56 protein-coding genes (2 of these 56 only partly in view) are annotated in these 56,597 nt (G+C 72.7%); 21 read left to right on the top strand and 35 right to left on the bottom strand.

Translation table 11 applies throughout. The features are described 5' to 3' along the window. On the bottom strand, positions 1-1,036 hold the 5' portion of the coding sequence (locus AC0HI0_RS04885) for an MFS transporter (RefSeq protein ID WP_480931036.1). 158 nt of this gene lie to the left of the window's left edge; 1,036 of the gene's 1,194 nt are visible here — the first part of the coding sequence; the start codon lies at positions 1,034-1,036; the stop codon falls past the left edge of the window. A gap of 109 nt (positions 1,037-1,145) precedes the next feature. Between AC0HI0_RS04885 and AC0HI0_RS04880 the strand changes: the two genes are divergently transcribed. Continuing rightward, complete coding sequence (locus tag AC0HI0_RS04880; RefSeq protein WP_480931035.1) at positions 1,146-2,000, top strand: nuclear transport factor 2 family protein; 855 nt, start codon at positions 1,146-1,148, stop codon at positions 1,998-2,000. Positions 2,001-2,044: 44 nt separating this feature from the next. On the opposite strand, the gene AC0HI0_RS04875 is transcribed toward AC0HI0_RS04880, so the two are convergent. Then, positions 2,045-2,668, bottom strand: a complete 624-nt coding sequence (locus AC0HI0_RS04875; protein WP_480931034.1) for a DJ-1/PfpI family protein — start codon at positions 2,666-2,668, stop codon at positions 2,045-2,047. Between the two features lie 25 nt (positions 2,669-2,693). Further along, positions 2,694-3,650, bottom strand: a complete 957-nt coding sequence (locus AC0HI0_RS04870; RefSeq protein WP_480931033.1) for a GlxA family transcriptional regulator — start codon at positions 3,648-3,650, stop codon at positions 2,694-2,696. Positions 3,651-3,728: 78 nt separating this feature from the next. Here AC0HI0_RS04870 and AC0HI0_RS04865 point away from each other — a divergent pair, with 78 nt between their 5' ends. After that, positions 3,729-4,481, top strand: coding sequence for an aminotransferase class IV (locus AC0HI0_RS04865; RefSeq protein ID WP_480931032.1), 753 nt, complete (start codon positions 3,729-3,731; stop codon positions 4,479-4,481). A 44-nt stretch (positions 4,482-4,525) separates the two neighbouring features. After that, a complete protein-coding gene (locus AC0HI0_RS04860; protein ID WP_480931031.1) occupies positions 4,526-5,434 on the top strand; it encodes a hypothetical protein in 909 nt (302 codons plus the stop codon). A 9-nt stretch (positions 5,435-5,443) separates the two neighbouring features. On the opposite strand, the gene AC0HI0_RS04855 is transcribed toward AC0HI0_RS04860, so the two are convergent. Further along, on the bottom strand, positions 5,444-5,893 hold the full coding sequence (locus AC0HI0_RS04855) for an Lrp/AsnC family transcriptional regulator (protein ID WP_480931030.1): 450 nt from the start codon (positions 5,891-5,893) through the stop codon (positions 5,444-5,446). Beyond that, a complete protein-coding gene (locus tag AC0HI0_RS04850) occupies positions 5,890-7,020 on the bottom strand; it encodes a M24 family metallopeptidase (protein ID WP_480931029.1) in 1,131 nt (376 codons plus the stop codon). The genes AC0HI0_RS04855 and AC0HI0_RS04850 overlap by 4 nt, the downstream gene beginning before the upstream one ends. Positions 7,021-7,146: 126 nt before the next feature. Here AC0HI0_RS04850 and AC0HI0_RS04845 point away from each other — a divergent pair, with 126 nt between their 5' ends. Then, positions 7,147-8,088: a 5'-3' exonuclease gene (locus AC0HI0_RS04845; protein WP_480931028.1), complete on the top strand. Its 942-nt coding sequence runs from the start codon at positions 7,147-7,149 to the stop codon at positions 8,086-8,088. Between the two features lie 254 nt (positions 8,089-8,342). On the opposite strand, the gene AC0HI0_RS04840 is transcribed toward AC0HI0_RS04845, so the two are convergent. The 10 genes from AC0HI0_RS04840 to AC0HI0_RS04795 form a co-directional block, all read right to left on the bottom strand. Beyond that, positions 8,343-9,551: a GNAT family N-acetyltransferase gene (locus tag AC0HI0_RS04840; protein WP_480931027.1), complete on the bottom strand. Its 1,209-nt coding sequence runs from the start codon at positions 9,549-9,551 to the stop codon at positions 8,343-8,345. Positions 9,552-9,665: 114 nt separating this feature from the next. Further along, positions 9,666-10,379, bottom strand: a complete 714-nt coding sequence (locus tag AC0HI0_RS04835; RefSeq protein ID WP_480931026.1) for a DUF4333 domain-containing protein — start codon at positions 10,377-10,379, stop codon at positions 9,666-9,668. A gap of 102 nt (positions 10,380-10,481) precedes the next feature. Further along, positions 10,482-13,238, bottom strand: a complete 2,757-nt coding sequence (locus tag AC0HI0_RS04830) for a DEAD/DEAH box helicase (protein ID WP_480931025.1) — start codon at positions 13,236-13,238, stop codon at positions 10,482-10,484. 73 nt (positions 13,239-13,311) lie between these two features. Beyond that, the gene (locus AC0HI0_RS04825) at positions 13,312-14,193 is read right to left on the bottom strand and encodes a diacylglycerol/lipid kinase family protein (protein ID WP_480931024.1); all 882 of its coding nucleotides are present in this window, start codon (positions 14,191-14,193) and stop codon (positions 13,312-13,314) included. A gap of 119 nt (positions 14,194-14,312) precedes the next feature. After that, a complete protein-coding gene (tatC, locus tag AC0HI0_RS04820; protein ID WP_480931023.1) occupies positions 14,313-15,209 on the bottom strand; it encodes a twin-arginine translocase subunit TatC in 897 nt (298 codons plus the stop codon). A gap of 108 nt (positions 15,210-15,317) precedes the next feature. Continuing rightward, complete coding sequence (gene tatA, locus AC0HI0_RS04815) at positions 15,318-15,626, bottom strand: Sec-independent protein translocase subunit TatA (protein WP_480931022.1); 309 nt, start codon at positions 15,624-15,626, stop codon at positions 15,318-15,320. 34 nt (positions 15,627-15,660) lie between these two features. After that, positions 15,661-15,927 carry a bacteriophage holin gene (locus AC0HI0_RS04810; protein WP_480931021.1) on the bottom strand — a complete coding sequence of 89 codons (267 nt, stop codon included), beginning with the start codon at positions 15,925-15,927 and terminating at the stop codon, positions 15,661-15,663. Between the two features lie 18 nt (positions 15,928-15,945). After that, a complete protein-coding gene (locus AC0HI0_RS04805) occupies positions 15,946-16,926 on the bottom strand; it encodes a helix-turn-helix transcriptional regulator (RefSeq protein WP_480931020.1) in 981 nt (326 codons plus the stop codon). Then, positions 16,923-17,906 carry a helix-turn-helix transcriptional regulator gene (locus AC0HI0_RS04800; RefSeq protein WP_480931019.1) on the bottom strand — a complete coding sequence of 328 codons (984 nt, stop codon included), beginning with the start codon at positions 17,904-17,906 and terminating at the stop codon, positions 16,923-16,925. Before AC0HI0_RS04800 ends, AC0HI0_RS04805 begins: the two co-directional genes overlap by 4 nt. 134 nt (positions 17,907-18,040) lie before the next feature. Further along, a complete protein-coding gene (locus AC0HI0_RS04795) occupies positions 18,041-18,553 on the bottom strand; it encodes a GlcG/HbpS family heme-binding protein (RefSeq protein WP_480931018.1) in 513 nt (170 codons plus the stop codon). Between the two features lie 135 nt (positions 18,554-18,688). On the opposite strand from AC0HI0_RS04795, the gene AC0HI0_RS04790 reads away from it, so the two are divergent. Continuing rightward, complete coding sequence (locus tag AC0HI0_RS04790; protein WP_480931017.1) at positions 18,689-19,651, top strand: sensor histidine kinase; 963 nt, start codon at positions 18,689-18,691, stop codon at positions 19,649-19,651. Beyond that, positions 19,648-20,283, top strand: a complete 636-nt coding sequence (locus AC0HI0_RS04785) for a response regulator (protein WP_480931016.1) — start codon at positions 19,648-19,650, stop codon at positions 20,281-20,283. The genes AC0HI0_RS04790 and AC0HI0_RS04785 overlap by 4 nt, the downstream gene beginning before the upstream one ends. On the opposite strand, the gene AC0HI0_RS04780 is transcribed toward AC0HI0_RS04785, so the two are convergent. From AC0HI0_RS04780 to pafA, 4 genes are all read right to left on the bottom strand, one after another. Next, positions 20,270-21,151, bottom strand: coding sequence for an SRPBCC domain-containing protein (locus tag AC0HI0_RS04780; RefSeq protein WP_480931015.1), 882 nt, complete (start codon positions 21,149-21,151; stop codon positions 20,270-20,272). The two genes, AC0HI0_RS04785 and AC0HI0_RS04780, sit on opposite strands and share 14 nt — an antisense overlap. Continuing rightward, the gene (locus tag AC0HI0_RS04775) at positions 21,144-21,710 is read right to left on the bottom strand and encodes an ArsR/SmtB family transcription factor (RefSeq protein ID WP_480931014.1); all 567 of its coding nucleotides are present in this window, start codon (positions 21,708-21,710) and stop codon (positions 21,144-21,146) included. Before AC0HI0_RS04775 ends, AC0HI0_RS04780 begins: the two co-directional genes overlap by 8 nt. Before the next feature lie 77 nt (positions 21,711-21,787). Further along, a complete protein-coding gene (locus AC0HI0_RS04770; protein WP_480931013.1) occupies positions 21,788-22,816 on the bottom strand; it encodes a WD40/YVTN/BNR-like repeat-containing protein in 1,029 nt (342 codons plus the stop codon). A gap of 41 nt (positions 22,817-22,857) precedes the next feature. Beyond that, complete coding sequence (pafA, locus tag AC0HI0_RS04765) at positions 22,858-24,216, bottom strand: Pup--protein ligase (protein WP_360729061.1); 1,359 nt, start codon at positions 24,214-24,216, stop codon at positions 22,858-22,860. 80 nt (positions 24,217-24,296) lie between these two features. Between pafA and AC0HI0_RS04760 the strand changes: the two genes are divergently transcribed. After that, the gene (locus tag AC0HI0_RS04760; RefSeq protein ID WP_480931012.1) at positions 24,297-25,724 is read left to right on the top strand and encodes a phosphatase PAP2 family protein; all 1,428 of its coding nucleotides are present in this window, start codon (positions 24,297-24,299) and stop codon (positions 25,722-25,724) included. Between the two features lie 123 nt (positions 25,725-25,847). Here the strand turns inward: AC0HI0_RS04760 and AC0HI0_RS04755 are convergent, their stop codons facing one another. Next, a complete protein-coding gene (locus AC0HI0_RS04755) occupies positions 25,848-28,712 on the bottom strand; it encodes an AfsR/SARP family transcriptional regulator (RefSeq protein ID WP_480931011.1) in 2,865 nt (954 codons plus the stop codon). Positions 28,713-28,964: 252 nt separating this feature from the next. Here AC0HI0_RS04755 and AC0HI0_RS04750 point away from each other — a divergent pair, with 252 nt between their 5' ends. From AC0HI0_RS04750 to AC0HI0_RS04730, 5 genes are all read left to right on the top strand, one after another. Beyond that, positions 28,965-29,870: a bifunctional helix-turn-helix transcriptional regulator/GNAT family N-acetyltransferase gene (locus tag AC0HI0_RS04750; RefSeq protein WP_480931010.1), complete on the top strand. Its 906-nt coding sequence runs from the start codon at positions 28,965-28,967 to the stop codon at positions 29,868-29,870. Between the two features lie 28 nt (positions 29,871-29,898). After that, complete coding sequence (locus AC0HI0_RS04745; protein ID WP_480931009.1) at positions 29,899-30,660, top strand: IclR family transcriptional regulator; 762 nt, start codon at positions 29,899-29,901, stop codon at positions 30,658-30,660. Between the two features lie 104 nt (positions 30,661-30,764). Then, the gene (locus tag AC0HI0_RS04740; protein ID WP_480931008.1) at positions 30,765-31,475 is read left to right on the top strand and encodes an MIP/aquaporin family protein; all 711 of its coding nucleotides are present in this window, start codon (positions 30,765-30,767) and stop codon (positions 31,473-31,475) included. Between the two features lie 39 nt (positions 31,476-31,514). Then, positions 31,515-33,020: a glycerol kinase GlpK gene (gene glpK, locus AC0HI0_RS04735; RefSeq protein WP_480931007.1), complete on the top strand. Its 1,506-nt coding sequence runs from the start codon at positions 31,515-31,517 to the stop codon at positions 33,018-33,020. Beyond that, a complete protein-coding gene (locus AC0HI0_RS04730; protein ID WP_480931006.1) occupies positions 33,013-34,563 on the top strand; it encodes a glycerol-3-phosphate dehydrogenase/oxidase in 1,551 nt (516 codons plus the stop codon). The genes glpK and AC0HI0_RS04730 overlap by 8 nt, the downstream gene beginning before the upstream one ends. Positions 34,564-34,608: 45 nt before the next feature. On the opposite strand, the gene AC0HI0_RS04725 is transcribed toward AC0HI0_RS04730, so the two are convergent. Next, positions 34,609-34,926 (bottom strand): hypothetical protein, encoded by a 318-nt coding sequence (locus AC0HI0_RS04725; RefSeq protein WP_480931005.1) that lies wholly within the window; start codon positions 34,924-34,926, stop codon positions 34,609-34,611. A gap of 197 nt (positions 34,927-35,123) precedes the next feature. Between AC0HI0_RS04725 and AC0HI0_RS04720 the strand changes: the two genes are divergently transcribed. Then, positions 35,124-35,366 carry a hypothetical protein gene (locus AC0HI0_RS04720; protein WP_480931004.1) on the top strand — a complete coding sequence of 81 codons (243 nt, stop codon included), beginning with the start codon at positions 35,124-35,126 and terminating at the stop codon, positions 35,364-35,366. Between the two features lie 65 nt (positions 35,367-35,431). Here the strand turns inward: AC0HI0_RS04720 and prcA are convergent, their stop codons facing one another. The 5 genes from prcA to AC0HI0_RS04695 form a co-directional block, all read right to left on the bottom strand. Beyond that, positions 35,432-36,259 carry a proteasome subunit alpha gene (prcA, locus tag AC0HI0_RS04715; RefSeq protein ID WP_480931003.1) on the bottom strand — a complete coding sequence of 276 codons (828 nt, stop codon included), beginning with the start codon at positions 36,257-36,259 and terminating at the stop codon, positions 35,432-35,434. Positions 36,260-36,293: 34 nt separating this feature from the next. Continuing rightward, positions 36,294-37,145, bottom strand: a complete 852-nt coding sequence (gene prcB, locus AC0HI0_RS04710) for a proteasome subunit beta (RefSeq protein WP_480931002.1) — start codon at positions 37,143-37,145, stop codon at positions 36,294-36,296. A gap of 35 nt (positions 37,146-37,180) precedes the next feature. Then, positions 37,181-37,375 (bottom strand): ubiquitin-like protein Pup, encoded by a 195-nt coding sequence (locus AC0HI0_RS04705; protein WP_480931001.1) that lies wholly within the window; start codon positions 37,373-37,375, stop codon positions 37,181-37,183. Between the two features lie 85 nt (positions 37,376-37,460). Beyond that, positions 37,461-38,954, bottom strand: a complete 1,494-nt coding sequence (gene dop, locus AC0HI0_RS04700) for a depupylase/deamidase Dop (protein ID WP_480931000.1) — start codon at positions 38,952-38,954, stop codon at positions 37,461-37,463. A 53-nt stretch (positions 38,955-39,007) separates the two neighbouring features. Continuing rightward, on the bottom strand, positions 39,008-41,485 hold the full coding sequence (locus AC0HI0_RS04695) for an FtsX-like permease family protein (RefSeq protein ID WP_480930999.1): 2,478 nt from the start codon (positions 41,483-41,485) through the stop codon (positions 39,008-39,010). 100 nt (positions 41,486-41,585) lie between these two features. Between AC0HI0_RS04695 and AC0HI0_RS04690 the strand changes: the two genes are divergently transcribed. Beyond that, positions 41,586-42,080 (top strand): NUDIX hydrolase, encoded by a 495-nt coding sequence (locus tag AC0HI0_RS04690; RefSeq protein ID WP_480930998.1) that lies wholly within the window; start codon positions 41,586-41,588, stop codon positions 42,078-42,080. Then, complete coding sequence (locus tag AC0HI0_RS04685; RefSeq protein WP_480934255.1) at positions 42,077-42,373, top strand: DUF6191 domain-containing protein; 297 nt, start codon at positions 42,077-42,079, stop codon at positions 42,371-42,373. Before AC0HI0_RS04690 ends, AC0HI0_RS04685 begins: the two co-directional genes overlap by 4 nt. Here AC0HI0_RS04685 and AC0HI0_RS04680 read toward each other — a convergent pair. The 4 genes from AC0HI0_RS04680 to AC0HI0_RS04665 form a co-directional block, all read right to left on the bottom strand. Next, positions 42,345-43,262 (bottom strand): aldo/keto reductase, encoded by a 918-nt coding sequence (locus AC0HI0_RS04680; RefSeq protein ID WP_480930997.1) that lies wholly within the window; start codon positions 43,260-43,262, stop codon positions 42,345-42,347. The two genes, AC0HI0_RS04685 and AC0HI0_RS04680, sit on opposite strands and share 29 nt — an antisense overlap. A gap of 59 nt (positions 43,263-43,321) precedes the next feature. Next, complete coding sequence (locus tag AC0HI0_RS04675) at positions 43,322-44,371, bottom strand: glycoside hydrolase family 5 protein (protein WP_480930996.1); 1,050 nt, start codon at positions 44,369-44,371, stop codon at positions 43,322-43,324. 111 nt (positions 44,372-44,482) lie between these two features. Continuing rightward, positions 44,483-45,250: an ABC transporter permease gene (locus tag AC0HI0_RS04670; protein ID WP_480930995.1), complete on the bottom strand. Its 768-nt coding sequence runs from the start codon at positions 45,248-45,250 to the stop codon at positions 44,483-44,485. After that, positions 45,247-46,155: an ABC transporter ATP-binding protein gene (locus AC0HI0_RS04665; protein ID WP_480930994.1), complete on the bottom strand. Its 909-nt coding sequence runs from the start codon at positions 46,153-46,155 to the stop codon at positions 45,247-45,249. Before AC0HI0_RS04665 ends, AC0HI0_RS04670 begins: the two co-directional genes overlap by 4 nt. A 109-nt stretch (positions 46,156-46,264) precedes the next feature. On the opposite strand from AC0HI0_RS04665, the gene AC0HI0_RS04660 reads away from it, so the two are divergent. Both AC0HI0_RS04660 and AC0HI0_RS04655 read left to right on the top strand, forming a co-directional pair. Further along, complete coding sequence (locus tag AC0HI0_RS04660) at positions 46,265-47,377, top strand: sensor histidine kinase (RefSeq protein ID WP_480930993.1); 1,113 nt, start codon at positions 46,265-46,267, stop codon at positions 47,375-47,377. Then, positions 47,374-48,018 carry a response regulator gene (locus tag AC0HI0_RS04655; protein ID WP_480930992.1) on the top strand — a complete coding sequence of 215 codons (645 nt, stop codon included), beginning with the start codon at positions 47,374-47,376 and terminating at the stop codon, positions 48,016-48,018. The genes AC0HI0_RS04660 and AC0HI0_RS04655 overlap by 4 nt, the downstream gene beginning before the upstream one ends. Before the next feature lie 54 nt (positions 48,019-48,072). Here the strand turns inward: AC0HI0_RS04655 and arc are convergent, their stop codons facing one another. Further along, the gene (gene arc / locus AC0HI0_RS04650) at positions 48,073-49,869 is read right to left on the bottom strand and encodes a proteasome ATPase (RefSeq protein ID WP_480930991.1); all 1,797 of its coding nucleotides are present in this window, start codon (positions 49,867-49,869) and stop codon (positions 48,073-48,075) included. 239 nt (positions 49,870-50,108) lie between these two features. Here arc and AC0HI0_RS04645 point away from each other — a divergent pair, with 239 nt between their 5' ends. Continuing rightward, the gene (locus AC0HI0_RS04645) at positions 50,109-50,918 is read left to right on the top strand and encodes a hypothetical protein (RefSeq protein WP_480930990.1); all 810 of its coding nucleotides are present in this window, start codon (positions 50,109-50,111) and stop codon (positions 50,916-50,918) included. A 63-nt stretch (positions 50,919-50,981) separates the two neighbouring features. On the opposite strand, the gene AC0HI0_RS04640 is transcribed toward AC0HI0_RS04645, so the two are convergent. From AC0HI0_RS04640 to AC0HI0_RS04630, 3 genes are all read right to left on the bottom strand, one after another. Beyond that, on the bottom strand, positions 50,982-51,809 hold the full coding sequence (locus AC0HI0_RS04640) for a tRNA (adenine-N1)-methyltransferase (RefSeq protein WP_480930989.1): 828 nt from the start codon (positions 51,807-51,809) through the stop codon (positions 50,982-50,984). A 70-nt stretch (positions 51,810-51,879) separates the two neighbouring features. Beyond that, positions 51,880-52,080 carry a hypothetical protein gene (locus AC0HI0_RS04635; RefSeq protein ID WP_480930988.1) on the bottom strand — a complete coding sequence of 67 codons (201 nt, stop codon included), beginning with the start codon at positions 52,078-52,080 and terminating at the stop codon, positions 51,880-51,882. Further along, positions 52,080-52,643, bottom strand: coding sequence for a hypothetical protein (locus tag AC0HI0_RS04630; RefSeq protein WP_480930987.1), 564 nt, complete (start codon positions 52,641-52,643; stop codon positions 52,080-52,082). Before AC0HI0_RS04630 ends, AC0HI0_RS04635 begins: the two co-directional genes overlap by 1 nt. A 110-nt stretch (positions 52,644-52,753) precedes the next feature. Here AC0HI0_RS04630 and AC0HI0_RS04625 point away from each other — a divergent pair, with 110 nt between their 5' ends. After that, complete coding sequence (locus AC0HI0_RS04625; protein ID WP_480930986.1) at positions 52,754-53,857, top strand: sensor histidine kinase; 1,104 nt, start codon at positions 52,754-52,756, stop codon at positions 53,855-53,857. Then, the gene (locus tag AC0HI0_RS04620; RefSeq protein ID WP_480930985.1) at positions 53,854-54,516 is read left to right on the top strand and encodes a response regulator; all 663 of its coding nucleotides are present in this window, start codon (positions 53,854-53,856) and stop codon (positions 54,514-54,516) included. The genes AC0HI0_RS04625 and AC0HI0_RS04620 overlap by 4 nt, the downstream gene beginning before the upstream one ends. Here AC0HI0_RS04620 and AC0HI0_RS04615 read toward each other — a convergent pair. Continuing rightward, a complete protein-coding gene (locus AC0HI0_RS04615) occupies positions 54,491-55,621 on the bottom strand; it encodes a site-2 protease family protein (protein ID WP_480930984.1) in 1,131 nt (376 codons plus the stop codon). The two genes, AC0HI0_RS04620 and AC0HI0_RS04615, sit on opposite strands and share 26 nt — an antisense overlap. A gap of 224 nt (positions 55,622-55,845) precedes the next feature. Here AC0HI0_RS04615 and AC0HI0_RS04610 point away from each other — a divergent pair, with 224 nt between their 5' ends. Next, on the top strand, positions 55,846-56,597 hold the 5' portion of the coding sequence (locus AC0HI0_RS04610; protein ID WP_480930983.1) for a RecB family exonuclease. Its footprint extends 118 nt past the window's final position; only the first 752 of its 870 coding nucleotides appear in the window; it begins with the start codon at positions 55,846-55,848; the stop codon falls past the right edge of the window.

Genomic DNA, 56,597 nt, shown 5'->3' with positions numbered 1-56,597 from the left:
CCACCAGGCCGCTGCGGGCGAAACCCAGTGCTTGGCCGCGCTGGTCGTCGGGGACCAGGCGGACGAACGTGGCACCGGCCGTCACCTGGTAGGCGCTGAACACCCCGCTCACGGCCAGCAACGCCACCGCGCCGGTCAGGCCCGGGGTGCAGAGGTAGCCGACCAGCGGCAGCGCCGTCGCCACCGCGAGCAGGCCGAGCAGCCGCACCCGGCGGCGGGCCGGCAGGAACCGCAGCAGCACCGTCCCGAGGACCATGCCGGCCGGGTCCGCCGCCAGCAGCAGGCCGACGCCGCCCGCGCCCGCCCCGACCTCCGCCGAGAACGGCGCGGCCAAGCCCTCGGGCACCACCGTGAACAGCGCCAGCCACCCCAGCGCGACCAGCAGGCGCAGCCGCCGGTCCCGCCACACCAGCGCCGCGCCCGCGCGGATCCGCACGTGCGCGCGGGCGACCCGGTCCGGCGCGGGCCGGTGGCGCAGACCCAGCCGGAGCAGCACGGCGGAGGCCGCGAACGTCGCCGCGTCGGCGGCCAGCGCGCCGGACGTGCCCAGCCCGGCCACCGCGAACCCACCGCCGGCGAACCCGAGCAGCAGACCGGTCTGGTGGGTGATCAGGTGCACCGACTGCCCGGCCTCGTACCGGTCGCCCAGCACGGTCGGCAGCAGCGCGCCCTGCGCGGCGGCGAACGGGGCCTCGGCCAGCTGCGCCACCACCAGCAGGCCCGCGACCAGCGGCAACGGCACCCCGGGCACGGCCATCACGGCGAGCAGCCCGGCCCGCACGACGTCCGCCACGACCATCACCGAACGGCGCGGGTAGCGGTCGGCCAGGCCCGACAGGAGCACGCCCGACACCAGCGCGGGCAGCATGGTCAGGGCGTAGGTCAGGGCCGTCCAGGCGGCCGAGCCGGTGCGCTGGAACACCAGCACGGACAGCGCGACGCGGGCCAACTGGTCGCCGACGGTCGACAGGGCGGCGGCGGCCCACAGCACCCGGAACTCGGGCACGGCGAACGCCGCCCGGAAACCCGTCCCCAAGGCTCCTCCGATGAGTTTCCGCGCGCGTTCCGGTCATCCGTGCGTGCGGCGTGCGGCCAGGCACGCCACCGTACAAGCCCGGAGGACGGCGACGAGCGAGGTTGCGACCATGACGTTCGACTTCACGCAGGAGGTCGAGAACCACCGTCACGAGCTGCGGGTGCACTGCTACCGCATGTCGGGTTCGTTCGACGACGCGGAGGACCTGGCGCAGCCGGGAGACCTTCCGGGGCGAGTCGCCGTTCCGGGCGTGGCTGTACCGGATCGCGACCAACGCGTGCCGGGCCGGCGCGGCGTCCCGACGGACATCGCGGCGGCGGACGTGCCGTGGCTCCAGGCGTTCCCGGACGCGGTGCTCGACGCGCCGGCGGACGCCGAAGTGGTGGCGCGCGAGACGATCGAGCCGGCGTTCCTGGTCGCGCTCCAGCACCTGCCGGGCAAGCAGCGCGCGGTGCTGCGGGACGTGCTGGGCCGGCCGGCGACCGAGGTGGCCGGACTGCTGGACAACACCGTGGCGGCGGTGAACACCGCCCTGCAACGCGCGCGGGTCACGCTGCGCAAGCACCTGCCGGAGCGGCGCGCGGAGTGGTCGGGCGATTCGTCGGCACGGGAGAAGGCGGCGGTGAAGCGGTTCGTGGACGCCACCGAGCAGGGCGACCTGGCCGCAGTGCTGCGCGAGGACGTGGTGTGGACGATGCCGCCGCAGCCGGAGTGGCGGCGCGGGCGCGACGCGCTGGTGGCCGAGTGGGCCCCGGTCCTGACCGGGCCGACCGCGACGGGCCGGTGGCGCACGGTGGTCACCAGCGCCAACCGGCACCCGGCGGTGGCGTCCTCCGTACGGCGGCCGGGGTCGGAGGTGTTGGTGGCGGTGGACGTGCTGCGGGTGGAGGGCGACGAGGTCACGGACGTCGTCAGGTTCCCTTCCGACGTGTTCGCCCGGTTCGGCCTGCCCGCGTCGCTCTGACGGGCGCGGCACGGCGGCGCGGTGGCCGCCGTGCCAGCGCGCGGTCAGTCGGCGAGTTCGGCGCGCATCATCGCCAGGACCGATTCGGGCGCGGTCTCCGGCGAGCCCGAGTCGTAGGGCGGCTCGGGCGCGTACTCGATGAGCAGCTGGGTGAACCGGGCCCGGTCGTCGCCCCAGATCAGGCCGACCAGGGTGAGCGCCATGTCGATCCCGGCGGACACGCCCGCGCCGGTCACCACGTTCCCGTCGCGCACCACCCGGTCGGTGCTGACCACCGCGCCGAGGCGGGCCAGCTCGTCGCGCACCGCCCAGTGCGTGGTGGCGGGCCGCCCGGCCAGGATCCCGGCCTGGGCGAGCAGGGTGGAGCCGGTGCACACCGAGGTGGTCCAGGTCGCGGTCGGGTGCACCTCGCGCAGCCACCGGGCGACCGCCCCGTCCGCCAGCGGCTCGGGCCAGGCGCCGCTGCCCGGCACCACGATCACGTCGGCCCGGTCCACCTCGTCGAACGTGGCGGTCGGCGTGACGATCAGCCCGGCGTCGGCGGTGACCGGGTCCCGGGAGGCCGCGACGAACCGCACGGTCACGTCCGGCTGGTGGCCGAGCACCTCGTAGGGCCCGATCAGGTCCAGCGCGGTGAACTTCGGGTAGAGCACGAAAGCCAGGTCCATCGAGTGTCCCCCCTGTCGTCGGTGGTCAGGCCGCACCGGTGGTGCGGAACCTGTCGCGGTAGCCGCCCGGCGGCACGCCGAGCACCCGCAGGAACGCGCGGCGCATGGTCTCCGCGGAGCCGAAACCGCTGCGCCGGGCCACGACGTCGAGCCCCTCGTCACCGGACTCCAGCAGGCCCGCCGCCGCCTCGACCCGGGCCCGCTCCACGTACCGGGCGGGCGAGGCGCCCACCCGGCGCGGGAACACCCGGGCGAAGTGCCGCGGGCTCATCGCGGCGCGGCGGGCCATCCCGTCGACGGTCCACGCGGCGGCCGGGTCGTCGGCGATCGCGTCCAGCACGGCCCGCAGCCCCGGCTCGCGCACCGGGGGCACCCTGGCCCGCACGCTGAACTGGGACTGGCCGCCGGGCCGTTGCAGGAACACCACGAGCCACCGGGCGACCAACCGGGCCAGCGCCGCGTCGTGGTCGCGCTCCAGCAGCGCCAGCGCCAGGTCGATGCTCGCGGTGACCCCGGCGGACGTGGCCAGCCGCCCATCGCACACGAAGATCGCGTCCGGCACGACCTCCACGCCCGGGTGCTCGGCGGCCAACCGCCCGCAGTACGCCCAGTGCGTGGTGGCCCGGCTCCCGTCCAGCAGCCCGGCGGCGGCCAGCGGGAACGCGCCCGTGCACACCGACGCGACCCGCCGGGCCGGGCCCGCGACCCGGCGCAACTCCGCCAGCAGCACGGCGTCCCGCGCGGCCCGCTCGAACCCGAAGCCACCCGCCACGACGACCGTGTCCACCGGCCCGGCGACCTCCCGCAGGTCCTCGGCGGCCAACCCGATGCCGGACGCGGTGAACCCCCCGCCCACCGCGGCCAGCCGCACCCGGTAGCCACCGCCCCGCACCGCCGCCGCTCCCCGGAACACCTCGACGGGTCCGGCGATGTCCAGCAGCGCGGCGTCGGGGTAGCCGACGATCAGCACCTCGCGTTCCACACCCACCACCCTCTCGGCCCGCCGCGGTGGCGGCAACGACCCGCGACCCTCGATTCCTGCCACGTTACGGTCGGACCCGTGCTGAGGATCGAGATCGACGGCGACACCCCCACCGCGCACCAGCTCGCGCCCGCCGCGCTGGCCAACTACGGCCACTTCACCGCCATGCAGGTCCGCGACCGCCGGGTGCGCGGCCTCGACGCCCACCTGCGCCGGCTGGACGCGGGCCACCGCGAGCTGTACGGCACCGGGCTGGACGGCGACCGGGTGCGCGCGCTGGTGTCGCACGCCCTGGCCGACGACGTCCGCGACGCCGCCGTGCGCGTGGTCGTGTTCGGGCCCACCGACCCGTCCGTGCTGGTCGCCGTGCGCGACCCGACGACCCCGCCGGACCACCCCCAGCGGCTGATGTCGGTGGACTACCTGCGCCCGCTGCCGCACGTGAAGCACCTCGGCGGTTTCGGCCAGGCCCTGCACCGCAACCGCGCGGCCGCCGCCGGCTACGACGAAGCGCTCCTCACCACCCCGGACGGCGTGGTCGTCGAAGGGGCGATCTCGAACATCGCGTTCTTCGACGGCGACGACGTCGTGTGGGCCCTGGCCGACTGCCTGCACGGCATCACCATGCAGCTCGTGGAAGGCGCGCTGCCGTCGCGGCGGGCCGTCGTGCGCTTGGCGGACCTGAGGTCCTATCGCGGCGCGTTCCTGACGAACTCGATCGGCGTGGCCGCGGTGTCCGCTGTGGACGACGTCGAGTACGAAGTGGACGCCGAGGCGATCGGCCGGGTGCGCGCCGCGTACGACTCGGTGCCGTGGGACCCGTTTGAGTAGAACCCCGGATGTCCCGGGTACCGCCGGCGGGAGATCGTGTGGCGGTGATCGACACCCCGAAACGAGCGCTCCCGGTGGTCATGCAGGTGGCCGCCGTGCTGGTGGGCACCCTGGTGGCCATGTACACGGCCGGCTGGGTGGTGATGTTCGGCTTCTGGATCGGCAGCCGGGTCGTCGTGCTGGTCGCCATGATCCCGGTCTTCGGGCTGTACTACCTGATCGGCACGGTCACCAAGGACGCGAGCCCGCTCACCCGGACACCGGGGTGGCGGGTGCTGTGGGCGGCACTGGTGTCGGTCGTGGGCGCGATCGGTGTCGTGTTCTACTCCAGCGCGTTGGACGCCTGGAAACCGCACGGCCCGATGTGGCTGCTCTACGGCGGTTTCGCCGTGCCGGTCGCGCTGGTGGCCGCGATCCTCGCGCGCGGCGTGCTGCTCCCGCTGGGCGCGACGGTCGTGGCCGTGGCGCTGATCGCCGGGGCCAACAGCGGGCCGACGTGGCAGGAGCCGGACACCGCCAAGTCGCGGATCAGGGCGTTCGGCATCGCCCCGGTGATCGCCCGCCCCGCGCAGTACGCCTTCCCCACGGTCCGGATGGACGGCGACGAAGCGGTCGTGGAGTACGCGCCCCGCGAAGCCGGCCCGTCGCTGGGCGAGCACCCGAAGCTGGTGATCCGCCGGATCCCCTCGGCCCGCACCAAGGAGCCGATCTACCAGGAGGACCCGGCCGACCACGTCTGGATCACCCGGATCGGGGACCGCGAGGTGGTCGCCGTGGTGTCGAAGGAAGCCACCAAGGCGGCCGCTCGCGAGTTCGTGCTGGCCGCCACCCCGGCCACCGACGGCGAGGTCATGCGCCTGCTGCCGCCGGCCGACCGCTCGGCGCAGCGGGTGGTCGACCGGTTCACCGACACCATGACCCGGCTCGCCGAAGGGCGCGACCAGGTGGGCTGACCGGCCCGCTCAGACCGCCGGCGGCCGGTCCTCGTACGGGGTGGACAGCACGACCGTCGTCCGGGTGGACACGTTCGCCGCCTCCCGGATCTGCCGCAGCAGCTCCTCCAGCGCCGTCGGCGAGGCCACCCGGACGCGCAGGACGTACGAGGCGTCCCCCGCGACCGAGTAGCACGCCTCGACCTGCGGCAGGTGCTCCAGCCGCTTCGGGTAGTCGTCCGGAGCCGCCGGGTCGATCGGGGTGAGCGAGATGAACGCGGTCAGCGGCAGGCCGATCTCGTCGCCGTCCAGCCGCGCCGCGTACCCGCGCACCACGCCGCGCTGCTCCAGCCGGCGCACCCGCTGGTGCACGGCCGACACGCTCAGCCCCACCCGTTCGGCGAGGTCGGTGAAGCTGCACCGGCCGTCGGCCGCGAGTTCGCGCAGGATCGCCCGGTCTATCGGCTCCAGGTTGGTCACGCGGGCAGCACCACCAGTTCGTGAGGTCGGTTGTTGACGGCCTCGACACCGCTGTCGGTGGCGATCACGATGTCCTCGATCCGGGCGCCCCACCGGCCGGGCAGGTAGATGCCCGGCTCGACGCTGAACGCCATGCCGGCCTCCAGCACCAGGTCGTTGCCGCCCACGATGTAGGGCTCCTCGTGCACGTCCAGCCCGATGCCGTGGCCGGTGCGGTGCACGAAGTACTCGCCGAACCCGGCGTCCGCGATGACCTCGCGCGCGGCGGCGTCGACCGCCTCGCACGTGACGCCGGGCTTGACCGCGTCCACAGCGGCCTTCTGCGCGGCCTGGAGCACCGCGTAGGTGTCCCACACGTCCTTGTCGCGCGGCTCGCCCAGCACGTAGGTGCGGGTGGAGTCGGAGTTGTAGCCCTCGGCCACCGGGCCGCCGATGTCGACCACGACCACGTCGCCGGCCTCGATCACCCGGTCGGACAGGCTGTGGTGCGGCGACGCGCCGTTCGGGCCGGACCCGACGATCACGAACTCGGCCAGCTCGTGGCCCTCGGCGACGATCGCGGCCGCGATGTCCGCGCCCACCTCGGCCTCGGTGCGCCCCGGCCGCAGCCACTCGCCGACCCGCGCGTGCACCCGGTCGATCGCCGCGCCGGCCTTGCGCAGCGCCTCGACCTCCGAGGCGTCCTTGCGCATCCGCAGCTCGCGCAGGATCGGGCCGGCCAGCACCTGGTCGCCGCCGATCGCGCCGCGCAGGCTCAGGCTGTGCAGGGCGGGCATCATGTCCGCCACCGCGACCCGGTCGGTGCCCTTGAGCGCCCGGCGCACCAGCGCGTACGGGTCCTCGCCGTCGACCCAGGTCGCCACGTCGACGCCGAGGTCGCCGGTCGGCACGCCCGCGTAGCCGGGCTGCTCCAGCTTCGGCACCACCAGCACCGGCGTGCCGCCGACCGGCAGCACCAGGCAGGTGAGCCGCTCGAACGACGAGCCGCCTGCCCCGATCAGGTAACGCAGGTCCGAGCCGGGGGTGATGAGCAGGGCGTCCACGCCGGCGACGGTCGCCGCGGTGGCGGCCTTGTCCAGTCGCGCGCGGAGGGCGTCCACGTCAATGGGTCCAACATGGGTCGACATGTCTCGTTAGCCTAGTACTGCCAAGCCTGTCACGTGCCACTACACCTGATCAACACGGGCCGCGAACGACCGCGCACCCACCGTGCGCGCGGCGCGGTGTCGTACCCGTCTGGCAAGCTGTCCGGGGTGAGCAGCCCGCTAGTCCTCATGGACGCCGCCAGCCTGTACTTCCGGGCGTTCTACGCGTTGCCCGAATCCATGACCGCGCCGGACGGCACGCCCGTGAACGCGGTGCGCGGCTTCATCGACACCGTGACCAAGGTGGTCGCCGACCGCGGCGCCGGCCGGGTGGTCGCCTGCCTCGACGCCGACTGGCGCCCGGAGTTCCGGGTGGCCGCGCTGCCGTCGTACAAGGCGCACCGGGTGGCCGCCGAGGCGGCGGACGGCGAGGAGGACGTGCCGGACACGCTGACCCCGCAGGTCCCGATCATCCTCGACGTGCTCGACGCGGTCGGCATCGCCACCGCGGAGGCGGTCGGCTACGAGGCCGACGACGTGATCGGCACCCTGGCCGCCCGCGAGACCACCGACCCGGTCGAGGTCATCACCGGCGACCGCGACCTGTTCCAGGTGGTCCGCGACGAGCCCACCCCGGTCCGGGTGCTGTACCTGGGTCGCGGCTGGGCGAAGGCCGAGCTGATCGGCCCGGTGGAACTGGCCGCCAAGTACGCGCTGCCCGAGCAGGACGCGGGCCGGGCCTACGCCGGGATGGCCGTGCTGCGCGGCGACCCGTCCGACGGCCTGCCGGGCGTCGCGGGCATCGGCGAGAAGACCGCCGCCAAGCTGATCACCGAGTTCGGCTCGCTGGAAGCGGTACTGGCGGCCGTGCACGACGGCAAGGACCGCAAGCTCACCACCCGCGCCCGCACCGCCCTGATCAACGCCCAGGACTACCTCGCCGTCGCGCCCACGGTGGTCAACGTGGCAACCGACGCCGAGATCATCCAAGACCGCCCCGACCCGGTCCCGGCAGCCCCGGCAGACCCCGACCGAGTAGCGGACCTGACCCACCGCTGGGGCCTGGGCAGCTCACTCCCCCGCCTGCTGACCGCCCTGGAACGCCGCTGACCACCGGCTACCCACCCCAGCTGCCCAGGGACAGCCAGACCAGACACCCAGCCGCCACCCTTCACCCCTCTACCTGCTCCCTGCCCCCACCCTTCTCCCTGCTCCCTAGCTCTTCTCCCCACTCAAGCACCACGCGAGGCCGCGTCGGTGTGTCGCGCCGCCTTTCGCTCCGATCACGCTTTTCGATCGGAGCGAAACGCGGCGCGATGCACCGACTTCCAGGCGGCCGAGCCCGCCGCGACGAAGTCGCGGCATCAAAAATAAGTACCGCACCAGGGAACCTGGTCCACGGCGAAGAGGGTGTCGGCCCGGGCCACGGCTTCGGGTGACGACGACTCGAAGCGGCCGGTCATCGCGAGTGCGCCGAACGACACGTCGCCCAGGTAGGCCGCGCCGAGCAGGTCCACGTCGAGCACGAAGTCCGGTTCGTCGGTGGTCCGGGACGCGCCCGTCGACGTGATCCGGTACGCGCCGTCGTTCTCCGGCAGGTACCGGTCGCGCACGCCGATCACCACCGGCTCGCCCGCGCGGTACGTGCGCGCCGCCAGGGCCGCCTCCACGTCCAGCAGGCGCAGCCAGGTCTCGTCGCCCTCGTCCACCGACCGCAGCCCGCGCCGGTCGGTCAGCAGCCACTCGATCGGCTCGTCGACCGGACGGCCTTCGGCGACGACCTCGCCCACCAGGTCCACGCCCAGCAGGAACGTCCACAGGTCGGCCCACGCGCGCGGCGTCGCCGCCCACAGGTCCAGCACGGCCAGCACGGTCGGCTTCTCGTGGCCGAACTCCCACGACCCCTTGGTCACCGTGTAGGCCGCGTACCCGTCGTCGCCGTCCGGCCCCGACGCCACGGCGATCTTCAGGTTGTCCTCTTTCAGCGCGCGCTGCACGTTCAGGGTCCACCAGCCGGGCCAGCGCGCGATGGACCCGGGCCGGGCCGGCGACACCCGCTCGAACACCGCCTGGCACACCGCCTGCGCCCGGTCGGCCGCCGCCAGCCGCACCCGGCCTCCGATGGGCACCCGCGACCGCGCCTCGACCCGCTTGATCCGCACCTCGCGGTAGCGCGTGGCGACCCCGTAGCCGTACCGCCCGTAGATGACGCTCTCCGACGCCCGCAGCGTCGACGCCACGTCGCCCGCGTCGCGCATCGACGTCAGCTGGACCCGCTGCATCGACGACAGCACGCCGCGCCGCGTCCAGTCCGCCCGCACGCCGACCCGGCTGATCGCCGACATCGGCACGACCGCCCCGCCGGGCACGGTCAACGCGGAGGGGAAGGACTGCATGGTGCCCACCAGCTCGTCACCCGCGAACGCGCCCAGCACCCGACCAGGTTGGTAGGTCGTCCGGGCGGTCTCCCACGCCTCGTCGGTCGGCGGCGCGGAGTGCAGCGTTCCCCGGAACAGCGCGCTCGCGGCGCGGAAGTGGGCGTCGTCGAGTACGCGGATGTCGAGATCGGTCACCGCCTGATGGTGCCTGCCCGGACGCCGTCCCGCGACCGAGTTTCCCCGTGACCTGGAAAACGACGAAGCCACCCCGCGCGGGGTGGCCTCGTGACGCGTGCCGCCGGAGGTGGTTCAGCCCGTGGGCTGGCCGACCTCGTACTCGCCGTCGGCGGTCTTCACCGTGATCTTCACGTCCTTGTCCTTGCCGCCGATCTTCACCTTGCAGGTGAAGGTGCGGTTCGGCTCCACCGGGTTCTCCCCGGAGCAGGTCGCGCCTTCCACGTCGGAGATCTTGTAGTCGTCCTTGAGGATCTGCTGGATCCCGGTCTGGACGGCGTTGTTGTCGAAGATCTTCTTCTTGAAGAAGCCGGGGGTCACGAAGCCGGTGATGCCGACGGCCGCGACCACCAGCACGACCAGCGCGACGACCACCCAGAGCACCGCGCCGGACTTCTTCGCGGGCGGCTGCGGCTGGCCGTAGCCGGGCTGGCCGTACGGGTTCTGCTGCTGCCCGAACTGGCCCGGCTGCTGGCCCCACTGCTGCTGCGACGGGTCCGGCTGCCCGTAGCCGGGCTGCTGCGGCTGGCCGTACGGGTTCTGCTGTTGCTGCTGGGTGGGGTCGTACCCACCGGGGTACTGCTGGGTGTACTGCTGCTGCTGCGGCTGGGGCTGCTGCCCCCACTGCTGCTGCTGTTGCTGCTGCGACGGGTCCGGCTGCCCGTAACCGGGCTGCTGAGCGGGGAAACCACCCGACGGCGTGCCGGGGTACCCACCACCGCCGTAGGGCTGCTGGCCCCACTGCTGCTGCGGGTCGTTCCCTCCGGACGGTCCGTACGGACTGGTCATGCTCGGCCTCCGACGGTCGGTCTGGAAAAGACGTGTCAAGTCTTGCGGGCGCGATCAAACCACAGGAGCGCGGGGCGCACCCAGCCACCCCGCAAAGCTTTCTCAGACCGTGGCCATCGCCACCACTCCCCGGCGCAGCGCGTCGACGGCCTTGCGGGCCGCCGCGCCGACCGGGTCGCCGCCGCCGACCACGTCCCTGATCTGGTCCAGGAAGTCGATCACTTGCCGGCACCAACGCACGAAGTCGCCCGCGCCGAGTTCGGTGCCGCTCGCCTCGGAGGAGCTGAGCACCTTCTCCAGCGACTCGCCGCGCGCCCACCGGTACACCGGCCAGGCGAAACCGGGGTCGGGCTGCCGGGTGCGGTCGAGCTTGTGCCGGCGCTCGTCGTCCTCCAGCTCCGCCCACAGCCGCGCGGTGGCCGTCAGCGCGTCGGTCACCTTGCCCGGTGGCAGCCTGGTCTCCAGCGGGCCGTCCCGGCGCGCCTCGTACACCAGCGACGACACCACGGCCGCCAGCTCGGCCGGTTCGAGGCCGCGCCACACCCCGTGCCGCAGGCACTCGGCGGCCAGCAGGTCGGACTCGGAGTACAGCCGGGTCAGCCGCTTGCCGTGCTCGGTGACCTCCTCGCCCGGACCGGTCTCCTCCTCGTGCAGGTAGCCGCGCTCGCGCAGCAGGCCCCGGATGCGGTCGAACTCGCGGGCCAGCGAGTGCGTGGTGGCCGCGACCTTGCGCTCCACCTGCTCGGTCTCGGCCAGCAGCCGGTGGTACCGCTCGCCCCAGCGGGCGTGGTCCTCGCGCTTCTCGCAGCCGTGGCACGGGTGCGCGCGCAGCGCCCGGCGCAGCGTCGCCAGCTCCGCGTCGTCGTCCGCGGTGGACCGCCGCTTGCGCAGCGACGGCGCGACGATCCCGGTGTTGCGCAGCGTGGACGCCAAGTCGCGGCGCGACTTCGGCGACCGGGTGTCGACCTGGCGGGGCAGCTTCACGTGCCCCAGCACCTCGACCGGCAGCGGGAAGTCCGCCGACGACAGCCGGCCCGCCCACCGGTCCTCGGTCACCACCAGCGGGCGCGCCTCGCCCAGCGGCTCCAGACCCGGGTCGATGACCACGGCGAGCCCCGACCGGCGGCCGGAGGGCACCGCGATCACGTCGCCCTTGCGCAGCCGCTCCAGCGACGACGCCGCCTCGGCCCGCCGCGCGGACGAGTTCTGCCGGGCCAGCGCCTTCTCCCGGTCGGCGACCTGGCGGCGCAGCGAGGCGTACTCGGTGAAGTCGCCCAGGTGGCAGCTCATCGCCTCGGCGTACCCGGCCAGCGCCTCCTTGTTGCGCTCGATCCGCCGGGCCAGGCCGACCACCGAGCGGTCCGCCTGGAACTGCGCGAACGACTGCTCCAGGATCTCCCGCGCGGCCGCCGCGCCGAGCTGGTTGACCAGGTTGACGGCCATGTTGTAGCCGGGCCGGAACGACGACCGCAGCGGGTAGGTGCGGGTGGAGGCCAGACCGGCCACGGCCTTCGGGTCCACCCCCGGCTGCCAGACCACGACCGCGTGCCCCTCGACGTCGATCCCGCGCCGCCCGGCACGCCCGGTGAGCTGCGTGTACTCCCCCGGCGTCAGGTCGACGTGGGCCTCGCCGTTGTACTTGACCAGCTTCTCCAGCACGACCGTGCGAGCGGGCATGTTGATGCCCAGGGCCAGCGTCTCGGTCGCGAACACGACCTTCACCAGACCCCGGACGAACAGCTCCTCGACGGTCTCCTTGAACGCCGGCAGCAGCCCCGCGTGGTGGCTCGCGATGCCCCGCTCCAGGGCGTCGCGCCACTCCCAGTAGCCGAGCACCATCAGGTCACCCTGGGGCAGGTCGCGGGTCTTGGACTCGATGATCCCGCGGATCACCTCGACCTCGGCGTCGGTGTTGAGCCGCAGCCCGGCCCGCACGCACTGGCCGACCGCCGCGTCGCAGCCCGCCCGGCTGAACACGAAGTCGATCGCGGGCAGCAGCCCCGCGCCGTCCAGCCGCTGCACGATGTCCACCCGCGAGGGCGGCTTGAACCCCGACCCGCGCGGCGGGCGGCCCTTGTTGTTCTTGTTCCGGCTCCACGGCACGTGGTAGCGGAACAGGTCCTCGGTGTGCCGCAGCAGCTGCGGGTTGAGCCGGGCGACCCCGTCGTCGGCCTCGCCCGCGAACAGGTCCATCATCCGGCCGCCGGCCAGCATGTGCTGCCACAGCGGCACCGGCCGGTGCTCGTCCACCACGACCGTCGTGTCACCGCGCACCTCGACCAGCCACTCGCCGAACTCCTCGGCGTTGCTGACCGTCGCGGAGAGGCCGACCAGCCGCACCGACTCCGGCAGGTGCAGGATCACCTCTTCCCACACCGGGCCGCGGAACCGGTCCGCCAGGTAGTGCACCTCGTCCATCACCACGTACGCGAGGCTGGTGAGCGTGGAGGAGCCCGCGTAGAGCATGTTGCGCAGCACCTCGGTGGTCATCACGACCACGGGCGCGTTGCCGTTGACCGACGTGTCACCGGTCAGCAGGCCCACCTTGCCCTCGCCGTAGCGGGCCACCAGGTCGGCGTACTTCTGGTTGGACAGCGCCTTGATGGGCGTCGTGTAGAAGCACTTGCGGCCCTCGGACAGGGCCAGGTGGACGGCGAACTCGCCGACGACGGTCTTGCCCGCGCCGGTCGGCGCGCACACCAGCACGCCGTGCCCGTCCTCCAGGGCCTCGCAGGCGCGCTGCTGGAACGGGTCCAGCTCGAAGGAGAGCACCGACAGGAAATCGGTCAGCTTGGGCCGGGTGGTGCGGCGGCGGAAGTCCGCGTAGGCGTCGGCCGGAGACCGCGAAGCGCTTGACACCCTTCCAGGCTGTCACATGGGACCGACAAAAGCGCTCTTGATCCGCGCCGAGCGGCGCGGCGGCGCGCCGCGACTAGCCCGGGGCCGTCGCCGTGACCGCCGTCAACGCCCCTGACCTGCACGAAACCTCCAGCGGCAGGCCGTGCAGCCGCTCGCCGTCGGCGTAACCGACCCAGGCGGGCCCGGACAGGGTGACCGACTTGGCACGCAGCGTGCGCACCGCCGGGTGGTCGACGTGCCGGCCGGTGCGCAGCGTGGGCAGCATCCGCAGCAGGGTGCGGCGCGGGGCGGCGGCCACCACGGTGATGTCGAACAGCCCGTCGGCGGCGTCGGCATCCGGGCAGACCGGGATGCCGCCGCCGTAGCTGGTGGTGTTGCCGACCGCGACCAGCAGGGCGTCCAGCTCCAGCCGGTCGCCCTCGGTCTCGACGACCAGGGGCTCCGGGCGCAGGGTGGCCAGTTCGGCGAGGATCGCCAGGTCGTAGCGGCGGGGGCCGGCGGGCCACCGCATCCCGTTGGCGCGCTCGTTGACCGCCGAGTCGAAGCCCGCGCACAGGACGGTGGCGAACCACGTCCCGTCGCCGAGCCGGCCCAGGTCCAGCGGACGGGTCGCGCCCTCGCGCAGGGCGTGCACCACGTCGTCCACCGAGGTCGTGCCCAGGGCGGTGGCCAAGTCGTTGCCGGTGCCGGCGGGGACCACGGCGAGCGCGGTGGGGGTGCCGGCGCACGCCTGGACGCCCAGGTGCGCCCCGCCGTCGCCGCCGAGCACGACCAGGACGTCCACGCCGTCGGCCACGGCGCGGCGGGCCAGCTCGGCGGTGCCCTCGGCGGAGGAGGCGACGTGCAGGTCCAGCGAGTCGACCGCGGTGCGCAACCGGGCCGCCACCGTGCCCGCGACCCGTCCGGCACGGCCCCGGCCCGAAGCCGGGCAGACCAGCAGCGCGGCGCGCGTCATGGGGCGGAACGAGCCATCGGGGAGTCCTCCGGGACCTCGGGTCCCGGCATCCTGGCACACCGCACCGGCGAAGATCCACGGTCCGACGGCGACCTCACACCGCCGCCGGACCTCGGGGATCAGGTCGCGTCGTCGTAGTTGACCCGGTGCGGCTGCTTCTGCGTCACCGGCTCGTCGATGGTCTCCTCGACCTGCGACGGCTGGTAGTCGAACGGCGCGGCCTCGTCGTCGTCGAGTTCGTCGAGGCCCTCGGCCTTGCGCTTGCGGGCCGCCCGCTTGTCGTGCACCCGGGCCAGCTGGATCGCGAACTCGAACAGCAGGGTCAGCGCGATGGCCAGCGCGACCATCGAGATCGGGTCGGTGCCCGGTGTCGCGATCGCGGCGAAGATGAACAGCGCGAAGATGATCCCGCGCCGCCACTTGCGCAGCTTGTCGTAGGTCAGCACGCCCACCTGGTTGAGCATCACCACGATCAGCGGCAGCTCGAAGCTGACCCCGAAGATCAGCAGCAGCGCCATCACGAAACTGATGTACTCACCGGCGGTCAGCGCGGTGATGAACTTCTCGTCACCGAAGCCGACCAGCACCGACAGGCCCTGCGGCACCACGTAGAAGGCGAGCGTCGCGCCCGCGACGAACAGCACCGACGCGATGCCCACGAAGATCAGCGCGAACTTGCGCTCCTTCGCGTACAGGCCGGGCGCGATGAACCGCCACACCTGCATCAGCCACAGCGGCGCGGTGATCGCCATGCCCGCGCCCGCGCCGACCTTCAACCGGATCATGAAGACTTCGAACGGCTGGGTCTGGAGCAGCTGGCAGCCCTGGCCACCCTGGGTGAGCCGTTGCTCGACCGGGATGCCGCAGTAGGGCGCGATGACGAAGTCACCGAGGCTGGGCAGGCCGAAGATGTGCCACTCCCACCAGAACCAGCCGAAGATCGCGCCGACGGCGATGATCAGCAGAGCCAACCCCAGCCGGTGGCGGAGGTCGTACAGGTGATCCTTGAGCGACATGGTGCCGTCGGGGTTGCTCCGACGGCTCGTCAGCTTCCGACGATCCCGGCGCTCCGACCACCACCGGACGGGACTACTTGCCCCCACGGCGCGGACCGTCCTTCTGGTCTAGTTCTGCTTGTTCTGGAGGTTCTGCGCGGACTGCTCGATCGGCTGCGCCACCTGGGGCTGGACCGGCTGCGCCACGGGCGGCTGCACGGGCTGCGCGACGGGCGGCTGCACGACCTGCTGCGGCTGCGCCGGCGGGAGCTGCTGGGGAGCGGGCTGCTGCACGGCGGTGTTGTGCTGCTGCGGCGCCTGCGACGGGTCGTCCTCGTCGCGCAGGCCCTTGGTCTCGGCCTTGAGGATCTTGGCCGACTTGCCCAGCGAACGCGCCATGTCGGGCAGCTTCTTCGCCCCGAACAGCAAGATGATCACCACAGCGATGATGATCAGCTCAGTAGCTCCGAGGTTACCCACGGTAGTCCTCCTTCATCCCCCGGTCCGTCGATGGTACGCGGGGTTCGCCCTGTCGGGCCCGGTCCGGACGCCGTTCGGCGAAGGCCACCCCGAGCGCGGCGAAGCGCGCCCGCAGCAATCCGACGCCGTCGCCGACCCTGTCGCCTACCAGAGTGCTTGCGGCGCGGAAGCGGCGCAAGGCTCCGAGGACTTTGACCAGGACGACGATCAGAAACACCATCCCGACCAGCAACAACACCAGGCTCGGCAAGTACGGCACGACACCACCGTATCGGGCCTAGGTTGCCGGGAGGTGATCCGCCCGGCGCAACGCCGCCTCCGCCTGCCGGGCGACCGCCGCCACCAGTTCGGCCGGCTGTTCCACGTGCACCTCGCCACCCAGGCCGAGCAGCAGCCGCACCATCCACGGGGTGTCGGCGTAGCGGAACAGCACCCGCGCGCGGCCCTCGTCGAGTTCGGTCAGGCCGTCCACCGGGTAGTACTCGGCCACCCAGCGCGCATCCGGTTCCAGCACCAGCACTGCGGTGCGCTGGGACGGGTCGGGGCGGAACAGCCCCTCCGAGGTGTCGGTGGGCTCGGCGTGCGGCGGCGGGCTGGCTGCCTCGTCCAGCGCCTGCACGGCGTCTATCCGGTCCAACCGGAACAGCCGGACGCCGTCGGCGAGCCGGCACCACGCTTCGAGGTAGCTTCGGCCTTCCACCAGCAGCAGCCGCATCGGGTCGACCACCCGGTCGGTCACCTCGTCGCGCGAGGGCGTGTAGTAGCTCAACCGCAGCGCACGCCCGCGCAGCACGCCTTCCGACACCGCGTCGCGCACCAGCGCCGTCTCCGGGGCCTCGCGCATGGCCAGGCCGACCGCGACCCCGGCGGGCTGCGCCTGGCCCACGGCGGCCTCGATCTTGGCCACCGCGCGGCGCACCGCCGCCTTGTCCGCGACGCCCGGCGTCTCGGCCAGCGCGCGCAGCGCCACCAGCAGCGCGGTGGCCTCGGCGGCGGTCAGCCGCAACGGGCGGCTCATGCCCGCGTCGAAGGTGACGGTGACCGTGTCGCCCTCGAAGGACAGGTCGATCAGGTCACCGGGCCCGTAGCCGGGCAGGCCGCACATCCACAGCAGTTCGAGGTCCTTGCGCAGCTGGCGCGGCGTGACCTCGAAGTCGGCGGCCACCTCGTCGATCGGGATGCCCGGCCGGGCGATCAGGTACGGCACCAGCGCGAGCAGCCGGGGCAGCCGGTCGGCGGAGGAGTTCGAGGCGGTCACGCCCGCACCCCCGCCCCGCGCAGGGCGCCGACCAGCTTCTCCCGCACCGTCTTGGCCAGCACCTCGGGCTCCAGCACGAGCACGTCCGGCCCGAACCCGGCGATCCAGTTCGCCGCCGAGTCGGGGAACCTCAGGTCGATCTCCAGCAGGTCGCCGGGCTCGCCGTCGAGTTCCCGCTCGCCCACGTGCCGGGCCCGCCGCCGCACGCCCTGCGCCCGGCCCCGGGCGACCCACAGCTTGGCCGTGGCCACGTTCTGGGTGACCGGCTCGCTGCGGGCCACGAAGCTGAGCAGGTCGACCGCCTCCGGCCGTTCCACGGTGCCGGCCTTGCCGATCGCGGCGACCTCGCCGACGATCCGCGACAGCCGGAAGCAGCGCGGCGCGCGCCGGTCCCGGTCGTGCCCCACGAGGTACCACCGGCCGCGCCAGGCGACCACGCCCCACGGCTCGACGGTGCGCCGCCGCACCTCGATCGGCACCGGCCGGCGGTAGTCGAACTCGACCACCCGGCCCTGCTGCACGGCCGCGAGCAGCGGCGGGAACGCGGGTTCGCTGGTGCGCACCTTCGGCTCGACCGCCACGTGCACGTCCTGGTCGACGTCGACGCCCGCCGCGCGCAGCTTGATCAGCGCGCCGTGCGCGGCACCGGTGAACTGCGGCGAGTCCCACAGCCGGGCGGCCAGCGCGACCGCCGCCGCCTCGTCGGGCTCCAGGTCGATGTCGCCGAGTTCGTAGTCGCGCCGGGCGATGCGGTAGCCGTCCGGGCCGTCCACGCCCAGGTTGCGGCCTATCTCCAGCGGCACGCCGAGGTCGCGCAGCTCTGTCTTGTCGCGTTCGAACATGCGGAAGAACGCCTCGTCGGTCACGGCGTCCGAATAGCCGGGGACGATGGCGCGGATGCGCTCGGCGGTCAGGTACTGGCGGGTGGAGAGCAGGCACAGCACCAGGTTGACGAGCCGTTCGGCACGTGCGATGGCCACCGGAGAACCCTAACCCCGCGCGACCGCCCGACGACGCCCATCCCCACCCGAATCCGACCGGATGGTCCATTCGGTCGCTTGCGCGCGATCCGGCGGGCGCCCGGTCCACCCGCCGGTGGACCGGGCGCGGCCGGTCAGCCGCCGATCGCGGACAGGCCGGCCTTGGCGTACTTCTCGTCCAGGTCGCCGCTGGGCGCACCGCCGACGCCGATCCCGGCCACCGGGGCGCCGTCGGAGGCCACCGGCACGCCGCCGGCCAGGAACAGCGTGCCGGGGATGTCGCGCAGCGTCGCCCCGGCCCCGGTCACCCGGCCGGCCAGCACGGACGTCGGCGCGTTGAACGAGGCCGCCGTGAACGCCTTCCGCTTCGCCGACTCCTCGGTCTGCGGGCCCGCGCCGTCGCCGTGCAGCAGGACCACCAGGTCCCCACCGCGGTCCACGACCGCGACGGTCACCCGCTGCCCCTCCTTCTCCGCCGCGTCCAGCGCCACCTGGGCCGCGCGCACCGCGGCGTCCACGGTCAGCACCTTCTCGCTGCGCACCTGCACACCGCCGCGCCCGCGCTCCTGCGGCTGCCCGGCCACCGCGTAGCCACCGGCACCCACCACCGCCAGCGCCACCAGCGCACCCACCACGGTCTTGTTCATCGCATGTTCTCCCTCGAACGTCGGCGAACCCAGACTCGCCGCCGAACCACCCCCGTGACCTGGTGGAATGGGCTGAACCGAGGTTCAACCCATCGGTTGACCCCGGGACGCCGCGGCCGGCCTACGGTGAGCGCCGTGTGGCTGCACCGGGCGATGCACGCGGGCTTCTACGTGCTGTTGGCGGCGTCGGCGGCGCGGTACCTCGCGTACCACGGCGTCGACCCCCTCGTGCTGGGCGCGGCGGTCTGCCTCGGCGCGGCCTACCCGGCGGGCGTGCGGTGGACCCGGGCGTTGCCGGCGGTGCTGGTGGTGTGGCTGGTGCTGGTGTGGCTCGCGCCCAGCTTCGGGTGGTGCGCGATCCCGCTGTTCTTCCAGTGCCTGCGCCAGCTCCGGCCGCGCCTCGCGGTGCCGATCGCGGGCGTGCTCACGTTGGCCGTGGTGCTCGCCCAGGTCAGGCTGGCCGACGCGGTGGAGCCCAGCCTGGTGCTGGGTCCGGTCGGGGTCGCGGTGATCACCGGCGCGGTCTTCTTCGACCGGCGGCGGCTGATCCACGAGGCGGGCGTGCTCGCCGAGCGGCAGCGGCTGGCCCGCGAGATCCACGACACCCTGGCCCAGGGCCTGTCCAGCATCGCGCTGCTGCTCGAACTCGGCGACACCCGGCGCGCCGCCGACGTGGCCAAGGAGAACCTCGCCGAGGCACGCCGGTTCGTGCGCGACCTGTCGCCGTTGCAGGGGCGTTCGCTGGAGGACGCGCTGCGCGGCCTGTGCGACCGGGTGGAGGTGCACGGCGAGCCGTACCCGTTGACCGTGCAGACCGAGGTGGCGCTGCTGCGGGTCGCGCAGGGCGCGTTGGCCAACGTCCGGGAGCACGCCGGGGCGCACACTGTCGTGGTGACCCTCTCCTACCTGGGCGACGCGGTGACGCTCGACGTGTGCGACGACGGCCGGGGCTTCGACCCGCAGGCCGTGGCACCGGCCGAGGGCCGGGGTTTCGGCCTGCCGTCGATCCGGAGCCGGGTCGCCGAACTCGGCGGCACGCTGTCCGTGGAGAGCGCGCCCGGCGAGGGGACGGCCCTCGCCGTCACGGTCCCGACGTGACCGGCCCCCTGCGCGTGCTGGTGGTGGACGACCACCCGGTGGTCCGGTTCGGGCTGACCGGTCTGCTGCAACGCGACTTCGAGGTGGTGGCGGAGGCCGCGACCGGCGAGGACGCGGTCCGGCACGCCGCCGCGCTCAGGCCGGACGTGGTGCTGATGGACCTCCAGCTCGGCGCTGGCATCGACGGCGTGGAGGCGACCCGGCGGGTCCGCGCGCTGCCCGACCCGCCCGAGGTCGTGGTGCTGACCACCTACGACTCGGACGCCGACGTGGTGCGGGCGGTCGAGGCGGGCGCGACCGGCTACCTGCTCAAGGACTCGCCGCCGGACGAGCTGGCCGACGCGGTCCGGCGGGCGGCGCGCGGCCAGACCGTGCTGTCCCCCGACATCGCCCGCCGGCTGCTGCGCACCGTCCGCGACCCCGCGCCCGCGCTGAGCCGCCGCGAGATCGAGATCCTGGACCACCTGGCGCGCGGCCTGTCGAACCGGGAGATCGCGAAAGCGCTGTTCATCAGCGAGGCCACGGTGAAGACGCACCTGGTGCGGATCTTCGACAAGCTCGGCGTGGAGACCCGGACGGCGGCCGTGACGACCGCCGTCGAACGCCGGCTGATCCGGCTCAGTCGCCCGTGAGCATCCCCTCCGGCACGCCGGGCACCTCGGGCCGCAGCCACATCGTCGTCCACGCCGGCCCCTGCTCGACGTACCGGCGCAGCTCGGCCACGCCGGACAGCCAGCCCGTCCACGCGCCGTAGGGCGGGCGGCCCTCGACGAACCCGCTCTGCACGAACGTCAGCCGGGTCCGGCCCGCCGACTCGGCCAGCTCCCAGGTGGTCGCGATGCCGCCGCCCCAGTCGATGGCCATCCGCTCGTTCTCGACCAGGTCCAGGACCTTGCCCGGCTCCGGGTTGGCGTCGAACCCGCCCATGGCGATCCGGCCGCCCACCCACGGCTCGATGTCGAGCCTCGCGCCGAACCAGCGGGAGTACTCGTCGGAGTCGACCAGCGCCCGGTAGACCGCCTCCTTGCCGCCGTCGATGTCCACCGACGCGCGCATCTCGGTGGTGGTGAAGTCGCAGCGGGGCGTGAGCGCGCGGCCCTCGACGTGCTCGACCAGGTTGGCCATGGCCAGGCTCCAGTAGGTGAACAGGTAGCCGAGCACGCCCTGCTCGGCCACCGCCGCCTCCCACCCCGGGAAGTGGCTCTGGGTCAGCTGCACGACGGTGTCGTCGCCGTCGGCGGTCAGGGTGATCCCGACCGAGGTGTCCACGCCGCCGACGTGCCAGGAGAAGCGGATCGTCGTGTCGTCCACGTGCTGGAGCTTCTGGTGCGGCGCGCCGCCGTCGGGGGTGTGGCGACCCCAGAACTCGTAGCGGTGCGGCAGGTCCACGACGACGTGCTCGGCCAGCCAGGCGCCGAGTTCGTCCGCCGACGTCAGCGCCCGGTGCACGCGGGAGACCGGCGCGGTCACCCGGACACCGATGGTCACGGTCTCACTCATGGTCCTCTTCCTCCGTCTGGGTCGGGTAGCACGCCACGGCCAGCCGGAAGGCGTCGCCCTCGGCCCCGCCGTAGCGGCTGAACAGGTCCTGCAGGGTCGTGCGCAACTCGTCGAAGAACTCCCGGCGCAGCTCGGGCCGCACCCGGATGTCGCCGGAGACGCCCAGCGACGGCAGCTCCGGCCGGTCGCGGTCGAGCGCGGCGATGTCCGACTGGACCTGCTCCACGAGGTCGAGCAGGTACCCCAGGCTGAGGTCGTCCTGCGCGCGGCGCAGCCCGAGCCGGCCGACCAGGCCCGGCGAGAGCCAGTACGCGCGGGCCGTCGCCTGGTAGACGCCCTCGGTGATGCCGCGCACCCGGCGTTCCGAGACCAGGCTCACCAGACCGGCTTCGACCAGGCGTTTCACGTGGTAGTAGACCCGCTGCGGGGTCTGGTTCAGCTCCCCCGCGACCTCGGTGCACGAGTGCGGCTCGGCCAACCGCCGCAGCACCTCGATGCGCTGCGGCTTGAGCAGTGCCTCGGCCTGCTCGATCTGCTCCAGGTACAGGACGTCTCTCATCGCGAAAATGAGCTTGAACGTACAAATCTGTTTTGTCAATAGGGCGCGCGGCGCCCCCTGGAGGCCGCCGCCGACGCCTATCCCCTGCTCAGGACCCCGACCCGACCCTTCTCACCGGCCGCCCAGCAGGTGTTCGGGCAGTCCACCGTGTCGAAGCTGCCGGTGTCGAACGCCCGCCACGTCCGCCCGCCGTCCCGGCTCGCGTCGCTGCCGGTGGGTCCGACCGCGAGCACCGTCGAGCCGTGCCAGGCCGCGCCCGACCGGTACCCCGCCGGCGACCGGGAGTTGCCCTCCCAGGTCCGGCCGCCGTCGCGGCTCAGCGCCAGGTTCGCCACCACGCCGGCCGGGTCGGCGAAGTCGCCGCCGATCGCCACGCCCTGGCGCGGCGACCGGAAGGCCACCGAGAACACGCCCGCCGAAGCGGAACTCAGCAACGGCGTGTCGGACGCCTGCCAATGCCACCCGCCGTCCGACGAGTGCAGCACCCGGGCCTTCGCGCCACCGCCGGTGGCGATCCACGCGTCCCGCGTCCCGGCCGTGGTCAGGCACTGGCCGCCGGCCGCGAACGCGAACTCACCCGCCAGCGCGGGCGGGAAGTTCTCCTCGGGCACCTGCCGCCACGACCGGCCGCCGTCCCGGGTGGCCAGCACCCGGAACTTCCCGTTCACCGGGTCGCTCATGGCCAGCCCGCGCCACCGGTCGAAGAACGCCACGCAGTCGTAGAACGCGTTCGGGTCGGTGTTGCGGAACGCCTCGACCCACGTCCGGCCGCCGTCCGAGGTCCGGTGGATGCGCGAACTCTCGCCCGGCCCGATGGACAGGGCCACGGCCGTGCGCGCGTCGAACGCCTCGATGTCGCGGAAGTCCAGGGCCGCCGTGTCCGGCGGCGGCACCGACGTCCACGACCGGCCGCCGTCGCCGGTCCGCAGCACGGTGCCCTTGCTGCCGCTGACCCACGCGACCTTGGCGCTGACCGCCGACAGGCCGCGCAACCGCGCGTCGGTGCCGGTGGGCCGCAGCTCCCACGAGGCGTCGTGCGCCTGCGCTGCGGAGGGGGCCACCAGCAGGGATGCCGCCGTGGCCGCGACGAGGAGAAGGCTCTTCATGAGGTGTGAGCCTCACGAAGAGCCTTCCCGGTCCGCTAGGGCTAGAGGGAGGAGATCAGCCGCTCCACCCGCTCGTCCACCGCGCGGAACGGGTCCTTGCACAGCACGGTGCGCTGCGCCTGGTCGTTCAGCTTGAGGTGGACCCAGTCGACGGTGAAGTCCCGGCCGGCGGCCTGCGCGGCGGCGATGAAGTCGCCGCGCAGCTTGGCCCGGGTGGTCTGCGGCGGGGTGTCCTTGGCGGCCTCGATCTCGCCGTCGTCGGTCACCCGGTCCACCTGCCCCTTGCGCTGGAGCAGGTCGAAGATGCCCCGGCCGCGCCGGATGTCGTGGTAGGCGAGGTCGAGCTGGGCGATCCGGGGGTTCGACAGGTCCATGTCGTGCTTGGCCTGGTACCGCTGCATCAGCCGGTACTTGATGGCCCAGTCGATCTCGCGGTCGATCTTGGACAGGTCCTCGGCCTCGACCGCGTCCAGCGTGCGGCCCCACAGCTCCAGCACCCGCTCGGCCATCGGGTCCGGCGCCCGCTTGGCCACGTGCTCCACGGCCCGCTCGAAGTACTCGCGCTGGATGTCCAGCGCCGAGGCCTCCTTGCCGCCCGCGAGGCGCACCGTGCGCCGCCCGGTCAGGTCGTGGCTGATCTCGCGGATCGCGCGGATCGGGTTGTCCAGGCTGAAGTCCCGGAACTGGACGCCCTGCTCGATCATCTCCAGCACCAGGTTCGCGCTGCCCACCTTGAGCAGCGTGGTCACCTCGGACATGTTCGAGTCGCCGACGATCACGTGCAGCCTGCGGTACCGCTCGGCGTCGGCGTGCGGTTCGTCACGGGTGTTGATGATCGGGCGCGAGCGGGTGGTGGCACTCGACACGCCCTCCCAGATGTGCTCGGCCCGCTGGGACAGGCAGTACACCGCGCCGCGCGGGGTCTGGAGCACCTTGCCCGCGCCGCAGATCAGCTGCCTGGTCACCAGGAACGGCAGCAGCACGTCCGCGATCCGGGAGAACTCCCCGGCCCGCGCGACCAGGTAGTTCTCGTGACAGCCGTAGGAGTTGCCCGCGGAGTCGGTGTTGTTCTTGAACAGGAAGATGTCGCCCCCGATGCCCTCGTCGGCGAGCCTGCGCTCGGCGTCGACGAGCAGGTCTTCGAGGATCCGTTCGCCGGCCTTGTCGTGCGTGACGAGCTGGGCGAGGTCGTCGCACTCCGCGGTCGCGTACTCGGGGTGCGAACCGACGTCCAGGTAGAGCCGAGAGCCGTTGCGCAGGAACACGTTCGACGAACGGCCCCACGAGACGACCCGGCGGAACAGATAACGCGCGACCTCATCCGGGGACAGCCTGCGCTGCCCGTGGAAGGTGCAGGTCACCCCGAACTCAGTCTCAATGCCGAAGATCCGCCGCTGCATCCCTCAACAGTAGGCGCATTCGGCGCTTTCCTCAGTGATCCAATCGGGCGGCACGCGGATTTCGCGGATAACGTTCTTGTGTGCTCCGACGAGTGAACCGCCTGGACCAGGCCCTGATGAGGCGCTGCGGGCTGCTGCCCGCGACGCCCGTTGACCAGGGCATGAAGAGCCTGTCGAAGGCCGCGAACCACAGCGTGCTGTGGTTGGGCGTGGCGGGCGTGCTGGCGCTGCGCAAGGGGCGGCCACGACGCGCCGGCCTGCGCGGCGTCGCCGCGATCGCGGGGGCCAGCGCCAGCGCCAGCCTGGTCGCGAAACGCCTGTTCCCACGCCGCCGACCAGCGGCGGAGCTGCTGGACGCGCCCCGCCGGCTGACCAAGCGGCCCACGTCGTCGTCGTTCCCGTCCGGGCACGCCGCCTCGGCCGCCGCGTTCACCACGGCGGTCGCGATGGAGTCGCCCGCGCTGGCCGCGGTCGTCGCGCCGGTCGCGGCGGCGGTGGCTTACTCGCGGGTGCACACCGGCGTGCACTGGCCGTCCGACGTGGCCGCCGGGGCGCTGATCGGCGTCGGCGCGGGCCTGCTGACCAGGCGGTGGTGGCCGCTGGGCCGCGACGAGCCGGCGTCCGCCCGGGAGCACGCCGCGCTGGACGCGCTGGAGGACGGCGAGGGCCTGGCGGTCGTGGTCAACCCCAACTCGGGCGTGGGCGGCGACCCGACCGAGGACATCGCCCGGGAGTGGCCCAAGGCGAAGATCGTGTCGATCGAGGACCTGGACACGGTGGTGGCCGACCACCGCCCCAAGGCCCTGGGCGTGGCGGGCGGCGACGGATCGGTGGCCGCCGTCGCGGCGGTCGCGGCGGCCAACCGCCTGCCGATGGTCCTGGTCCCGGCCGGGACGCTGAACCACTTCGCCCGCGACGTGGGCTTGACCAGCCTGGACGACGCGGCCCAGGCCGTGGCGGCCGGCGACGGGGTGCTGGTGGACCTGTCGGCGGTGACCGTCGACGGCGAGGGCCCGCGCTGGTTCGTGAACACGGCGTCGCTGGGCGGCTACCCCGACATGGTCCGCCTGCGCGAGAAGCTGCAGGACAGGTGGGGCAAGTGGCCGGCGGCGGGGATCGCGCTGGCGAAGGTGCTGCGCACGTCGCAGCCGCTGAAGGTGGAGTTGAACGGCGAGCCGCACCTGGTGTGGATGCTGTTCGTCGGCAACGGCCCGTACCGCCCGAAGGGCTTCGCCCCCACCATGCGCCCGGCCCTGGACCGGGGCTTGATGGACGTGCGGTACATCCGCGCGGACACCCGGTTCTCGCGGGCCAGGTTCTTCATCGGCGCGATCCTCGGGTCGCTCAACCGCAGCCGCACGTACCAGCACCTGGAGACCCGCCGGCTGGACGTGAAGGTGCACGGCGGGCGCGGCGTGGCGATCGCGACCGACGGCGAGGTCGGCCCGACCGGCACCACGTTCGAGTTCCGGGCCCGACCCGCCGCCCTGGCGATCTACCGCCCGTGATCGACGTCCCCGCCTGCCTGTCCACCCACCCGCATCCGCCGGACCCACCGGCGCTGTAGCGCCTCTACCCGCACCGCGCCCTCGACCGGTTCACCGCCGAGGGCGCGGTCCGGTGGTGCTGGTCTATCCCTGGTCGTCGCTATCGGCACGCCGGGTGGCGTCGAGGTCGTCGAGCTGCCGTTGGACGCGGGCGGCGTTTTCGTCGTGGCCTTGCTCCCGGTACAGCCGAAGCGCCTCCCGCCACACGGCACGGGCCTGGTCGAGCTGACCGAGGGCGACGTGGGGGTGGCCCACGCTGTTGAGGGTGGCCGCGACCACGTAGGCGTAGCAGCCGAGGGTGTGGAACAGGGCGAGGGCCTGGTCGTAGTGGTCGATGGCCTGGTGGTGGTCGCCGGTGTGGTGGGCGATGTAGCCGAGGCTGTCCAGGGTGTCCGCCTCGCCGTCGGGGTAGTGGTGGTGGCGGAACAGGGTGAGCGCGGCGCGGCAGTGCTCGCGGGCGGTGGCGAACTCGCCCAGCCGCGCGGCGTACCAGCCCACCGAGTTGAGCGCCTTGGCCTCCCACACCGGCTGGTCGAGCGCGTGGAAGAGGTCCAGCGCGTCACGGGCGTGCTCCAGCGCCCGCCGGTCGTCGCCCCGCCGTTCCCAGGCGATCGCGAGCGCGTCGCGGGTGTGGGCCTGCTCGACGGGGTCGTGGTGTCGTCGGGACAGGGCGAGGGCCTGGTCCAGGTGCGCGGTGGCCTCCTCGTGCCGGCCGAGCCGGGAGCCGGCGAGGCCGAGCAGGCGATGGGCGCGACTGCGGGCAGCGGGGTCGGGCAGGTGTTCCGAGGCGGCCAACGCGGCCTGCCACGTGGCCAGCCCGTCGCGGCGGTGCCCCCGCAGGAGGTGGAAGGTGTTCAGCGCCCAGGCGAGGTGCCAGACGACGCGGTGGCGGCCCAGCGCGGCGGCGGTGCGCTGGGTGGCCAGCAGGGTGGCGTGCTCGGCGGTGAGCCAGGTCAGCGCGGTCTCGGTGTCGGGCAGCGGGTGCGGGTGCACGCCGGGCGCGGGCGGGTCGGGAGGCGCGAGCGGCCGGTGGGGGTTCAGGAGGTGGTCGGCGGCGTGGGCGGTGTGCAGGTGGAAGTCCGTCACCCGCGCCAGGGCCACCTCCCGCACGTGTCCGGGCAGGGTGCGGGCGGTGGTGGCGGCGTAGGCGCGCACCAGGTCGTGCATCGCGAAGCGGCCGGCCGGCCGCCGCTCCAGCAGCGAGGCGTCGTCCAGCGCGCGCAGCGCCCGGCGCGCCGCAGTCGGGGACAGCCCGCCGAGGGCGGCGGTGGCGGGCGTCGTGGTGTCGGGGCCGGGGGCGATCCCGAGCAGGGCGAACAGGGTGCGCTGCTGGTCGGTGAGCCGGCGCAGCGACCAGGACAGCACGGTGGGCAGGCTGACGGCCGGGTCGGTGTCGTGGTCCAACATCTCCAGGCCGAGTTCGCGCAGCTCGGCGGCGACCTCGGTCAGCGGGACGGCGGGCCGGGTGTCGGCGGTGCGGGCGGTGATCGACAACGCCAGCGGGTGGCCCCCGCACAGCCTGATCAGTTCGTCCACGGCGTCGGGTTCGGCGGTGACGCGGTCGGCGCCCAGGCGGGCGGTCAGCAGCGCGCGGGCCTCGTCACCGGTGAGGACGTCCAGGGGCAGGTGGCGGGCCCCGTGCCGGTCGATCAGCGAGGCCAGCCGGTGGCGGCCGGTGACCAGCACGGTGCAGGTCGAGGAGCCGGGCAGCAGCGGCGCGACCTGCTCGGCGGTGGCGGCGTTGTCCAGCACCACCAGCATCCGGCGCCCGGCGACCAGGCTCCGGTACAGCGCCGCCTGCGCGTCGAGGTCGTTCGGGACCCGGTCGGGGTCGACGCCCAGGGCGTCGAGGAACCCGCGCACCGCCACCGCCGGGTCCACCGGGTCGCCCGCCGAGCTGAACCCGTGCAGGTCGACGAACAGCTGCCCGTCGGGGAACCGGTCCGCCCACCGGTGCGCCCAGGTCAACGCGAGCCAGGTCTTGCCGATCCCGCCGGCACCGCCGATCGCCGAGATCACCACCGTCGCCCCCGCCGCCCCCGGCGTCGCGGTCGGGGTGTCCGGCGGGTCCGGACCGAGCCCGCCGTCCGGGGTGGTGGTCAGGGTGCGGTCCAGTTCGGCCAGTTCGGTGACGCGACCGGTGAACAGCGGGGGCACGCCCGGCAGCTGGCGGGGCACCACCCGGGCACGAGCCGGGCCCGCCTTCGGTCCGGCCAGGCCGGGGTCGGCGGTGAGGATCCGCTGGTGGAGTCGTCGCAGGGTCGGGCCGGGGTCGGTGCCCATTTCGTCGGCCAGCCGGGCGCGCAGTCGCCGGTAGTGGTCCAGGGCGTCGGCCTGGCGGCCGCTGCGGTACAGCGCGACCATGTACTGGCAGGCGACCCGCTCGTCCAGCGGGTGCCGGGCCGTCCGGGTGGCGAGCTGTGCCACCAGTTCCTCGCCTTGGCCGGTGCGCAGCCGGGCGTCGACCAGGTCGTGCTCGGCGGCCGACCGCTCCTGCTGCCACCTGTCGCGCTCGCTCTCCACCCACTCGCCGCCCAGACCGGTCAACGGCTCCCCGCGCCACAACTCCAACGCCGCCGTCAGCAACGCCACCTGGCGCGTGTCGTCGGCACCGTGGACGCGGTCGCGCAGCCTGCGGAACCGCATCACGTCCACCGACTGGTCCGCCTGACCCACCGTCAGCGTGTAGCCGCCGGAGCGGTGCTCGATGTCCACCGAGCCGCCGAACGCCGAGCGCAGCCGTGAGATGTGGCTGTGCAGCGCGGCACGTCCCCGTCGAGGCGTGTCCGCTCCCCAGACCCGTCCGACCAGCCGGTCCGCCGGCACGAGTCGGCCGGCGTCGACCGCGAGCGCCGCCAGCACGCACCGCTGCCGCGCGGGTCCGAGTTCCACCGGCCGCCCGTCCACGTGTGCGGTCACCTCGCCCAGCAGGGCGATCTCCACCGCCATGTCCACCTGCTCCCCCCTGGCTCGAAGCCCTCCCCGAGGACAGGGATAGCGCGATGAGCAGGGCGATGCGGGAAGTTGCCAAGCGATTCACACGGACGGCGGTCCACCGTGGTGCCCGAAGCGGTCCGCACTCGGACGAACGACGTCGGCGCGGCGTCCGGCGATGATCGTGGCGTGTCCGCCCGACGAGGTGTGGCCGCTCGACCCGAAATATGATTGACTCAGTCAACTGTTCCGTTGAGGGGGTCAACGATGTCGGTCGCCGAGGTGCGGGCCTTCAACCGCTTCTACACCGGGGTCATCGGACTGCTGGACGGCGCCTACCTCGATTCCCCCTACTCGCTCACCGAGGTCCGCGTCCTGCTCGAACTGGTCGCGGGCACGACCGACGTCAAGTCCGCGCTCGGCCTCGACGCCGGCTACCTCAGCCGCATCCTGGGCCGGTTCGAGCGCGACGGCCTGATCACCCGCTCCCCCTCCCCCGTCGACGCGCGCAGGCACGTCGTCACCGTGACCGAACGCGGCCGCCAGGTCTTCGCCGACCTGGACGCGCGCTCCGACGCCGGGATCGGCGCGCTGCTCGGCCGCGTCCCCGACTCCGACCGGACCGCGCTGCTCGCCGCGATGGCCCGCATCCGCCGCATCCTCACCAACGCCCCGCGCGCCTACCTCCTGCGCCCGCTGCGCCCCGGCGACCTGGGCTGGGTCGTGCACCGGCACGGCGTCCGCTACGCCGAGGAGTACGCCTACGACCACACGTTCGAGGCGATGGTGGCCCGGATCGCCGCCGACTACGCGCTCGACCTCGACCCCCTCCGCGAGGCCGCCTGGATCGCGGAGGTCGACGGGGAGGCGGTCGGCTCGGTGTTCTGCGTGCGCGGCGGCACCGACACCGCGCAACTGCGGATGCTGCTGGTCGAACCCCGGGCCCGGGGGCTCGGCATCGGCAAGCGGCTGGTCGAGGAGTGCGTCCGGTTCGCGACCCGGGCCGGGTACCGGCGGATGACGTTGGCGACGGTGTCGGAGGTCGCGGTCGCGCGCGGCATCTACCAGCGCGCCGGGTTCGAACTCACCGACAGCACCCCGGTCCGCAAGTGGGGCCAGGACGTGGTCGAGGAGACGTGGGCGCTCGACCTGCCACCCCGGAGTTCGACATAGTCGAACGGACGAGGGCTACAGTGATCCCGTGCCCGGACCGATCCAGTCCATCGAACGGGCAGCCGCGGTGCTGCGGCTGCTGGCCAGCGGCGCGCGCCAGATGGGCGTCGGCGAGCTGGCCAGGGCCCTTGAGCTGCCCAAACCCACCGTGCACGGCATCCTGCGCACGCTCCAGCTGGTCGGCTTCGTGGAGCAGAGCCCGGACACCGGCAAGTACCGGCTCGGCGCGGCGCTGTTCCACATCGGCAGCAGCTACCTCGACGGCAACGAGCTGCGCACCCGCGCCCTGAACTGGTCGGACTCGCTGGCCGCGCGCAGCATGGAGAGCGTCCGGATCGGCACCCTGCACGAGGGCCAGGTGCTCGTCGTGCACCACGTCTTCCGGCCCGACAACTCGCGGCAGGTGCTCGAAGTGGGCGCCCTGCTGCCCGCGCACGCCAGCGCGCTGGGCAAGGTGCTGCTCGCCAACGACCCGGTCGGGCTCGCCGACGACGAGCCCCTCAAGGCGTTCACCTCGGCCACGATCACCGGCGTGGACGCGCTCGGCGACGCGTTGGAGCAGGTCAGGCAGCGCGGCTGGGCCGTCGACCTGGAGGAGTTGGTCGAGGGCGAGGTGTCGCTGGCGGCGCCGATCCGGGACCGCCGCGCGGTGACCGTCGGCGCGGTCGGCATCTCCGGCCCGGTCGAGCGGCTGTGCGACGGCAACGGGCGGCCGCGCAGCGAACTGGTGTCCTACGTCCGGGAAGCCGCGCGGTCGATCTCGCGCGAACTCGGCGCCATCCCCTGGTGACCGGGGCCTTTCCGAAGGGTTGACATGTTGCCGGACGTCGGCACAGGATTCTCGCGCACCGTACGACATTGTCGAACGGCATTCAGGCGAGAGAGGGCCCGCGGATGACCGACCAGTCGATCCTCACCGGCGAGTTCCTGGGCACCGCCCTGCTGTTGCTGCTGGGCAACGGCGTGGTGGCGGGCGTGGTGCTGACCAGGTCGAAGTCACACGGCGCGGGCTGGGCGGTGATCACGTTCGGCTGGGGCTTCGCCGTGCTGGCCGCCGCCTACGCGACCGCGCCGCTGTCCGGGGCGCACCTCAACCCGGCCGTCACGGTCGGCCTGGCCATCCACTCCGGCGACTGGACCAAGGTCCCGCTCTACCTCGCCGGGCAGTTCCTCGGCGCGTTCGTCGGCGCGGTCCTGTGCTACCTGGTCTACCTCGGCCAGTTCCGGGCCAACACCGGCGAGGTGCTCGGCATCTTCGCCACCGGTCCCGAGGTCCGCAACCGCGCGCAGAACCTGATCACCGAGGCCGTCGCGACCTTCGTGCTGGTGTTCGTGATCCTGGCGACCGGCCAGACCAAGGGCCTGGAGACCTCCGGCACGGGCGTGCTGATCGTGGCGCTGACGGTGGTCGGCGTCGGCATGTCCCTGGGCGGCCCGACCGGGTACGCCATCAACCCCGCGCGCGACCTCGGCCCCCGGATCGCGCACGCCGTCCTGCCGATCCCCGGAAAGGGTGGATCGGACTGGGGATACGCCTGGATCCCCGTCGTCGGTCCGCTGATCGGTGGAGCATGTGCCGGTCTGGTCGACATCGCCGTCTTCTGACCCGTCTCCGTGGCGCCGACACCCGAGGAGAAGAACCCCGTGACCACCCACTCCGCGAAGTCGTTCGTGGCAGCGATCGACCAGGGCACCACGTCCTCCCGCTGCATCGTCTTCGACCACGGCGGCGGCATCGTCTCCGTGGCGCAGAAGGAGCACCGCCAGATCTTCCCCAGGCCCGGGTGGGTCGAGCACGACGCCGAGGAGATCTGGGCGAACGTCCTGGACGTCGTGCACGGCGCGCTGCGCAGGGCGTCGCTGACGGTGCACGACCTGGCCGCCGTCGGCATCACCAACCAGCGCGAGACCACCGTGGTGTGGGACCGGGCCACCGGCAAGCCGGTGCACAACGCGATCGTCTGGCAGGACACCCGGACCGACCAGCTGGTCGAGCAGCTCGGCGAGCAGGACCGCTTCCGCGACAAGTGCGGTCTGCCACTGGCCACCTACTTCTCCGGGCCCAAACTCCGCTGGCTGCTCGACCACGTCGACGGCCTGCGCGCCCGCGCCGAAGCGGGCGAGGTGCTGTTCGGCACCATGGACACCTGGCTGATCTGGAAGCTCACCGGCCGGCACGTCACCGACGTCACCAACGCGAGCCGCACCATGCTGATGAACCTGGAGACGCTCGACTGGGACGACGAGCTGGTCGACGCGATCGGCGTGCCGCGCGCGATCCTGCCGGAGATCCGCTCCTCCGCCGAGGTCTACGGCACCGCGACCGGCACCCTGGAGGGCGTGCCGGTGGCCTCCGCGCTGGGCGACCAGCAGGCGGCCCTGTTCGGCCAGACCTGCTACTCGCCCGGCGAGGGCAAGTGCACCTACGGCACCGGCAGCTTCCTGCTGGTCAACACCGGCGACAAGCCCATCCTGTCGCAGAACGGCCTGCTCACCACGGTCGGCTACAAGATCGGCGACCAGCCCGCGTCCTACGCGCTGGAGGGCGCGATCGCGGTGACCGGCGCGCTGGTCCAGTGGTTCCGCGACAAGGTGGGCCTGATCGCCGGCGCCGCCGAGATCGAGACCCTCGCCCGGTCGGTCGAGGACAACGGCGGCTGCTACTTCGTACCCGCGTTCTCCGGCCTGTTCGCGCCGCACTGGCGCAGCGACGCGCGCGGCGTCATCGCGGGGCTGACCGGCTACATCGACAAGGGCCACCTCGCGCGCGCCGTGCTGGAGGCCACGGCGTGGCAGACCCGCGAGGTCGTGGACGCGATGAACGCCGACTCCGGCGTGGCGCTGAGCACGCTCAAGGTCGACGGCGGCATGACCGCGAACAACCTGCTCATGGGCTTCCTGGCGGACGTCCTGGACGTGCCCGTGGTGCGCCCGATCATCGCCGAGACCACGTGCCTGGGCGCGGCCTACGCGGCGGGCCTGGCGGTCGGCTACTGGTCGGACACCGGATCGCTGCGGGAGAACTGGCACAAGGCCGCCGAGTGGCTGCCCGCCATGGACGCCCGGACCAGGGACAAGGGATACCGCAAGTGGAAGAAGGCGGTCGAGCGGACCGTCGGCTGGATTGACGAGGACGACAACGATGAGTGAGCAACGGGCCAGGGCGCGCGAGGCGCTGGGACACGGAGCCTTCGACCTGGTCGTGATCGGCGGCGGCGCGCTGGGCATCGCCACCACGTGGGCGGCGGCCCGGTCGGGTCTGCGGGTGGCGCTGGTGGAGGCCGGCGACTTCGCCGGCGCGACCTCCAGCGCCTCTTCCAAGCTGGTGCACGGCGGTCTGCGCTACCTGGCGATGGGCCCGAGCGCGGTGCCGATGGTGCGGGAGAACCACGCCGAGCGGCGCGCGCTGGGCGACCACCTGGCACCGCACCTGGTGCGACCCCTGCCGTTCCTGGTGCCGGTCTACAAGGGCGGGCCGCACTCGCGGCCGGTGCTGGGCGCGGGCGTGATGCTGTACTCGGCGCTGTCCGGGTTCGGCGACGGCATGGGCAAGATCCTGTCCGTGCGGCGGGCGCGGGAGTACGTGCCGCAGCTGCGGACCGAGGGTCTGCGCGGTGCCGCGCTCTACTACGACCACCAGATGAACGACAGCCGCGTGGCGATCACCGCCGCCCGTGCGGCGGCCGAGGCCGGGGCGGTGCTGCTCAACCACGTCGAGGTCGTCGGCCTGCGCAAGCGCGGTTCCGCGGTGTCCGGCGTCGAGTTGCGCGACAAGGTGGACGGCGCGGAGTTCGGCGTGGACGCCTCGGTCGTGGTGAACGCGACCGGCCCGTGGCTGGACGAGCTGCGGCGGATGGAGAACCCCGACGCCGCGCCGAGCATCCGGCTGTCCAAGGGCGCGCACCTGGTGCTGCGCACCGAACGGCCGTGGCGCGCGGCGATGACCATCCCGGTGGACGACGTGCGGGTGTCGTTCGCGATCCCGTGGGAGGGTCAACTGCTGCTCGGCACGACCGACGAGGCATACGAGGGCGATCCGGCGGACGTCCGGTGCTCGCAGGCCGACATCGACCAGATCCTGGGCGAGGCCGCGGTGGGCATCGAGTCGGCGGCGCTGGACCGGTCGAAGCTCGCCTACACGTTCGCGGGCCTGCGGGTGCTGCCCGTCGACCACTCGGCCGGCGGGTCGGGCGACACCAGCCACGCCAAGCGGGAGACCGTGATCACCAGCGGGAGCGGCGGCATGATCAGCGTCGCGGGCGGCAAGTGGACCACGTTCCGCCGGATCGGCTCGTCGGTGCTGGCCCGCGTCGGCCAGGCGCTGGGCCGGGACCTGGCGCACGCGTTCGACGGCGTCCCGGCGGCGCTGCCCGGCGCTGCCCTGCCCGACCGGGTCGGCGCGATGCTCGGGCGCGAACTGCCGGCGCTGCCCGCCGACGTGGTGAAGCACCTGGCCACGCACTACGGCACGGTCAGCCACGAGGTGCTCGCGCTGGCCGTCGAGAACCCGGCGCTGCTGGACCGGGTGCACCCGGACGGCCCGGACATCTGGGCGCAGGTCGCGCACGCCCAGCGCTACGAGTGGGCCACCGAGGTGGACGACGTGCTGCGCCGGCGGACCACGGTCGTGGTGCGCGGGCTGGACACGCCGGCCGTGCGGGAACGCACCGGCCGGCTGCTCGCCCGCGCCTGACCCCGGACGTGCGAAGAGGCCCGGCGCACCCCGCCGGGCCTCTCGTCATTCCGCACGCATGATCAGCGCCACGATCCCGAGCAGGCACAGCTGCCCGGCGATCAGGCCGACCACCGCCCACGTCGGGAACTCCGGCGGGACCAGTCGCAGCGTGAGACCGGGGCCGACCAGCACCCCGACCGCAGCCGTCGCGTACGCCGCGCTGGTGAGGAGCCGGGGCGTGTGGGCGGCGGGCACCGCCACCTCCACCGAGAACCCGGTCTTCTCCACGCGGATCCGTGCCGCGGGCGAAGGCTCGTCCTCCGCACCTGTCGCGGTGCCGGGGGCCGATTCCACCCGTTCTTGCCTCGTGTGACCACTCATGCCGAACGTCCTTCCACCAGGGCGGGGTCAATCCCCCTCGAATCCCGCCCACGTGGCCTCACGCCCGGCTACCACTCCATCGTGCACCCTCGACGCCACCACCGCAAGGATGAGCCACAGATTCACCACCGATTGTGTGGTTGTTCCGCACGTTGCCTGCAATACTGGGCACCGGGGGGTCGAGGAGAGGAACGCGCATGTCGTCGACCGAACGGACCAGTGAGCGGCCGGCGGTCGCCGATCGGGTGAACGTCGCGCTCATCGCCGAGGCGGTGGAGGCGATCGGCAAGCTGCAGCAGCGGACCGGGCTGAAGAAGGTCGACCTGGTCAACCGGGCGCTGCTGATCTACGAGTTCGTCGACGCCGAGCTGCGCGCGGGCAACCAGGTCGTGCTGCGCGACCCCGAAGGCCGTGACCAGCTGGTCAAGATCTTCCTCTGAGCACGACGAAGGCCCCCGGTGCGGAACCGGGGGCCTTTCGCGTCCGGAAGCCGAACTCGGAACGCCTACTTCTCGCCGTCGTTGGGCGGGAGGTTCACGTCCGTCACCGGCTTCTTCTTGCCGGTGCCCTTGGCCGGGGCGTCGGCGGGCGCGTCCGCCGACGCGTCGGCCGGGGCCTCGGCGGCGGGCGGCGCGGGCAGGAGCTGGGTCAGCGCGGCGCCGTGGATGCGGCGGAACGCGCGGTGGGGGCGGTCGCGCTCCAGCACGGCCACCTCCAGCTTCGGCTGGTCGAGCAGGTCCGGCTTGCCGTTGCCGGTGCTGGTGCTGCCCGCGCTGAGCGCCTTCACCGCGACCCGCAGGGCGTCGGCCAGCGGCAGGTTCTCGGTGTAGGCGTCCTTCAACGCGGTGCCGGTCGCCTCGGCCTGGCCGCCCATCACGACGTACTGCGGCTCCTCCACGATGGAACCGTCGTAGGTCAGCCGGTACAGGGTGTCCTGCTCCGGGTCGCGGCCCACCTCGGCGACGCAGATCTCCACCTCCAGCGGCTTGATCTGCTCGCTGAACACCGAGCCGAGGGTCTGCGCGTACACGTTGGCCAGGGAACGGCCCGTCACGTCGCGCGGGTCGTTCTGGTAGCCGCGGATGTCGGCGAACCGGATGCCCGCCTGCCGCAGGTTCTCGAACTCGCTGTAGCGGCCGACCGCGGCGAACCCGATGCGGTCGTAGATCTCCGACACCTTGTGCAGGGTCGCTGAAGGGTTTTCCGCCACGAACAGCACGCCATCCGCGTAGCGCAGCACGACGACGCTGCGGCCACGCGCGATGCCCTTCCTGGCGTACTCCGAGCGGTCCCGGAGGATCTGCTCGGGTGAGGCGTACAACGGCATCGTCACTTGTGCGACTCCTGGTGTCGGCGGGTGGGGAGAGTCAGCCCGCGGGGCTGGACCGGCGGGACTCGACCACGGCTTCGGCGATCGCGGCGGTCTGCGCCTCGGGCAGGTGCACCGCGCCGGCGGCGGCCGTGATCGTGACCACGGTGGGGTAGATCTTCCGGACGATGTCCGGCCCGCCGGTGCCCGTGTCGTCGTCCGCCGCGTCGTAGAGCGACTCGATCGCCGCCCGCACGGCCGCGTCGGCGTCCGCGTCCGGGTTGTAGAGCTTCTTGAGCGCCGACTTCGCGAACAGCGAGCCCGAGCCCACGGCCTGGTAGCCGAGCGACTCCTCGTACCGGCCGCCGGTCACGTCGTAGGACACGATCCGCCCGGCGCGGTCCGGGTCGGCCGCCTCGGTGTCGAAGCCCGCGAACAGCGGGACCACGGCGAGACCGGCGAGCGCGGCGTCCAGGTTGCCCTTGATCATCGCGGACAGCCGGTTGGCCTTGCCGTCCAGGGACAGCGAGACGCCCTCGATCTTCTCGTAGTGCCGCAGCTCGACCGCGAACAGCCGGACGATCTCGATCGCGATGCCCGCGGTGCCCGCGATGCCCACCGCCGAGTAGTCGTCGGTGACGAAGACCTTCTTCATGTCGCGCTGGGCGATGGTGCTGCCCATGGTGGCCCGCCGGTCGCCCGCGAGCACCACGCCGCCCTTGTAGGTCAGCGCCACGACGGTCGTGCCGTGCGGTGCCTGCACCGCGGCGCCTTCCGGGTAGCGCTGCGCGGACGGCAGCAGCTCGGGGGCCTGGGCGCGGAGGAAATCGGTGAACGACGACGACCCCGGCCGCAGGTAGGCCGGGGGCAGCGACGCGGCCGGGAAGTGCCCGGTCGAGCTGTAGTCCATAGGTGCGTTTTTCTCCCTACTCCAGCAGGAGGCTGCTACTCGCCGCCCTTTTGCACGTACGCGCGGACGAAGTCCTCGGCGTTCTCCTCCAGGACGTCGTCGATCTCGTCGAGGATCGCGTCCACGTCCTCGCCGAGCTTCTCCCGACGTTCCTGACCGGCGGCGGCCGCGCCGTCGCCTTCGTCGTCGCCGTCACCGCCGCCTTGCCGCTGGACCTGTTCCTGGGACATGTCGACCTCCCCGCTTATCCGGTCCTCGTGTCCAACACTACCCACCGGGCACGACATTTTGCGCCTGCCACTCGCGTGGCGTTGATCAGCCGCGGGTGAGCGCCTCGACCAGTTGCTCCGCCGTGTCCGAGGCCTCCAGCAGCGCGCCGACGTGCGCCTTCGTGCCGCGCAGGGGCTCCAGGGTGGGGATCCGGACCAGCGATTCGCGGCCCAGGTCGAAGATCACCGAGTCCCACGAGGCGGCGGCCACCGAGGTCGGGTAGCGCTCCAGGCACCGGCCCCGGAAGTAGGCCCGGGTGTCCTCCGGCGGCGCGAGGATGGCGGCGCGCACCTCCTCCTCGCTGACCAGGCGCTTCATCGAGCCCCGGGCGACCAGCCGGTTGTACAGGCCCTTGTCCAGCCGCACGTCGGAGTACTGGAGGTCGACCAGGTGCAGCCGGGGCGAGCCCCAGGCCAGGCCGTCGCGGGCGCGGTAGCCCTCCAGCAGGCGCAGCTTGGCGGGCCAGTCGAGCCGGTCGGCGCACTCCTGCGGGTCGCGGGCGAGCGCGTCGAGGATCTCGCCCCAGACCCGCAGCACGTCGCGGTCGCCGTAGCCCTCCTGCTCCACGAACTGGGCGGCGCGCTCGTGGTAGGCGTACTGGATGTCCAGGCCGGTGAACTTGCGGCCGCCGGTCAGCTCGACCTTGGTCTTGAGGGTCGGGTCGTGGCTGATCTGGTGCACCGCGCGGACCGGGTCGAGCAGCCGCAGGTCGTCGAACCGGCGGCCGGCCTCGATCATGTCCAGCACCAGCGAGGAGGTGCCGACCTTGAGGTAGGTGGAGTACTCGGCCAGGTTCGCGTCGCCGATGATGACGTGCAGCCGGCGGTACTTGTCGGCGTCGGCGTGCGGCTCGTCGCGGGTGTTGATGATGCCGCGCTTGAGCGTGGTCTCCAGGCCGACCTCGACCTCGATGTAGTCCGAGCGCTGGGAGAGCTGGAAGCCCGCCTCCTCGCCGGACGGGCCGAGGCCGACCCGGCCGGAGCCCACCACGACCTGGCGGGACACGAAGAACGGCGTCAGCCCCGCGATCACCGCGGTGAACGGGGTGCTGCGCTGCATCAGGTAGTTCTCGTGGGTGCCGTAGCTGGCGCCCTTGCCGTCGACGTTGTTCTTGTAGAGCTGGAGCCGGGGCTGGCCGGGGACGGTGGCGGCGCGCATGGCCGCCTCCTCCATCACCCGCTCCCCCGCCTTGTCCCAGATCACCGCGTCGCGCGCGTTGGTGACCTCGGGCGCGGAGTACTCCGGGTGCGCGTGGTCGACGTAGAGCCGCGCGCCGTTGGTCAGGATGACGTTGGCCGCGCCCAGGTCCTCCACGTCGCCGTCGCCGGGGTGGCCGCCGGGCGCGCCGAGGTCGAAACCGCGCGCGTCGCGCAGCGGCGATTCGACCTCGTAGTCCCAGCGGGCGCGCCGGGACCGGGGTATGTCGGCGGCCGCCGCGTAGGCGAGCACCACCTGTGTGGAGGTGAGCACCGGGTTGGCCGTCGCGTCACCCGGCACCGCGATGCCGTACTCGACTTCGGTTCCCATGATCCGCCGCATAGCTGGCAGCCTACGGCGTGGGGCCGACATTTCGCGGGGGCCCGGGTCACGTTTCACCCCGCGGCCAGTCCCGCGGCGGGTCGGATCCGGGACGCGCCGCGCGCCGGCCCGAAGGCCGCGAGCACCGCCAGGACGACCACGCCGACCCCGCCGACCAGCAGCGGCACCAGGGCCGCGCCGGGCAGCGCGTAGACCCCGAAGGCCAGCAGCGTGAGTTCGGCGTAGAGCAGCCCGAACAACCCCCCGCCGAGCACGCCCACCAGCGACAACAGCACCGCTTCGGCGATCACCCCGCCTTGCAGGCCGCCCTTCGTCACGCCCAGCGCGCGGCGCAGCGCCATCTCCTTGCGGCGTTCCTGCACGGAGATGGTCAGGGCGGTGCCGATCCCGGTCACGGCGACCGCGACGGACAGCCCCAGCAGCACCATCAGCATCGTGATCCCCAGGTCGAGGTACCGCTGGTTCTCCGCGTTCGTGTCCACCTTCGTCCGCACCAGCACGGTCGGTGAGGACGCCAGCGAGGCGCGCACGGCGTTCTGGAACACCGCCGGGTCCGCGCCGGGCTTGAACGCGACCAGGACCTTGGACGCGGGCGCGAGGTCCGGGTCGGGCAGCAGGACGTCGGTGTTGTCGACCAGCGAGTCGGGCAGGGTGCCGACGTAGGTGGCCGTGCGGGACCCGCCGGGCAGCCCTTCCAGCGTCACCGGTCGGCCGACCACCGCGTCCAGGTTGCGCGCGGTGTACTCGTCGAGCAGCACGGTTCCCGCGCCGAAGTCGGGCCGGGGCGCGTTCTGGGCGCTCAGCCACGTGCGCATCGCCTCGGCGTCCACGCCGGCGACCCGGGTGGGGTACCGCTCGCCGAAGCTGTCGAGCTGGGTGCCCTTCGTGGTGTGCAGGACGACGCTGCCCGCGACCTCGTCGCGCCGGACGGCGGCGGAGGCGTTGCCGTCCAGCGGGCGCCCGCCGGCGTCGGAGATCACCGCGTCGGGCTGGGGCCGGTTGCCGAACTCGTCCTCCAGCTTCTGCGCCGAGCCGGCGGTGACCGCGAAGAAGGTGACCATGGCGGCGGCCAGCAGCAGCGGCATGGCGACCGACGCGGAGCGCTGCGGCACCCGCCGCACCTCGGCGGCGGCGAGCTTCCACTGCGCGCCGCCGAACCGGCTCGCGACCGAGCCGAAGACCCGGCCGAGCGCGGGCACCACGACCGGCCCGAGCACGCCGAACAGGCCCGCGACGGCGGCGATGCCGGAGAACAGGATCAGGAAGATGGCCGCGACGGACCCCTTGGCGAGCACGCCGAGCACCGCCAGCAGCGCGGCCGAGCCGACCAGGACGATCCCGAGCACCCGGCGGCGGCGGAGCACCGAGCGGTCCGGCGTCGCGCCCTCGGAGGTGCGCAGCGCGGCCAGCGGCGAGACGCGCGTGGCGGCCAGCGACGGTCGGACCGCGGCGAACGCGCTGAGCAGGGCGGCGATCGCGGCGCCGAGCAGGAGCTGCCCGCCCGAGGGCAGCAGCGGCGGGTCCAGCTGGACCGCGCCGAGCATCGTGGACAGCCCGATGGTGTCGAACAGCCGGGCCAGCAGCCACCCGACCGAGCCGCCGAGCAACGCGCCGACGGCGCCCGCCACGGCACCGGTCAGCAGGGCTTCGAGCAGGTTCGCCCAGACCAGCGGGCCTCGGTGCGCGCCGAGGCAGCGCATCAGCGCGGTGTGCTTCTGGCGCTGCGCGTACACCGCGCGGAACGTCGCCCCCGCGACGAACACCGAGGTCGCCAGCGCGAGGATGCTGAACGGCAGCAGCACGACGGCGAGTTCGTCGGACGCCGGTTCGGCCTTGACCGCGGCCGCCGGGTCGACGCGCAGCGACGCGCCGGCCGCCTGCGCGACGCCCGCCGCGTCCCCGCCGAGCACGTGCAGCGACAGGTAGTCCGGCTGCCCGCCGAGCTTGGCGGCCAGCCCCTCCCCCACGACGAGCGAGGGCTGCTCGCCCTGCGCGCCGCGCTTGGTGATGCCCCGGACCACGACGTCGAGCGGCTTGCCGGCCGCGTCGGCGACCCGGACGGAGGCGCCGGGGTGCAGGTTGTGCAGGTAGGCGGTCACCCGGTCGATGGCGATCTCGCCGTCGCGGGCGGGCGAGCGGCCCTCCAGGATCGGCACTCGGCGCAACCCGTCGCGGTCCGGCTCGATGTCGGCGACCGCGCGCCGGCGCGGGTCGGCGCGGCCGTCGGTGAGCAGCAGGTCGACCCCGGTCTGCTTGACCGCGACGACCTCGCGCACGCCGGGTGCGGCGGCCACCCGGTCGGCGGTCGCCTGGTCGATGACCACGTCGGCACGGGGCACCGTGCGCACCACGAGGTCCACATCGGACGGGATGACCGAACCGCCGTCGTTGGTCGCCTTGACCATGGCGTCGCTGAGCATCAGGGCGGCCAGCAGGCAGGCGACGCCGACGACCAGGGCGACTCCGGGCAGCACGGCCCGGCCGGGCCGGTTGCGGAACTCGGCCACCGCGAGCCGCAGGGATGTGGGCACAACTCCTCCTCGTGACGCGAACGAGAAGAAGGTATGAACACAAGCAGTGGGCGGGCGTCGGCCCGGAGTATCACTGGTGGATACGACCTGGGGAGGATCTTTGGAGCACGTACTGGTGGTGGATCCCGACGGCACGCCGGTGGGCTCCGCGCCCCGGGCGAGGATGCGCGCGGAGGGCCTGTGGCACGCGTGCGCGGTGATCGTCGTGCGGTCGCTCGACGGCGAACGGTTGTTCGTGCACCGCCGCACGGACACCAAGGACGTCTACCCCGGCCTGTACGACCCGACGTGCGGCGGGGTCGTCGCGGCGGGCGAGACGCCGGACGAGTGCGCGGTGCGTGAACTGGCCGAGGAGCTGGGCGTGTCCGAGCCGCTCGAATTCCTCTTCAAAACGCCCTTCGTCGACGGAACTATCCGCTACGTCGCCCACGTTTACCAGGTGCGCTGCGACGGTCCGTTCACCCTGCAACCGGAAGAGGTCGCGTGGGGCGGGTGGATGGCCGTGGCCGAAGTCCGGGCGAAGGCGGCGGACCTCGACTGGCCGGTGGTGCCGGACGGTCGGGCCCTGATCAAGGAGTGGTTCTCGTGGGCATGATCTTCGCGATGTCGATCCCCGGCCTCGCCGTGCTGTTGTTCGCCCTGGCCACCGGCGAGAAGCTGATGCAGTGGGTGCGCCGCCGCCGGGGTGAGCACACGGTCGTGGGCCAGGCGGGCCTGGACGAGTTCACGCTCATGCTCTACGGCACCAAGCTCGCCGAGATGGACCAGCGGCGCACCGAGATGATGCTGCGCGACGAGGAGGAGGACGGCGCGCCCCCGAGCGACCGCGCGATCGACCTCGACTCGGGTTCGGTGCGGCTCACGCCCAAGGCAGCGAAGCCCGAGTAGCCCAGTAGTCGGCCGGGTTCTCGGCCAGGTCGAACTCGTCGGGGTCGAGGTCGACCTCGCGCGCCTTGAGGTTGGCGTGCAGCTGGTCGACGCCCGCCGCGCCGGAGAGCACGACGTCCGCCCAGGGCTGGGCGCGCACGGCGGCGAGCGCGATCGCGTCCGGGCCGACGTCGTGCTTCTCGGCCAGCTCCCGGACCCGCGCGGGCGGGTCGACGGCGAGCCGGCCGTTGGCCAGGCCCTCCTTGACGAACACCTCGGCGCCGGTCTCGTGCGCCCACGCCAGCGCGGCCCCGGCGGAGGTCTCCAGCACGTTCCAGGTGGACTGGACGGCCTCGAACAGCCGCCGGCCCTCCATCTCCAGGTCCAGGGCGCGGCGCACGGTGTCCGCCTGGCGCGGTCCGGACGTGGAGAAGCCCAGGCGGACGCCGGAGTCCCGCAGCGCGCCGAGCGCCGCCAGCAGCTCCAGGTCGCCGAACAGCGGGCTGTCGTCGGTCAGCGAGTGCACTTTGTACAGCTCGACGTGGTGGCCGAGCAGCGCCTCGGTCTCACCCCACTGGCGGGTGAAGCGGGCCAGGGAGTGCTCCTTGACCTCGTGCACCTCGGCGTCGGGCCGCCAGTCCGCGACGTACTCGTAGCCCCACTTGCTGGAGACCCGGACGTCGCGGTGGCCGCGCGCGTCCAGCCACTGGGCCAGGAACTCCTCGGCCCGGCCGTAGGAGCGGGCCGCGTCCACCCGCCGCACGCCCGCCGCGTAGGCCGCGTCGAGCACCGCGTGGCACGCGGCGCGCATCGCGTCGACGTCGCGGTGGGCGGGTAGTGCGCCCTCCCGGCCCAGGTTGATGTAGGCGGGACGACCGAGCGCGGCGAGACCAAGGGCGATGTCGGGCACGTGTATACGGTAACCCGCAGCCACGCCGGGCCGCGGGTCACCGTGATCCATTCGGGGTGTCAGCTCGTCGGGAAGTCGTCCGCGGTGCGGATGCGGTCGCGGACCCACACGCCGGCGGGCTTGAGCTTGCCCGTGCCGCTGAACGAGGAGCCGGCGCAGGTGCCGGGCTTGAACACCGCGCCGGAGCGCTCGTCGTCGGAGAAGTTCCAGTTGACCCAGCTGATCTTCTTCGAGTTCATCAGGTCGACGTACTTCTGCGACTGGGTGAAGTTGTTCGAGCCGTCGCCGGACGCCTTCTGGGTGCCGAACTCGGTGACGAACACCGGCACCTGGTCGGAGACCTTCGACAGCACGTTGAGGTAGTCGCTGCCGTGCTCACCGGCGTAGAAGTGGAACGTGTACATGACGTTCTGCGCGGACAGCTTGTTCTTGACCACGTCCTGCGGGTCCTTGCCGTCGGAGTGCCCGAAGGTGGACCAGCCGTTCGTGCCGACCAGCACCAGGCTGTCGGAGTCCTCGGCGCGGATCACCGGGATGATCTGCTCCGCGTAGGACTTGACCTTCGCCCACGACACGTTGTTGGGCTCGTTGGCGATGTCGTAGATGATGTTGGTCTTGTCCTTGTGGCGCTGGGCGATCTCCTTGAAGAACGTCTTGGCGCGCGAGGTGTTGTAGTTCGGGTCGCCCGGGTCGAGCTGGTGCCAGTCGACCAGTGCGTACATGCCGCGCTTGGTGGCCTCTTCGATGTACCCGTGCACCATGTCGGTGAACTTGCGCGGGTTGGTCTCGTAGCCGTCTTCCTGGATGTACATGGAGATGCGGAGTACGTCGGCCTTCCAGTCGTCGGCCAGCGCGTCGAGCGAAGCGGTCTTGAGGCACTGGGAGTACCACTGGATGCCGTGGGTGCTCATGCCGCGGAGCTGGATCGGCTTGCCGTACTTGTTGCACAGCTTGACGCCACACACCTTGAGCTGACCGTTGACCGCGGCGGGCGAGCCCGCGGGCAGGGCGGCGGACGTCGGTGCGGGAGCGGCCTGGGCCGCGCCCACGAGAACGCCGGGCAGGACGAGCGTGGCCGCCAGGGCCAGTGCGATCCGGAGCCGTGCCATGCGGCTCTCTCCTCTCGGTCTGGGCGGCGGTGACTGAGCGGAATTAGTCAGGAAAGTTTCCTTACTATGAAATCGGACTGTAGTGACCACGCTCCGCGTCCGTCAAGACGCTCAGGCGTCCCGGCGCAGCAGCGCCACCAGTCCCCCGCCCAGCGCCGCCACCAGGTACGCCACCATCACCAGCGCCGCTCCCCACGGCGTGAGCGGCGCGTCCCCGACGTCGCCGGCGAGCGACGAGGGCAGGAGCGGGAGCATCACCGCGCCCACCCGTTCGTCCCACGGCGCGGGCAGCAACAGGGTCATCGCCGGCAGCACGAACAGCAGGCCGCACAACGTGACCAGGGTGCCCGCCGTGGACCGCAGCAGGAAGCCGAGCCCCAACCCGAGCAGGCCGAGCAGGGTCAGCGAGGCGGTGTTCGCCAGCAGCACCGGCCACGCGTCGGCGAACGAGTCGTAGGCCGAGATCGGTTTGGGCCGGTCGCCGGTGATCGCCTCGCCGGCCAGGTACGCCGAGAGCGTCACCACCGCGCCCACGACCGTCGACACCCCTCCGACGACGACGGTCTTGGCCAGCAGCAACGACTTGCGCTCGGGAACGGACACCAGCGCGGTGCGGATCATGCCGCTGCCGTACTCCGAGGTGACCGCCAGCGCGCCCAGCACGCCGAGCACGAACTGGCCGAAGGACACCACGACCAGGCCCGGGTCGGCGGACCCGAAGTGGGCCTGCACCTCCGGCGGCTGGGTGTCGTAGTCGGCGGTCATCAGGTAGGCCACCAACGCCCCGGCGGCCAGCGTCGACACCAGCGAGAGCAGCAGGTACAGCGTGGAGCGGACGGTCCGGAGCTTGAGGAACTCGGCGGCGAGGGCGTCGGTCACCGGGCCACCGCCTCGGTGCGGTACTCGACGCTGTCGTCGGTCAGTCGCAGGTAGGCGTCCTCAAGGGACGCCGTGCGCGGGGTCAGTTCGTGCACCGGGATGTGCTGCCGCACGGCCAGTTCGCCGATGTCGTACGCGGTGAGCCCCTGCACGGCCAGGGCGTCCGGCTCGGGGCGGACCGTCGCGCCCGCCCGGCGCAGGACCTCGGCCAGTTCGGCGCGGGCGGACGTGCGGACGAGGACGTCCTTGTCGAACCGGTCGGCCAGTTCCCGCACGGACGCCTCCAGGATCAGCCGGCCCCGGCCGATCACCACCACGCGGTCGGCGGTCAGCGCCATCTCGCTCATCAGGTGGCTGGAGACCAGCACCGTCCGACCTTCGGCGGCCAGGCCGCGCATGAGGTGCCGGATCCAGCGGATGCCCTCCGGGTCCAGGCCGTTGACCGGCTCGTCGAACAGCAGCACGCCCGGGTCGCCCAGCAGCGCGGCGGCCACGCCCAGGCGCTGCTTCATGCCCAGCGACAGGGTCGCGACCCGGCGGTCGGCCACGCCCGCGAGTCCGACCTGTTCGAGCGTGTGCACCACCCGGGACCGGCCGATGCCGTTGCTGCGCGCCAGGACGCGGAGGTGGTTGTAGGCGCTGCGGCCACCGTGTACCGCACCGGCGTCCAAGAGCGCGCCCACGTGACGCATGGGGTGCTTGATGTCGGCGTAGTCGCGGCCGTTGACCAGTGCCTGGCCTGAAGTGGGGCGGTCGAGGCCGAGGATCGCCCGCATGGTGGTGGACTTGCCCGCGCCGTTGGGCCCCAGGAAGCCCGCCACGTAGCCGGGCCGGACCTCGAAGCTCAGCCCGTCGACCGCTCGGGCGCTGCCGTAGCGCTTGGTGAGTTCGCGTACTTCGATCACGCCGACGAGACTCGTCCCCCCGCGAGCCCGGCGGATCGGACGGCGGTCTTCGGTCGAGGTCGGACCACGGTCCGATGTGCCGGCCGGTCGGGGCGGTTAGGTTCGGCGGGTGAGATCCCGCTTCGTCCGCTGGCTGCCCACGGCGTACCTGTTCACGCTCGACGTGGTCGCGGGTGTCGCGGTGACGGCGGTGTACGTCGAGTTCGCCGACCAGCGGGCGGCGAGCGTGCCGCAGTGGCTCGGCTACTCGTTGGCGCTGCTGATCGGGCTGCCGCTCGCCATCCGGCGCAAGTGGCCGGTGGCGGTGTTCGGTGTCGTGGTGGTCGCGCAAGGTGTCGCCACCGCGCTGAACATCACGCTGGAGCCGTTCGTGCCCACGTCGTTCGCGATGTACATGGTCGCGGCGTCGGTGCACCGCGAGCGCGCGGTGGGTGCGCTGGCCTGCGCCCTGGGGTCCGCGGTGGTGTCGATCTTCATCGGCGAGCCGTGGCCGGACAACATCGGCCTGGCCGCCTTCGTGGTGGTGTTGGCGAGCGGGGCGTGGGCCTTGGGGCGCTCCACACAGGTCCGCCGGGACTACGCGGAGCGCGCGGCGGCCGAGCGGGCGGCCCGCGCGGTGGTGGACGAGCGGATGCGGATCGCCCGCGAACTGCACGACGTGGTGGCGCACAGCCTCTCGCTGATCGCGGTGAAGGCCGGGATCGCCAACCACGTGGCCGCCGAGCAGCCCGAGCAGGCCCGCGAGGCGTTGGGGGTCATCGAGGCGGTCGGCCGCGGCACGCTGGTGGAGATGCGGCGGCTGCTGGGCGTGCTGCGGGCCGACACCGAGCCCGAACTGGGGCCCATGCCCGGCCTCGCGGACCTGCCCGGCCTGGTGGAGCGGGCGTCGCTGGCCGGGGTCCCGGTCGAGCTGTCGGTGACCGCCGAGGCGGTGCCGGAGGCGGTCGGGCTGACCGTGTTCCGGATCGTGCAGGAGTCGGTGACGAACGTGGTCAAGCACGCCGCCCCCGCCCGGTGCTCGGTGGTGGTGGACGTCGGGAACGCGGTCGTGCGGATCTCGGTGACCGACGACGGGCCGGGTGAGCGGGTCCTGGGGTCCGGCGGCGGCGGGCACGGGTTGATCGGGATGCGGGAGCGGGTGGCGGTGTACGGGGGGACGTTCTCGGCCGGGCCGTCGGCCGGCGGCGGGTTCCGGGTGTCGGCGGAGGTGCCGTTCGCATGATCGACGTGGTGGTGGTCGACGACCAGGCGCTGCTGCGCGGCAGCTTCCGGGTGCTGGTGGACTCCGCCCCGGACCTGCGGGTGGTCGGCGAGGCGGGCGACGGGGCGCGGGCGGTGTCCGTCGTGCGGGCCACCTCCCCGCAGGTGGTGCTGATGGACGTGCGGATGCCCGGCGTGGACGGGATCGCCGCCACCCGGGAGATCTCCGCGTTCTCCTCCGCCCGGGTGCTCATCCTGACCACGTTCGACCTGGACGAGTACGTCTACGCGGCGCTGCGGGCGGGGGCCGGCGGGTTCCTGCTCAAGGACACGCCGCCCGCCGAGCTGCTGACCGCGATCCGGGTGGTCGCCGAGGGGGACGGGCTGCTGTCGCCCTCGGTCACCCGGCGGCTGATCGCCGAGTTCGCCCGGCGGCCCGAACGGCGGGTCGTCCGGCTGGCCGGCGTCACCGAGCGCGAGCGGGAGGTCCTCGCGCTGATCGCCCGGGGCCTGTCCAACACCGAGATCACCCGTGAGCTGCACCTGTCGGTGGGCACGGTCAAGACCCACATCGGGCGGTTGCTGCACAAGCTCCAGGCCCGGGACCGGGCCCAGCTGGTGATCGCGGCCTACGAGTCCGGGCTGGTCGCGCCCGCCGGCTGACCTCGCGCGGGAGCCCGCCCGGCGAGGTCGCCGGACGGGCTCCGCGGTCGTCGGCTACAGGTACTGGCCGGTGTTGGTGGCGGTGTCGATGGCGCGGCCGGACTCCTGGTTCTTGCCGGTCACGAGGGTGCGGATGTACACGATCCGCTCGCCCTTCTTGCCGGAGATCCTGGCCCAGTCGTCCGGGTTGGTCGTGTTCGGCAGGTCCTCGTTCTCCGCGAACTCGTCCACGATCGCGTCGAGCAGGTGCCGCACCGACAAGCCCGGCTGCTTGGTGTCCAGCAGGCTCTTGATGGCCGCCTTCTTGGCCCGGTCGACGATGTTCTGGATCATCGCGCCCGAGTTGAAGTCCCGGAAGTACAGGACCTCCTTGTCACCGTTGGCGTAGGTGACCTCCAGGAACCGGTTCTCCTCCGACTCCTCGTACATCCGCTCGACGGTGTGCTGCACCATGCCGTCGATGCACGCCGACGGGTCGCCGCCGAACTCCGCGAGGTCGTCGGCGTGGATCGGCAGGTCGGGCGTCAGGTACTTGTTGAAGATGTCCTTCGCGCCCTCGGCGTCGGGACGCTCGATCTTGATCTTCACGTCCAGTCGGCCCGGACGCAGGATCGCCGGGTCGATCATGTCCTCGCGGTTGGACGCGCCGATCACGATCACGTTCTCCAGGCCCTCGACGCCGTCGATCTCGCTGAGGAGCTGGGGCACGATCGTCGTCTCGACGTCGGAGGACACGCCGCTGCCGCGGGTGCGGAAGATCGAGTCCATCTCGTCGAAGAACACGATCACCGGGGTGCCCTCGGACGCCTTCTCCCGCGCGCGCTGGAAGATGAGGCGGATGTGCCGTTCGGTCTCGCCCACGAACTTGTTGAGCAGTTCGGGGCCCTTGATGTTGAGGAAGAAGCTCTTCGCCTCGCGGTGGTCCTCGCCGCGCGCGGCGGCGACCTGCTTGGCCAGGGAGTTCGCCACGGCCTTGGCGATGAGCGTCTTGCCGCAGCCGGGAGGGCCGTAGAGCAGCACGCCCTTGGGCGGGCGCAGCTTGTACTCGCGGAACAGGTCGGCGTGCAGGAAGGGCAGCTCCACGGCGTCGCGGATCTGCTCGATCTGCCGGAACAGGCCGCCGATGTCCTCGTACTTGACGTCCGGGACCTCCTCCAGCACGAGGTCCTCGACCTCGGCCTTCGGCACGCGCTCGTAGGCGAAGCCCGCCTTCGAGTCGACCAGCAGCGAGTCGCCCGACTTGAGCGGGGCGTCCATCAGCGGCTGCGCGAGCCACACGACGCGCTCCTCGTCGGCGTGCCCGACGACCAGGGCCCGGCCGATGGACGCGTCCGCGTCCGACTCCAGGACCTCGCGCAGCGTGCAGACCTCGCCGGTCCGCTCGAAGTCGCCGCCCTCGACCACGGTCAACGCCTCGTTCAGGCGCACCGACTGGCCGAGCACGAGCGACGCCGACTCGACGGCCGGCGACACCGAGACACGCATCCGGCGGCCGGAGGTGAACACGTCCACCGTGCCGTCCTCGAACCGCGCCAGGAACACGCCGTACCCGCTGGGAGGCTGGGCCAGGCGGTCCACTTCCTCGCGCAGCGCGAGGAGTTGGCTCCGTGCTTCTCGAAGGGTGTCGATGAGCTTCGTGTTGCGCTCGGTGAGTTGGCTGACGCGTTCCGTCGCCTCCGCCAGCCTTTGCTCCAGCAGGCGGACGTGTCGTGGGGATTCCGTCAGCTTTCGGCGCAACAACGCGATCTCGTCCTCCAGGAACCTGATCTGCGCCGTCAGCTCACCAGAGTTGTTGCCCTTGTTCAGCTCGCCGCCCTCATCGGGCCGGCTGCCGGGATGACCGTGCTGCATGTCGGCACCCTCCTCCCGTGTTCGTACGACAACGGTACCGGCGATCACCGACAAAAGCGGCTACCCCGGCCGGTCGGAGGGGTCGGGTGATCGCGAATTCCGCCCGCTCGGCCGGATGAACTGCTCCATCCCGGTGCCTGGCGGAACCACCGACCGGCTACCGTGCGTCCAAGTACGAGTACCACTGTGCGTTCCGGGCAGTCTCCACTGCCACCAGCGGAAAGTTCTAGGAGAACGTGATGTCCGTCCCGCCGCAGCAGCCGGGCCCCTACGGTCAGCAGCCGGGCCAATTTGGCCAACAACCAGGCCAATCCGGTCCGCAGCCGGGGTACGGCCAGCAGCCCGGCGGGTACCCCCCGCCGCCCCAGGGCTTCCCACAGGGTGGGCAGCCGCAGCCCGGCTACGGCCCTCCCCCGGGCGGTTTCCCGCCGCCCGGCCAGCCGGGCCAACCGGGCCCCGGCCAGCCGCCCTACGGCCCACCCGGCCAGTTCGGGCAGCCCGGGTACGGCCAACCGGGTGGTTTCGGCGCCCCGTACGGCCCGCCCCGCAAGAAGAGCCCCCTGCCCTGGATCCTGGCGGGTGGCGGCGTCCTGGTGATCGGTGTCGTGGCGGTCCTGCTGTTCACGCTGGGCGGCGGCTCCAACGGCTCGCCCAAGGACGCGGCGAACAGCTTCGCGGCGGCCATGTCGAGCAAGGACTACGACAAGCTGCGCTCGCTGACCTGTGCCGACGACCAGAAGGAGATCGACGACCTGAAGAAGGCGTTCGATCCCGACGAGATCAACAAGCAGATCGAGAAGAGCCTCGGCAGCCTGCCGCCGGAGCTCCAGGACAAGATGAAGGCGATGCAGGAGGCGGCGAAGAACATCAAGCTCAGCGCCACCGTCAACAACGTCACCGAGCAGGACGACACGCACGCCGAGGCGGAGATCTCCATCAAGCTGGAGGGCGTCCCCGACGAGCTGAAGGAACTGATGAAGGGCGACACGACCAACAAGGTCCCGTTCATCAAGACCGACGCGGGCTGGGTGGCCTGCGAGAAGAAGTAGCTCACCGGCGAAACGGCCCACGCACCCCGGTGCGTGGGCCGTTTCCGCTGTTCAGGGGGTGTTTCAGCCCTTCGAGGGCCGACGCTGCGGGCGAGGTGGCGTGACCCCGTCGGCGAGCCGGCGGGTGGTCAGCAGGAACGCCGTGTGGCCGATCATGCGGTGCTCCGGGCGCACCGCGAGGCCGACGACGTGCCACGGGCGCACGAGCGTCTCCCACGCGTGGGGCTCGGTCCAGTGCTGCTGCTCGCGGATGGCCTCGGTCACCTTCGACAGCTGCGTGGTGGTCGCCACGTACACGACCAGCACGCCGCCGGGGATGAGGCTGCGGGCGACGGTCGGCAGGACCTCCCACGGGGAGAGCATGTCCAGCACGACCCGGTCGACCTCGCCCTCGTGCTCGGCGAGGTCGCTGACCGTGAGCGACCAGTTACCGGGGCGTTCGCCGAAGAACTGCTCGACGTTGCGGATCGCGTGGTCGGCGTGGTCCTGACGGACCTCGTAAGACGTGACGCTGCCCTTCTCCCCCACCGCGCGCAGCAGCGAGCACGTCAACGCGCCCGACCCGGCACCGGCCTCCAGGACCCGCGCGCCGGGGAACACGTCGCCGTACATCACGATCTGCGCGGCGTCCTTGGGGTAGATCACCTGCGCGCCGCGCGGCATGGACAGCACGTAGTCGGACAGCAGGGGCCGCAACGCCAGGAACGACGTGCCGCCGACGGACGCGACGACCGACCCCTCCGGCTGTCCGATCAGGCTGTCGTGCGACAACGCGCCGCGGTGGGTGTGGTACTCCTTGCCCGGTTCGAGCACGATCGTGTAGTGCCGTCCCTTCGGGTCGGTCAACTGCACCCGGTCTCCGGGCTGGAACGGACCACTGGCGGTGCTCACCGCGGCGAACCTCCTGAACGAACCTGCGTACAACGGCGCACGATGGTCGCAGAAGGCCCGGCGGCCCAGCTCAGCGGCCTCTGTCCGCGCGGAGCCCGGACACCGTCAGCAGGGCGCCGACGACCGTGAAGGCGACCGCGGCGGGTAGTTGCGCCCACGGCGGCAGGTGCATCGCGAGCAACCAGCCCTTGCCCTCCAAACCCAGCGCGATCAGCACCAACGCCACCAGCCCCTGTGGCACCAACAGGATGATCCCGACCACCTCGCGCATCACCGCCCCCTTCCGGCCACCTTCGCGGTCGCCTGCTTGGCCGAGTAGTAGACCGGCCAGCCGACCAGCCAGATCAGACCCACGATCGACATGCCCCGCATCTGCCCCCACAGGACCTCGGTGCGTTCCGGCGTGCTCACGACGAAGGTCAGCAGCAGCACGACGGCACCGGCGACGGCCCACGCGAGCAGGAACTTGAACCACTCGCGCCACTCGTGACGGACCCGCTCGACGCCGTGCTTAGGCGGCTTGACCGGCGGCGGGCCGCCCGCGAACCGGTGGGCGAACCGCTGGTCGGCCCAGCGCAGCATGCTGTGCCCGAACGCGATGCTGACCCCCAGGTAGATGGCCGCCAGCCCGTGCGCCGTCTTCGCCTCACCCCCCGACCGCAGGTCGAGGACGGTCGCCGCCAGCAGGACCACGTCCACCAGCGGCGTGCACACCAACAGCACCGCGCCCAGCTTCGGCATCCGCAGCACGTACCGGGCGATCAGCCCCGCTCCCAGCACCACCCAGAAACCGATCTCACACGCCACGATGACCACTACCAGCAGTTCGCCCACGGGAAGAAGACTGCAGGTGGGGGCACGTGCGGCGCGTCGGCGAGCGGATCGACCGGGCGTCATCACTTCGTAGGACGACCGGTGTCGCGGCGATGTGTTGAGATGCGGGGGTGGATTTCCGCCCGAGGAACCGAGACCTGCTGGTCGCGGTCGGGTTCTTCGCCATCGGGATGCTGATCTACCACCTCAGGCTGGACGTGGTGTTCGCGCGCAACAGCGTGGACACGCCGCTCGGCACCCACCTGGCGATCCTGGCCGTGGCGTGCGCGGGCACCGCGTTCCGCCGGCGGCTGCCCCTGTTCGCGCTGGTCACGGTCGTCGCGGCGGCGGGGCTGGACCTGACCCGGGGCCTCAGCCTGCCGGTGATCATGGTGTTCGTCGACGTGCTGTTCGTGGTGACGCTGGAGGGCCCGCGCAGGCTGCAGCAGGCGCTGATCGGCGTGATCGCGACCGCCACGCTCGGGCTGACGCTGACCGTGGCGGTGCTGCTCGACTGGCGGGAGTCGATCTACGCCGGCTTCCAGGTGTTCTCGCTGATGGGCGTGCCCGTGTGGTGGGCGACCAACATCCGCCAGCACCGGGACAGCGCCCGGCAGGTCGCCCGGATCGCGGAGCTGGACCGGCGGGCTGCGGTGGACGCGGAACGCAACCGGATGGCCCGTGACCTGCACGACGTGGTCGCCGGGCACCTGTCCGCGATCGCGATCCAGTCCGAGGCGGTGCTGTCCATGCCGGCGGACTCGGAGACCGTGCGGACGGTGCTGCGGTCCGTGCGGGAGAACAGCGTGCGGTCGCTGGCGGAGATGCGCACCATGATCGACGTGCTGCGGGCCGACGACCCGGTGGACGAGCCGGTGGCCGTGCCGCTGGCCGACGCCGGGCGGCTGGTCGACTCGGCGCGCGCGGGCGGGCTGGACGTGGACTTCGAGATGGACCGCGTGGAGGACCTGCCGGTCGCCGTCGACGTGGCGGCCTACCGGATCCTCCAGGAGGCTCTCACCAACGCGCTCAAACACGGCACGTCGGCGTCGGTGCGCGTGGAACGCCAGCTAAGGCGTCTCGTGGTGACCGTGCGCAACACGGCGGGCAACGGGACGGAAGGATCGGGGACGGGGTTGGTGAGCATGGCGGAACGCGCGCACGCGGTCCGCGGCACGTTCAGCGCGGGCCGGGACGGCGACCAGTGGCTGGTGCGGGCGGAGTTGCCGCTGTGACGACACCGGTGACGAGGGTGCTGGTGGCCGACGACCACGCGGCGATCCGCGCGGGCCTGGTGATGATCCTGGGCGGCGCGGAGGGCGTCGAGGTGGTGGGCGAGGCGGCCGACGGCGCGGCGGCCGTGCGGATGGCCCGAGAGCTGCAGCCGGACGTGGTGCTGATGGACATCCGGATGCCGGGCGTGGACGGGATCGAGGCGACCCGGCAGCTGGCCGGGGTGTGCGAGGTGCTCGTGCTGACCACGTTCGACCTCGACGAGTACGTGCACGGGGCGTTGCGCGCGGGTGCCGCGGGATTCCTGCTGAAGTCCGTGGAGGCCCCGGCGCTGGTGGAGGCGGTGCGGCAGGTCGCGGCCGGGGACGGGGTGCTCGCGCCGAGCGTGACCAGGCGGCTGATGCGCGAGTTCGCGACGTCCGCGCCGCGCGGCCGGCCGCCGGCGCTGGACGCGCTGACCGACCGCGAGGTGGACGTGCTCAGGTGCCTCGGCGAAGGTCTGTCGAACCAGCAGATCGGGCGGAAGCTGCACATCGGTGAGACGACCGTGAAGACGCACGTGTCGCGGGTGCTGACCAAGCTGGACCTGCGGTCGCGGGTGCAGGCGGCGATCCTCGCCCAGGACGCCGGTCTGCTCAGCGACGGTCCAGGGCGGCTTTGAGGTCTTCGCGCCGCAGCACGCCCGCCGGCCGACCTTCCAGGTCCACCACCAGGTACTCCCAGGCGGCGGTGCCCTGGACGCGTTCGACGACCTCGTCGCCGGTCTCGTTCTCCAGCAGCACGGTCTCCGGCCGGATCGGCACCGCGGCCTGCTCGGCGGGCGCGTGCGGCGAAGTGGACGCCAGCCGCTGCGCCAGGTCCCGGTCGAGCAGGCCGGCGGCGACGCCGTCCGCACGGACCAGCACGACGCCGCGCCCGGCGGAGGCGGTCAGCGCGCCGGACACCGGGCTCTCGGCGGGCAGTTGGAGCACCGGCCGGACCAGTTCGCCCAGGGTGAGCCCCTCCGGCCAGGTCCGCCTGCGCTCGGCGGTCATCTCGCCGCGCGCGCCGGCCACCACGAACCACGCGGTGACCAGGCACACCCCGAACCGGATCCACCGGTCCTCGCTGCCCGCCAGCAGCCCCCAGACCGCCCACACGACCAGCGCCGCGGCCACCGCGCCGCCGCCGATCACGGCCGCCTTGGTGCCGGTCGCGCGCCGCCCGGTGGCCGCCCACACGCCGGCCCGCAGGATCCGGCCGCCGTCCAGCGGCAGGCCCGGCAGCAGGTTGAACACCGCGACGGCGGCGTTGGCGAAGGCGGTCTGGGCGATCAGCAGCCACACCGCGTCGGGCTGCGGGATCGCCGTCGCGCCGAGCGCGAACACCCCGGCCAGCACGATCGACACGATCGGCCCGGCCACCGCGATCAGCCCTTCGTGACCGGGCCGGGTGGGCGCGCGCATCACCTCGGACACGCCGCCGAGCAGGAACAGCCGCAGCCGCCGCACCGGCAGCCCGAGCCGCAGCGCGACCAGGCTGTGCCCGAGTTCGTGGGCCAGCACGGAGAGCCCGAGGAACACCGCGAACGTGGCCGCGAGCAGCACCCCCGCGACCCCGCTCAGGCCGGGTGCGATCCGCCCGACCAGCGGCGCGTAGAGCACCACGATCGCCGCCGAGCCGAGCCACCAGGAGGGCGCGAGCAGCACCGGGATCCCGGCGGCCCGGAACAGCGGCAGCCCACCGTCCCGACCGACCTGCCGCCGCCAGCTCTCCTTGGTCACCACGGCGAAAGAGTAGGCGCTGACGTGTGTTGACGCTGTGACACGCCCGATCACAGGCCGTTCTCAGCGCACTCTCAGCACCCCTTCGGCACGCTCTCGGCCAAGATCCACTTCCGCCGTACCCGCGTGGTTCGCTGAACGCGGGGGACCCGCAGCCCGAGGGCGCCCCCGCACCGCGCTGCCCGAGGATCCCGATCTTGTCGGGGGTCTGCCCTATCGTTCTGGGCATGGCAGTGCCCACGATCACCGAGCGCCCTGTACGCAGGCCCGCCCTGTCGCCCTCCCGTGCGGGCGACTTCAAGCAGTGCCCGCTGCTGTACCGCTTCCGGGCGGTCGACCGGCTGCCCGAGAAGCCGACCAGAGCGCAGGTCCGGGGCACCGTCGTGCACGCCGTCCTGGAAGACCTGTTCGGCCTGCCCGCCGCCGAGCGCCTGCCCGAGCGCGCGCGCGAACTGGTCGAGCCCGCCTGGGAGCGGGTGCGCGCCGAGCGCCCCGAGTTCGCCGACCTGTTCGCCGGCGAGGAGGCCGCCGACCAGGCCGAGTGGCTGGCGTCCGCAGCCGGCCTGCTGGACGGCTACTTCACCCTGGAGGACCCGCGCCGCTTCGACGCCGACGCCCGCGAGCTGCTGGTCGAGTGGGAGCTGCCCTCCGGCGTGCTGCTGCGCGGCTACGTCGACCGCGTCGACGTGGCGCCGACCGGCGAGATCCGGGTGGTCGACTACAAGACCGGGGCCGCGCCGCGCGAGGTGGGCGAGGCCAAGGCGCTGTTCCAGATGAAGTTCTACGCGCTGGTGCTGTGGCGGCTGCGCGGCGAGGTGCCCCGGCAGCTGCGGCTGATGTACCTGGCCGATCGGCAGGCGCTGGCCTACACCCCGGACGAGGCCGAGCTGACCAGGTTCGAGCGGACCCTGCAGGCCATCTGGGACGCGATCCTGCGCGCGGCGAAGTCCGGCGACTTCCGGCCGAACCCGGGCAGGCT

The organism is Saccharothrix sp. NBAS 001, from assembly GCF_056640475.1.
Note: the sequence above shows the minus strand (reverse complement) of the source record. Positions and strands in the feature narration are given on the sequence as shown.

Bases quoted from the DNA above. Each gene is read 5' to 3' on its own strand.
- AC0HI0_RS04880 (WP_480931035.1), top strand. From the start codon at position 1,146: ATGACGTTCGACTTCACGCAGGAGGTCGAGAACCACCGTCACGAGCTG.
- AC0HI0_RS04875 (WP_480931034.1), bottom strand. From the start codon at position 2,668: ATGGACCTGGCTTTCGTGCTCTACCCGAAGTTCACCGCGCTGGACCTG.
- AC0HI0_RS04850 (WP_480931029.1), bottom strand. From the start codon at position 7,020: ATGTCGACCCATGTTGGACCCATTGACGTGGACGCCCTCCGCGCGCGA.
- AC0HI0_RS04835 (WP_480931026.1), bottom strand. From the start codon at position 10,379: ATGACCAGTCCGTACGGACCGTCCGGAGGGAACGACCCGCAGCAGCAG.
- AC0HI0_RS04825 (WP_480931024.1), bottom strand. From the start codon at position 14,193: ATGACGCGCGCCGCGCTGCTGGTCTGCCCGGCTTCGGGCCGGGGCCGT.
- tatC (WP_480931023.1), bottom strand. From the start codon at position 15,209: ATGTCGCTCAAGGATCACCTGTACGACCTCCGCCACCGGCTGGGGTTG.
- AC0HI0_RS04795 (WP_480931018.1), bottom strand. From the start codon at position 18,553: ATGAACAAGACCGTGGTGGGTGCGCTGGTGGCGCTGGCGGTGGTGGGT.
- AC0HI0_RS04780 (WP_480931015.1), bottom strand. From the start codon at position 21,151: ATGAGTGAGACCGTGACCATCGGTGTCCGGGTGACCGCGCCGGTCTCC.
- AC0HI0_RS04775 (WP_480931014.1), bottom strand. From the start codon at position 21,710: ATGAGAGACGTCCTGTACCTGGAGCAGATCGAGCAGGCCGAGGCACTG.
- AC0HI0_RS04770 (WP_480931013.1), bottom strand. From the start codon at position 22,816: ATGAAGAGCCTTCTCCTCGTCGCGGCCACGGCGGCATCCCTGCTGGTG.
- pafA (WP_360729061.1), bottom strand. From the start codon at position 24,216: ATGCAGCGGCGGATCTTCGGCATTGAGACTGAGTTCGGGGTGACCTGC.
- AC0HI0_RS04755 (WP_480931011.1), bottom strand. From the start codon at position 28,712: ATGGCGGTGGAGATCGCCCTGCTGGGCGAGGTGACCGCACACGTGGAC.
- AC0HI0_RS04750 (WP_480931010.1), top strand. From the start codon at position 28,965: ATGTCGGTCGCCGAGGTGCGGGCCTTCAACCGCTTCTACACCGGGGTC.
- AC0HI0_RS04740 (WP_480931008.1), top strand. From the start codon at position 30,765: ATGACCGACCAGTCGATCCTCACCGGCGAGTTCCTGGGCACCGCCCTG.
- AC0HI0_RS04730 (WP_480931006.1), top strand. From the start codon at position 33,013: ATGAGTGAGCAACGGGCCAGGGCGCGCGAGGCGCTGGGACACGGAGCC.
- AC0HI0_RS04725 (WP_480931005.1), bottom strand. From the start codon at position 34,926: ATGAGTGGTCACACGAGGCAAGAACGGGTGGAATCGGCCCCCGGCACC.
- AC0HI0_RS04720 (WP_480931004.1), top strand. From the start codon at position 35,124: ATGTCGTCGACCGAACGGACCAGTGAGCGGCCGGCGGTCGCCGATCGG.
- prcB (WP_480931002.1), bottom strand. From the start codon at position 37,145: ATGGACTACAGCTCGACCGGGCACTTCCCGGCCGCGTCGCTGCCCCCG.
- AC0HI0_RS04705 (WP_480931001.1), bottom strand. From the start codon at position 37,375: ATGTCCCAGGAACAGGTCCAGCGGCAAGGCGGCGGTGACGGCGACGAC.
- dop (WP_480931000.1), bottom strand. From the start codon at position 38,954: ATGCGGCGGATCATGGGAACCGAAGTCGAGTACGGCATCGCGGTGCCG.
- AC0HI0_RS04685 (WP_480934255.1), top strand. From the start codon at position 42,077: ATGATCTTCGCGATGTCGATCCCCGGCCTCGCCGTGCTGTTGTTCGCC.
- AC0HI0_RS04675 (WP_480930996.1), bottom strand. From the start codon at position 44,371: ATGGCACGGCTCCGGATCGCACTGGCCCTGGCGGCCACGCTCGTCCTG.
- AC0HI0_RS04655 (WP_480930992.1), top strand. From the start codon at position 47,374: ATGATCGACGTGGTGGTGGTCGACGACCAGGCGCTGCTGCGCGGCAGC.
- arc (WP_480930991.1), bottom strand. From the start codon at position 49,869: ATGCAGCACGGTCATCCCGGCAGCCGGCCCGATGAGGGCGGCGAGCTG.
- AC0HI0_RS04645 (WP_480930990.1), top strand. From the start codon at position 50,109: ATGTCCGTCCCGCCGCAGCAGCCGGGCCCCTACGGTCAGCAGCCGGGC.
- AC0HI0_RS04635 (WP_480930988.1), bottom strand. From the start codon at position 52,080: ATGCGCGAGGTGGTCGGGATCATCCTGTTGGTGCCACAGGGGCTGGTG.